This is a genomic window from Brevundimonas albigilva, assembly GCF_023573565.1.
Lineage (GTDB): Bacteria > Pseudomonadota > Alphaproteobacteria > Caulobacterales > Caulobacteraceae > Brevundimonas > Brevundimonas albigilva.
In genome coordinates this window covers 386,326-441,091 of the sequence record NZ_CP097649.1, presented here as the reverse complement: position 1 = coordinate 441,091, position 54,766 = coordinate 386,326, and the positions used below count along the sequence as shown (strand labels likewise).

Annotated in this window: 61 protein-coding genes and 1 pseudogene (2 of these 62 running past the window's edge); 26 read left to right on the top strand and 36 right to left on the bottom strand. The window is 70.4% G+C overall.

Annotated features, from left to right (window positions below; genetic code table 11):
* The 5 genes from M8231_RS02250 to M8231_RS02230 form a co-directional block, all read right to left on the bottom strand.
* Positions 1-815, bottom strand: partial view of an adenylosuccinate synthase gene (locus tag M8231_RS02250; protein WP_250202150.1) — the 5' portion only. The gene continues 481 nt to the left of window position 1, outside the view; only the first 815 of its 1,296 coding nucleotides appear in the window; the start codon lies at positions 813-815; its stop codon lies off the left edge, out of view.
* 224 nt (positions 816-1,039) lie between these two features.
* A complete protein-coding gene (locus M8231_RS02245; RefSeq protein ID WP_249751345.1) occupies positions 1,040-2,206 on the bottom strand; it encodes a phosphoserine transaminase in 1,167 nt (388 codons plus the stop codon).
* A 5-nt stretch (positions 2,207-2,211) separates the two neighbouring features.
* A complete protein-coding gene (locus tag M8231_RS02240) occupies positions 2,212-3,156 on the bottom strand; it encodes a DnaJ C-terminal domain-containing protein (RefSeq protein ID WP_249751346.1) in 945 nt (314 codons plus the stop codon).
* 82 nt (positions 3,157-3,238) lie between these two features.
* Positions 3,239-6,934 carry a baseplate multidomain protein megatron gene (locus M8231_RS02235; protein WP_249751347.1) on the bottom strand — a complete coding sequence of 1,232 codons (3,696 nt, stop codon included), beginning with the start codon at positions 6,932-6,934 and terminating at the stop codon, positions 3,239-3,241.
* A 3-nt stretch (positions 6,935-6,937) separates the two neighbouring features.
* The gene (locus M8231_RS02230) at positions 6,938-7,306 is read right to left on the bottom strand and encodes an NlpC/P60 family protein (RefSeq protein ID WP_250202149.1); all 369 of its coding nucleotides are present in this window, start codon (positions 7,304-7,306) and stop codon (positions 6,938-6,940) included.
* 302 nt (positions 7,307-7,608) lie between these two features.
* On the opposite strand from M8231_RS02230, the gene M8231_RS02225 reads away from it, so the two are divergent.
* Both M8231_RS02225 and M8231_RS02220 read left to right on the top strand, forming a co-directional pair.
* Complete coding sequence (locus M8231_RS02225; RefSeq protein ID WP_052247625.1) at positions 7,609-8,103, top strand: hypothetical protein; 495 nt, start codon at positions 7,609-7,611, stop codon at positions 8,101-8,103.
* A gap of 116 nt (positions 8,104-8,219) precedes the next feature.
* Positions 8,220-8,384, top strand: a complete 165-nt coding sequence (locus M8231_RS02220) for a hypothetical protein (protein WP_250202148.1) — start codon at positions 8,220-8,222, stop codon at positions 8,382-8,384.
* Positions 8,385-8,517: 133 nt separating this feature from the next.
* On the opposite strand, the gene M8231_RS02215 is transcribed toward M8231_RS02220, so the two are convergent.
* The 4 genes from M8231_RS02215 to M8231_RS02200 form a co-directional block, all read right to left on the bottom strand.
* A protein-coding gene (locus tag M8231_RS02215) for an IS3 family transposase (RefSeq protein ID WP_376785546.1) occupies positions 8,518-9,707 on the bottom strand; the annotation gives its coding sequence in 2 pieces (ribosomal slippage) (positions 8,518-9,449 and positions 9,449-9,707; 1,191 coding nt in all).
* A 141-nt stretch (positions 9,708-9,848) separates the two neighbouring features.
* Positions 9,849-12,017: a peptidase domain-containing ABC transporter gene (locus tag M8231_RS02210; protein WP_039245016.1), complete on the bottom strand. Its 2,169-nt coding sequence runs from the start codon at positions 12,015-12,017 to the stop codon at positions 9,849-9,851.
* Positions 11,975-13,219, bottom strand: a complete 1,245-nt coding sequence (locus M8231_RS02205; protein WP_039245018.1) for a beta-barrel domain-containing protein — start codon at positions 13,217-13,219, stop codon at positions 11,975-11,977. The genes M8231_RS02210 and M8231_RS02205 overlap by 43 nt, the downstream gene beginning before the upstream one ends.
* Positions 13,220-13,469: 250 nt before the next feature.
* The gene (locus tag M8231_RS02200) at positions 13,470-13,700 is read right to left on the bottom strand and encodes a hypothetical protein (RefSeq protein ID WP_250202147.1); all 231 of its coding nucleotides are present in this window, start codon (positions 13,698-13,700) and stop codon (positions 13,470-13,472) included.
* A 326-nt stretch (positions 13,701-14,026) separates the two neighbouring features.
* Between M8231_RS02200 and M8231_RS02195 the strand changes: the two genes are divergently transcribed.
* From M8231_RS02195 to M8231_RS02180, 4 genes are all read left to right on the top strand, one after another.
* Entirely contained in the window at positions 14,027-14,278 is a 252-nt protein-coding gene (locus M8231_RS02195) for a hypothetical protein (protein WP_250202146.1), read from the top strand.
* A gap of 12 nt (positions 14,279-14,290) precedes the next feature.
* Complete coding sequence (locus tag M8231_RS02190) at positions 14,291-15,550, top strand: radical SAM protein (protein ID WP_157004450.1); 1,260 nt, start codon at positions 14,291-14,293, stop codon at positions 15,548-15,550.
* 29 nt (positions 15,551-15,579) lie between these two features.
* Complete coding sequence (locus M8231_RS02185; RefSeq protein ID WP_157004451.1) at positions 15,580-16,485, top strand: hypothetical protein; 906 nt, start codon at positions 15,580-15,582, stop codon at positions 16,483-16,485.
* A gap of 99 nt (positions 16,486-16,584) precedes the next feature.
* The gene (locus M8231_RS02180; RefSeq protein WP_250202145.1) at positions 16,585-16,788 is read left to right on the top strand and encodes a helix-turn-helix domain-containing protein; all 204 of its coding nucleotides are present in this window, start codon (positions 16,585-16,587) and stop codon (positions 16,786-16,788) included.
* Between the two features lie 48 nt (positions 16,789-16,836).
* Here the strand turns inward: M8231_RS02180 and M8231_RS02175 are convergent, their stop codons facing one another.
* Complete coding sequence (locus M8231_RS02175) at positions 16,837-17,205, bottom strand: DUF6471 domain-containing protein (RefSeq protein WP_205618542.1); 369 nt, start codon at positions 17,203-17,205, stop codon at positions 16,837-16,839.
* 149 nt (positions 17,206-17,354) lie between these two features.
* Between M8231_RS02175 and M8231_RS02170 the strand changes: the two genes are divergently transcribed.
* Complete coding sequence (locus M8231_RS02170) at positions 17,355-19,046, top strand: transposase (protein WP_157004453.1); 1,692 nt, start codon at positions 17,355-17,357, stop codon at positions 19,044-19,046.
* On the opposite strand, the gene M8231_RS02165 is transcribed toward M8231_RS02170, so the two are convergent.
* From M8231_RS02165 to M8231_RS02155, 3 genes are all read right to left on the bottom strand, one after another.
* On the bottom strand, positions 19,018-19,581 hold the full coding sequence (locus tag M8231_RS02165; protein ID WP_157004454.1) for a hypothetical protein: 564 nt from the start codon (positions 19,579-19,581) through the stop codon (positions 19,018-19,020). The genes M8231_RS02170 and M8231_RS02165 overlap by 29 nt on opposite strands.
* A gap of 81 nt (positions 19,582-19,662) precedes the next feature.
* Positions 19,663-20,316 carry a baseplate hub domain-containing protein gene (locus tag M8231_RS02160; RefSeq protein WP_250202144.1) on the bottom strand — a complete coding sequence of 218 codons (654 nt, stop codon included), beginning with the start codon at positions 20,314-20,316 and terminating at the stop codon, positions 19,663-19,665.
* 81 nt (positions 20,317-20,397) lie between these two features.
* Complete coding sequence (locus M8231_RS02155) at positions 20,398-21,015, bottom strand: DUF2460 domain-containing protein (RefSeq protein WP_249751349.1); 618 nt, start codon at positions 21,013-21,015, stop codon at positions 20,398-20,400.
* A gap of 95 nt (positions 21,016-21,110) precedes the next feature.
* Between M8231_RS02155 and M8231_RS02150 the strand changes: the two genes are divergently transcribed.
* Positions 21,111-21,806: a DUF805 domain-containing protein gene (locus tag M8231_RS02150; RefSeq protein WP_249751350.1), complete on the top strand. Its 696-nt coding sequence runs from the start codon at positions 21,111-21,113 to the stop codon at positions 21,804-21,806.
* Positions 21,807-21,969: 163 nt separating this feature from the next.
* Here M8231_RS02150 and M8231_RS02145 read toward each other — a convergent pair whose 3' ends face one another.
* From M8231_RS02145 to M8231_RS02110, 8 genes and pseudogenes are all read right to left on the bottom strand, one after another.
* Positions 21,970-22,488: a phage tail tape measure protein gene (locus tag M8231_RS02145; protein WP_250202143.1), complete on the bottom strand. Its 519-nt coding sequence runs from the start codon at positions 22,486-22,488 to the stop codon at positions 21,970-21,972.
* Positions 22,478-22,654, bottom strand: coding sequence for a phage tail assembly chaperone (locus tag M8231_RS02140; RefSeq protein ID WP_250202578.1), 177 nt, complete (start codon positions 22,652-22,654; stop codon positions 22,478-22,480). The genes M8231_RS02145 and M8231_RS02140 overlap by 11 nt, the downstream gene beginning before the upstream one ends.
* Positions 22,651-22,929, bottom strand: a complete 279-nt coding sequence (locus M8231_RS02135; protein ID WP_250202142.1) for a GTA-gp10 family protein — start codon at positions 22,927-22,929, stop codon at positions 22,651-22,653. Before M8231_RS02135 ends, M8231_RS02140 begins: the two co-directional genes overlap by 4 nt.
* 46 nt (positions 22,930-22,975) lie before the next feature.
* Positions 22,976-23,356 (bottom strand): annotated as a pseudogene (locus tag M8231_RS02130) (phage major tail protein, TP901-1 family); the annotation flags it as partial.
* Positions 23,357-23,513: 157 nt separating this feature from the next.
* Positions 23,514-23,921 (bottom strand): DUF3168 domain-containing protein, encoded by a 408-nt coding sequence (locus tag M8231_RS02125; RefSeq protein ID WP_249751354.1) that lies wholly within the window; start codon positions 23,919-23,921, stop codon positions 23,514-23,516.
* The gene (locus M8231_RS02120) at positions 23,918-24,214 is read right to left on the bottom strand and encodes a phage head-tail adapter protein (protein WP_249751355.1); all 297 of its coding nucleotides are present in this window, start codon (positions 24,212-24,214) and stop codon (positions 23,918-23,920) included. The genes M8231_RS02125 and M8231_RS02120 overlap by 4 nt, the downstream gene beginning before the upstream one ends.
* Complete coding sequence (locus tag M8231_RS02115; protein ID WP_249751356.1) at positions 24,211-24,477, bottom strand: head-tail connector protein; 267 nt, start codon at positions 24,475-24,477, stop codon at positions 24,211-24,213. The genes M8231_RS02120 and M8231_RS02115 overlap by 4 nt, the downstream gene beginning before the upstream one ends.
* Positions 24,478-24,725: 248 nt before the next feature.
* On the bottom strand, positions 24,726-25,952 hold the full coding sequence (locus tag M8231_RS02110) for a phage major capsid protein (protein WP_249751357.1): 1,227 nt from the start codon (positions 25,950-25,952) through the stop codon (positions 24,726-24,728).
* Between the two features lie 71 nt (positions 25,953-26,023).
* Between M8231_RS02110 and M8231_RS02105 the strand changes: the two genes are divergently transcribed.
* Positions 26,024-26,926, top strand: coding sequence for a hypothetical protein (locus tag M8231_RS02105; protein WP_249751358.1), 903 nt, complete (start codon positions 26,024-26,026; stop codon positions 26,924-26,926).
* On the opposite strand, the gene M8231_RS02100 is transcribed toward M8231_RS02105, so the two are convergent.
* From M8231_RS02100 to M8231_RS02075, 6 genes are all read right to left on the bottom strand, one after another.
* Positions 26,818-27,228 carry an HK97 family phage prohead protease gene (locus M8231_RS02100; RefSeq protein ID WP_249751359.1) on the bottom strand — a complete coding sequence of 137 codons (411 nt, stop codon included), beginning with the start codon at positions 27,226-27,228 and terminating at the stop codon, positions 26,818-26,820. The two genes, M8231_RS02105 and M8231_RS02100, sit on opposite strands and share 109 nt — an antisense overlap.
* Positions 27,229-27,413: 185 nt before the next feature.
* The gene (locus M8231_RS02095) at positions 27,414-27,638 is read right to left on the bottom strand and encodes a hypothetical protein (RefSeq protein WP_249751871.1); all 225 of its coding nucleotides are present in this window, start codon (positions 27,636-27,638) and stop codon (positions 27,414-27,416) included.
* Positions 27,638-28,810 (bottom strand): phage portal protein, encoded by a 1,173-nt coding sequence (locus M8231_RS02090; RefSeq protein WP_250202141.1) that lies wholly within the window; start codon positions 28,808-28,810, stop codon positions 27,638-27,640. The genes M8231_RS02095 and M8231_RS02090 overlap by 1 nt, the downstream gene beginning before the upstream one ends.
* 186 nt (positions 28,811-28,996) lie before the next feature.
* Positions 28,997-30,166: a DNA-packaging protein gene (locus tag M8231_RS02085; RefSeq protein WP_250202140.1), complete on the bottom strand. Its 1,170-nt coding sequence runs from the start codon at positions 30,164-30,166 to the stop codon at positions 28,997-28,999.
* Positions 30,132-30,557 carry a hypothetical protein gene (locus M8231_RS02080; protein WP_249751361.1) on the bottom strand — a complete coding sequence of 142 codons (426 nt, stop codon included), beginning with the start codon at positions 30,555-30,557 and terminating at the stop codon, positions 30,132-30,134. Before M8231_RS02080 ends, M8231_RS02085 begins: the two co-directional genes overlap by 35 nt.
* A 124-nt stretch (positions 30,558-30,681) precedes the next feature.
* The gene (locus tag M8231_RS02075) at positions 30,682-31,128 is read right to left on the bottom strand and encodes a YcgN family cysteine cluster protein (protein WP_250202139.1); all 447 of its coding nucleotides are present in this window, start codon (positions 31,126-31,128) and stop codon (positions 30,682-30,684) included.
* 171 nt (positions 31,129-31,299) lie between these two features.
* On the opposite strand from M8231_RS02075, the gene M8231_RS02070 reads away from it, so the two are divergent.
* On the top strand, positions 31,300-31,557 hold the full coding sequence (locus tag M8231_RS02070; RefSeq protein WP_249751363.1) for an endonuclease domain-containing protein: 258 nt from the start codon (positions 31,300-31,302) through the stop codon (positions 31,555-31,557).
* 184 nt (positions 31,558-31,741) lie between these two features.
* Here the strand turns inward: M8231_RS02070 and M8231_RS02065 are convergent, their stop codons facing one another.
* Together M8231_RS02065 and M8231_RS02060 are read right to left on the bottom strand one after the other, a co-directional pair.
* Positions 31,742-32,080 (bottom strand): DMT family transporter, encoded by a 339-nt coding sequence (locus tag M8231_RS02065; RefSeq protein ID WP_249751364.1) that lies wholly within the window; start codon positions 32,078-32,080, stop codon positions 31,742-31,744.
* A complete protein-coding gene (locus M8231_RS02060) occupies positions 32,077-32,655 on the bottom strand; it encodes a TetR/AcrR family transcriptional regulator (RefSeq protein ID WP_249751365.1) in 579 nt (192 codons plus the stop codon). The genes M8231_RS02065 and M8231_RS02060 overlap by 4 nt, the downstream gene beginning before the upstream one ends.
* Positions 32,656-32,738: 83 nt before the next feature.
* Here M8231_RS02060 and M8231_RS02055 point away from each other — a divergent pair, with 83 nt between their 5' ends.
* Positions 32,739-34,727 (top strand): ABC-F family ATP-binding cassette domain-containing protein, encoded by a 1,989-nt coding sequence (locus tag M8231_RS02055; RefSeq protein WP_250202138.1) that lies wholly within the window; start codon positions 32,739-32,741, stop codon positions 34,725-34,727.
* A 3-nt stretch (positions 34,728-34,730) separates the two neighbouring features.
* Here M8231_RS02055 and M8231_RS02050 read toward each other — a convergent pair whose 3' ends face one another.
* Entirely contained in the window at positions 34,731-34,907 is a 177-nt protein-coding gene (locus M8231_RS02050; RefSeq protein ID WP_249751366.1) for a hypothetical protein, read from the bottom strand.
* Positions 34,908-35,189: 282 nt separating this feature from the next.
* On the opposite strand from M8231_RS02050, the gene M8231_RS02045 reads away from it, so the two are divergent.
* The 8 genes from M8231_RS02045 to M8231_RS02010 all read left to right on the top strand — a co-directional run bounded on the left by M8231_RS02045 (position 35,190) and on the right by M8231_RS02010 (position 43,116).
* Positions 35,190-35,330 carry a hypothetical protein gene (locus M8231_RS02045; RefSeq protein ID WP_249751367.1) on the top strand — a complete coding sequence of 47 codons (141 nt, stop codon included), beginning with the start codon at positions 35,190-35,192 and terminating at the stop codon, positions 35,328-35,330.
* Between the two features lie 6 nt (positions 35,331-35,336).
* Entirely contained in the window at positions 35,337-36,320 is a 984-nt protein-coding gene (locus tag M8231_RS02040) for an alpha/beta hydrolase (RefSeq protein ID WP_249751368.1), read from the top strand.
* Positions 36,321-36,501: 181 nt separating this feature from the next.
* A complete protein-coding gene (locus M8231_RS02035; RefSeq protein WP_250202137.1) occupies positions 36,502-36,897 on the top strand; it encodes a DUF2231 domain-containing protein in 396 nt (131 codons plus the stop codon).
* On the top strand, positions 36,894-38,201 hold the full coding sequence (locus M8231_RS02030; protein WP_250202136.1) for a PQQ-dependent sugar dehydrogenase: 1,308 nt from the start codon (positions 36,894-36,896) through the stop codon (positions 38,199-38,201). The genes M8231_RS02035 and M8231_RS02030 overlap by 4 nt, the downstream gene beginning before the upstream one ends.
* A gap of 622 nt (positions 38,202-38,823) precedes the next feature.
* Positions 38,824-39,972: a TonB family protein gene (locus M8231_RS02025; protein WP_249751370.1), complete on the top strand. Its 1,149-nt coding sequence runs from the start codon at positions 38,824-38,826 to the stop codon at positions 39,970-39,972.
* A 58-nt stretch (positions 39,973-40,030) separates the two neighbouring features.
* Complete coding sequence (locus M8231_RS02020) at positions 40,031-41,086, top strand: ABC transporter substrate-binding protein (RefSeq protein WP_249751371.1); 1,056 nt, start codon at positions 40,031-40,033, stop codon at positions 41,084-41,086.
* A gap of 78 nt (positions 41,087-41,164) precedes the next feature.
* Complete coding sequence (locus M8231_RS02015; protein WP_249751372.1) at positions 41,165-41,998, top strand: hypothetical protein; 834 nt, start codon at positions 41,165-41,167, stop codon at positions 41,996-41,998.
* Positions 41,995-43,116 (top strand): DUF2336 domain-containing protein, encoded by a 1,122-nt coding sequence (locus M8231_RS02010; protein ID WP_249751373.1) that lies wholly within the window; start codon positions 41,995-41,997, stop codon positions 43,114-43,116. Before M8231_RS02015 ends, M8231_RS02010 begins: the two co-directional genes overlap by 4 nt.
* Positions 43,117-43,214: 98 nt before the next feature.
* On the opposite strand, the gene M8231_RS02005 is transcribed toward M8231_RS02010, so the two are convergent.
* From M8231_RS02005 to M8231_RS01990, 4 genes are all read right to left on the bottom strand, one after another.
* Positions 43,215-43,643 carry a Ros/MucR family transcriptional regulator gene (locus tag M8231_RS02005; RefSeq protein ID WP_250202135.1) on the bottom strand — a complete coding sequence of 143 codons (429 nt, stop codon included), beginning with the start codon at positions 43,641-43,643 and terminating at the stop codon, positions 43,215-43,217.
* Positions 43,644-43,804: 161 nt separating this feature from the next.
* Positions 43,805-45,025: a DUF2336 domain-containing protein gene (locus M8231_RS02000; RefSeq protein WP_249751375.1), complete on the bottom strand. Its 1,221-nt coding sequence runs from the start codon at positions 45,023-45,025 to the stop codon at positions 43,805-43,807.
* A 55-nt stretch (positions 45,026-45,080) separates the two neighbouring features.
* Complete coding sequence (cysK, locus tag M8231_RS01995; protein ID WP_249751376.1) at positions 45,081-46,061, bottom strand: cysteine synthase A; 981 nt, start codon at positions 46,059-46,061, stop codon at positions 45,081-45,083.
* 101 nt (positions 46,062-46,162) lie between these two features.
* Positions 46,163-46,645: an Lrp/AsnC family transcriptional regulator gene (locus M8231_RS01990; RefSeq protein WP_249751377.1), complete on the bottom strand. Its 483-nt coding sequence runs from the start codon at positions 46,643-46,645 to the stop codon at positions 46,163-46,165.
* Between the two features lie 85 nt (positions 46,646-46,730).
* Between M8231_RS01990 and M8231_RS01985 the strand changes: the two genes are divergently transcribed.
* A complete protein-coding gene (locus M8231_RS01985) occupies positions 46,731-47,618 on the top strand; it encodes an EamA family transporter (protein WP_249751378.1) in 888 nt (295 codons plus the stop codon).
* A gap of 24 nt (positions 47,619-47,642) precedes the next feature.
* Here M8231_RS01985 and M8231_RS01980 read toward each other — a convergent pair whose 3' ends face one another.
* Positions 47,643-49,106 carry a methyl-accepting chemotaxis protein gene (locus M8231_RS01980; RefSeq protein WP_250202134.1) on the bottom strand — a complete coding sequence of 488 codons (1,464 nt, stop codon included), beginning with the start codon at positions 49,104-49,106 and terminating at the stop codon, positions 47,643-47,645.
* Between the two features lie 175 nt (positions 49,107-49,281).
* Between M8231_RS01980 and fliI the strand changes: the two genes are divergently transcribed.
* The 4 genes from fliI to M8231_RS01960 all read left to right on the top strand — a co-directional run bounded on the left by fliI (position 49,282) and on the right by M8231_RS01960 (position 53,216).
* Complete coding sequence (gene fliI / locus M8231_RS01975) at positions 49,282-50,625, top strand: flagellar protein export ATPase FliI (RefSeq protein WP_250202133.1); 1,344 nt, start codon at positions 49,282-49,284, stop codon at positions 50,623-50,625.
* 6 nt (positions 50,626-50,631) lie between these two features.
* Positions 50,632-51,042 carry a flagellar export protein FliJ gene (locus tag M8231_RS01970; RefSeq protein WP_249751379.1) on the top strand — a complete coding sequence of 137 codons (411 nt, stop codon included), beginning with the start codon at positions 50,632-50,634 and terminating at the stop codon, positions 51,040-51,042.
* A gap of 165 nt (positions 51,043-51,207) precedes the next feature.
* A complete protein-coding gene (locus tag M8231_RS01965; protein ID WP_249751380.1) occupies positions 51,208-52,266 on the top strand; it encodes an endo-1,4-beta-xylanase in 1,059 nt (352 codons plus the stop codon).
* 41 nt (positions 52,267-52,307) lie between these two features.
* Positions 52,308-53,216, top strand: a complete 909-nt coding sequence (locus tag M8231_RS01960; protein WP_250202132.1) for an oxygenase MpaB family protein — start codon at positions 52,308-52,310, stop codon at positions 53,214-53,216.
* A gap of 61 nt (positions 53,217-53,277) precedes the next feature.
* Here M8231_RS01960 and ctrA read toward each other — a convergent pair whose 3' ends face one another.
* The gene (gene ctrA / locus M8231_RS01955) at positions 53,278-53,979 is read right to left on the bottom strand and encodes a response regulator transcription factor CtrA (RefSeq protein WP_249751381.1); all 702 of its coding nucleotides are present in this window, start codon (positions 53,977-53,979) and stop codon (positions 53,278-53,280) included.
* A gap of 347 nt (positions 53,980-54,326) precedes the next feature.
* Here ctrA and M8231_RS01950 point away from each other — a divergent pair, with 347 nt between their 5' ends.
* On the top strand, positions 54,327-54,680 hold the full coding sequence (locus M8231_RS01950; protein ID WP_250202131.1) for a chromosomal replication initiator DnaA: 354 nt from the start codon (positions 54,327-54,329) through the stop codon (positions 54,678-54,680).
* Positions 54,677-54,766 carry the 5' portion of a DUF6456 domain-containing protein gene (locus tag M8231_RS01945; protein WP_249751383.1) on the top strand. The gene runs 642 nt beyond the window's last position, so only the first 90 of its 732 coding nucleotides appear in the window; the start codon lies at positions 54,677-54,679; the stop codon falls past the right edge of the window. Before M8231_RS01950 ends, M8231_RS01945 begins: the two co-directional genes overlap by 4 nt.

The window sequence follows — 54,766 nt, the reverse complement described above, 5'->3', positions numbered from 1 at the left end:
GTCGTATAGGCCTTGACGATCCCCAGAACGTAGCCGACGCCCTTGGGCCCGACGCCCGACCCCGCCGCCGCCTGACCGGCCACGGTGTTGGAGCTGGTCACATACGGATAGGTGCCGTGGTCCACGTCCAGGAAGGCGCCCTGCGCCCCCTCGAACAGCACGCGCTTGCCCGCCTTCTGCGCCTCATCCAGCACCCGCCAGCCCGGCTTCACATAGGGCAGGATCTTCGGCGCGATCTCCAGCAGCGACGCCAGCAGCGCCTCCGGATCGATCGGCTCCAGCCCCAGCCCCGCGCGCAGCGGATCGTGGTGCGAGCGCAGCCGCTCGATCTTGACCTTCAGATCGTCTTCATTGGCCAGGTCGCAGACGCGGATGGCGCGGCGGCCCACCTTGTCCTCATAGGCCGGGCCGATGCCGCGCCCGGTCGTGCCGATCTTGGCGCCCGGCGCGCTGGCTGCGGCCTCGCGCGCCACGTCCAGCGCCGGATGAATGGGCAGGATCAGGCAGGCGTTGTCGGCGACGGTCAGGATGTCGGGGCTGATCGTCACGCCCTGGGCCTCGATCTTCTCGATCTCGCCGACCAGATGCCAGGGATCGACCACCACCCCGTTGCCGATGATCGACGGCTTGCCCTGCACGACGCCGCTGGGCAGCAGCGCCAGCTTATAGACCTTGCCGTCCACGACCAGCGTATGGCCCGCATTGTGCCCGCCCTGGAACCGCACGACCATGTCGGCGCGGTTGGACAGCCAGTCCACGATCTTGCCCTTGCCCTCGTCGCCCCACTGGGCGCCGACCACCGCCACGTTCGCCAAAGCCGTCTCTCCGCTGAATGCGGGCGCAGCCTATAGCCGGGGAATCGTCCGGTGTCTCCGTAAGATCCTCCCCCGCAAGGCGGGGGAGGGGGACCACGAAGTGGTGGAGGGGGCGGACGCCGCACGGGCGTCGGAATGGGTGTCACGGACCTGTCGGTCAAACCGGGTCCGGTTCCGCCCCCTCCACCACCCTTCGGGCGGTCCCCCTCCCCCGTTCCGCTCCGCTACTCGGGGGAGGATTGAAGCGCCGTCTCGAACGCCCATTCCAGCCAGGGCGTCGCGGCGACCACGTCCGACGTCTCGACCGTGCATCCGCACCACAGCCTCAGGCCCGGCGGGGCGTTGCGGTGCGGCTCCATGTCGAACACCGCCCCCTCGCCTTCCAGCAGGGCCTTGAACCGCGTCACGAAGGCCTTCTGCGCCTTCTCGTCCAGCGCCGTCAGGCGCGGATCGACGAACTTCAGGCACACCGACGTCGTCGACCGGATTTCCGGACGCTCGGGCAGGAAGTCGATCCAGTCGGTCCTCTCCACCCATTCGGCCAGCGCCGCGGAGTTGGCGTCCGTCCGCCGGATCAATTCCGCCAAGCCTCCAACCGACCGCGCCCACTCCAGCGCGTCGATCCAGTCCTCGATGGTCAGGATCGAGAAGGTGTTGATCGCTGCGCCGTCCGCCAGCGACCGGTCGAACCGGCCCTTGCCGTCGGTGATCCGCAGCACCTTGGGGATCGCCCGCTCGGGCCGGTAGCTGTCCAGCCGCTCCACCGCGCGCGGCGACAGCGCCATCACCCCGATCCCCGCCTCGCCGCCCAGCGCCTTCTGGAAGCTGAAGGTCACGACATCCAGCTTATCCCACGGCAGCGGCATGGCGAAGGCCGCCGAGGTCGCGTCGCAGATCGCCAGCCCCTGACGGTCGTCCGCGATCCAGTCCCCGTCCGGCACGCGCACGCCCGAGGTCGTGCCGTTCCACGGAAACACCACGTCCCTGGACCAGTCGACCTTCGACAGGTCCGGCAGCTCGCCCCACGGCGCCGTCAGGGCCTCGGGCTCCAGCCCCAGGTGGTCCTTCACGTCCGCCAGCCAGGTCAGGCCGAAGTTCTCGAACGCGACCACCTGCGCCGGCCGCGCGCCCAGCATCCCCCACAGGGCCGCCTCGACCGCCCCCGTGTCGGACCCCGGCGTATAGAGCATCACATGGCTCTCAGGCACTTCCAGCACCTCGCGCGTCAGCCGCAGCCCGTGCGCGAACCGCTCCACCACTTCCGGCGCGCGGATGCCGCGCCCCAGCAACCCATGCGGCAGGCCCGCCAGGCTGTACCCCGGCCGCTTCGCCGTCGGCCCGGACGAGAACCACGGCCGCTGGGGCCGGACATCGGGTTTCTGGATCGTCATGGGGTTCAGCGTCCGGGCGTATAGGGCCGCTTGGCCCGCCAGTCCTCGGCGAAGGCCCTCAGCGTCTCGTCCTGCTCGTCCGGCAGTGTGACCACCAGCTTGGCCAGCAGGTCGCCGCGCTTGCCGCCCGCGAACGCCCCGCGTCCCTTCAGCCGCAGCACCTGGCCCGAGTTCGAGCCCTTGGGCACGGTCATCTGCACCACGCCCTCGGGCGTCGGCACCCGGACCTTGCCGCCCAGAACCGCATCGGGGACCGACACCGGCAGGTCCATCGTCAGGTCGGCGCCCTCGCGCCGATAGACGGGGTGCGCCTCGATCTTCAGCTCGATCAGGGCGTCGCCATTCTCGGCCCCGCGCCCCGGCGCGCCCTGGCCGCGCAGACGGATCACCTGCCCGTCGGACGCGCCCTTGGGGATGGTCACGTCCAGCGTCCGCCCGTCCGAGAACTGGATGCGCCGCGTCGCGCCCGCGATGGCGTCCTCCAGGCTGATCTCCAGCGTGGCCTTCACGTCCTGCCCGCGCGCGGTGAAGTCGCGCGCCCCGCGCTGACGCCCCGCCCCGCCGAACATCCCGAACAGTTCGTCCAGGTCGATGCCCTCGAAGTTGGCGCGCCCGCCCGGCCCGCCGGTGTGGCTGAAGCCGCCGGGTCCCCCGCCCATGCCGCCGCCCATGCCTTGCCCGAACGGATTGCCGCCGCGCCCGCCGCCGAAGCCGCGGAACTGTTCGTTGCCCTCGGCGTCGATCTGGCCCGCGTCGAACTTCTTGCGCTTCTCGGCGTCGCCCAGGATGTCGAACGCCGCCGTCACCCGCTTGAACTTTTCCTCGGTGATCTTGTCGCCGGGGTTCTTGTCGGGATGCAGTTCCTTGGCCAGCTTGCGGAAGGCCTTCTTGATCTCGTCCGCGCTCGCCCCTCTCGAAACGCCCAGTTCCTTGTAGGGATCGCTCGCCACGTCGTCTTCCGCTCCATGAAAATCCGCCTGTTCAGTTAGTCCATGCACCGCCCGGCGCAAAGGGCGGGCGCCGGCATAATCGTCAGTCCAGCGCGATTTCGGCGGGCTGGCCCCAGCCGAAGCCCTCGCCCCATTGGCGCACCCGCGCGCGCGCCCCGCCGCCGCCCGCGAAATCCTCGGCCCGCATCGCCGCCGTATAGGCCGCCTGCGGCTGCATCGTCTCGAACGACCGGGCCGTCTCGCCCGCCTTCAGGATGTCGACGCGCCAGCGCGCGGCGTCCGGCGCCCCGACCTCGCCCTCCCAGCTGTCGCCATAGCGTCTCGCCCGCGCCGTCCAGGCCAGGCTCTGCCCGCCGGCCCCGTCGTCGCGCGCCGTCAGGCCGGCGGGCCGCCACGGCCGGTGATGCAGTCCACGCGGCATGAACAGGGTCTGTGCGAACCCGGCCTCGCCCGGCGGCTGGCCGCTCGGCCCCGTGCGGCAGACCAGCGGCAGGCCCCGCTCCTCGCGGCCGAACCGCGCCCGCGCGACGCCGGCGTTCAGAAACACCACGATCGCGCCCCGCGCCGCGCCGGCCGCCCGCTCGGCCTCCGTGCCCTGCTGCCCCCGCAGCAGGCCGCACAGCCGCCACAGCCCCGCCCCCTCCAGCGTCGCGCCCTCCAGCGTCGCCTGCCGGAACTGGATCAGCTCCCAGCCTTCCCCCGCCTCGACCGCGACCAGGTTCGCCCCGGCCAGGACCGCAGCCTCCGCCGCGCTTTCGGGCGCCGCGCCCTCCACCGCGACCCGCAGGCTGTTGGCCTCGTCCCAGCGATAGACCACGCCCGGCGCCAGCGGCTCGACCAGGCGCCCGACCGCGACCGGCGTCTCCACGGTCGCCCGCACCGTCAGCGCCGTGACGGAGGGCCCCGCGTGCAGCCGCATCGGCCGCCAAGGCTCGACCGCCACGGCGGCCAGCGGCCGGTCGTCGTCCTCGAACCCGACCAGGGGCGGCAGGTCCAGCAGGCGCACGAACGGCGCGCCCGCCACGGCCGGCGGCTCGCCCGGCGTCCAGCCTCCCGGCGCTCCGCCCGGCGCCGCGCCGTCCCCCAGCCGGACCAGCCGCGCGGTCGGCGTCTCGTCGGCGCCGATCCGCTCCACCCGCCAGACGCCCGCGCGGCCCTCCACCGCCACCACGTCCCCCGGCTCCAGCCGCATCCGCCCCAGCGGGTCCAGCGCCAGCGCCAGCGCGTCCTCGCCTTCCGCCTGCAGCAGCCGCGTCGCGACCGCCTGCGCCAGATCCCCCGCGCAGACGACGGGCAGGTCCAGGTCGCGCCCGCCCTCCTCGCCGTCGTCGTCGGTCCGCACGGTCGCCGTCCCGGTCTGATAGTCCGCCGTCTCGTCGATGAAGCGCACCCGCGCCGCCGTCGCCCGGGGCTCCAGCCGCCGCTCGGCCCGCATCGACGCCCCGTCGTCAGGCAGGGCCAGGTCCTCCAGCGCGATCTCCGCGCCCGCCGCCTCGCGCCCGACCACGGCCACCCGCCCGTCCCGCTCGGCCGCGATCACATCGAAGGCGGTCAGCAGGGGCGCCAGCGCCTCGCGCGCCCGCATGGGCCGGTCGATGACATAGCCTGACGCCGCCCCCTCCACGCCGGTCACGGTGAAGTCCTCCACCCCGCCGCGCCTCAGCACCGCCGCGATCAGGTCCGCCCCCGCCCCGACCAGCCGCCCGTTCAGCCAGTGGCCCGCATTCCAGGCCGAGGCGTCGGCCCACACCGCGTCCAGCGCCGGAAACGCCGGATAGGGCCGCGCGTCCCAGCACCACAGGTCCGCCGCCTCCAGCATCCGCCCGTCGTAAAGGCCCGACTCCGGATTGTTCTCCGCCCGGGCGTAGTGTCCCAGGATCGCCTCCAGCGCCCGCCGCTGGGCCGTGTCGTCGCGCCCGCCGTCCGAGTGCGGCGGCAGGGCGTTCTCGCTGCTCTTGGGGTCCTGGAACAGGTTGGGCGCGTTCGGCCCCCGGTCCACCGCCGCGCAGCCGACTTCCGTCAGCCGGATCGGCTTCATCCGGGGAACCCAGGCCGTCGGCGTCGCCGCCCGCACCCCGCCCGGCCGGTCGTGATGCGGATTGGACCACCAGCCGAACAGGTCCTTGGGCCGGAACAGCCAGTGCTCGCCGTGCGCCGTGTCGAGGATGGGGGTCCGGACCTGCGCCGCCCGGTCCGCCGCGTCGGCGTAGAACCAGTCGAAGCCTTCGCCGCCCGCGACGCCGGCCGCCAGATAGGCGGGGTCGTTCTTCCCGGCCCAGGTCTCGCCGTCCAGCCCGCCCGCGCCCTCGCGCCAGTCGCTCAGCGGCGGATACCAGTCGATGCCGACGTAATCGATGTTCGCATCGGCCCACAGCGGGTCCAGGTGGAAGATCGCCTCACCGCCCGCCTGTCGCCCGAAATATTCCGACCAATCCGCCGCATAGGACAGCTTGACCCCCGGCCCGACGATCCCCCGGCACTCGCCCGCCAGCGCCTTGAACTGCGCCACCGCCGGAAACCCGCCGTCCTGATCGCGCGTCCAGGTCACGCCCCGCATCTCCGATCCGATCAGCAGGCCGTGCGCCCCCGTCTGGGCCGCCAGCGTCGCATAGTGGCGCGCCATCCGCCTCAGGCCCCAGCCGTCGGCCGCCCCGAACAGGGCCTCGATCTGCCCGGCCGCCTCGGCCCCGTCGTCACCCGCGATCCGCCCCCGCCACGGATAGCCGGGCGCGTCCATGAAGACGAACGGATACAGCGTCACCTCCAGCCCCCGCGACTTCAGCAGTCGGATCGCCTGGCGCACCGTCTCGTCCGACGGCGTGCCGCCATAGGCCGGCCGGCCGTCCACCGTGCTGATCAGATGCGCGTTGCTTCGGTCCAGCCCCGCCACCGACCAGCTCAGCGGCTCGGTCGGCTTGTCGCGCCGCTCCACACCGGGCCTGACCTCGCACTCTCCGGCGCGCAGGCTGGTCCCGAACCAGCCGACCACCAGGCTGACCCGCTTCAGGTTCGGCGCCTGGGCCAGCAGCTGGTCCAGCGACACCGCCAGGTCCGGCCGCCCCTCCGAATGGTGCACGTTCTCGCTGGCCGTGCGCGTCAGCCCCTCGCGTCGCGTCACCGGCTCGGTCGCCAGTACGAACTCGCCGGCGCCAGGGATCAGGCAGACCCCCTCCATCAGCTCCTCCAGCCCCGGCGTCAGGCCCGGCGCGCGGCGGAACACCTCAAAGCTCAGCTGCGGCGGCCGGTTCCCGAACGGCCCCAGCGGCAGGTCCTCGAACACCACATAGGCCGTCCCGCGATAAGCCGGCGCGGCGCCCGCACCCTCCACCGCCTCGATCAGCGGATCGGGCGTCTGGTCCTCGGTCCCGCGATACAGCCGCATGGCGATCCCGGCCGTGGCCAGCGGCTTGCCGTCGGCCCACACCCGCCCGATCCCGTCGATCGGCCCCTCGCACAGGGCCACGGCGAAGCTCAGCGAATAGTCGTAGTCGACCGACCTGGGCCCGCCCTTGCCCCCGCCGCTCTCGTTTCTCCGCTCCAGGAACCGCGCGGCCCAGACGATCTGCCCCGTCACGCGCGCCCGGCCGAAGACGCAGGCCATCGGCGCCCCCTCGGCCGTCCCCTGGACCTTCAGCCCCTCCAGCCTCGGCCCCTCTCGCGCCGGCTCCAGCGCGCCGATCAGGCCGTTGTCGACGACCCGCCCCAGCGCCCCGCCGACGATCCGCCCGAGCCCGCCGCCGACCAGTCCCCCCAGCCCGCCCAGAACCACCTGCGCCATTCGCTACTCCCCCGGAAACCGAAACACCGCCGCCAGACGCCGCCGCCACCACGGCCCCATCCAGCTCTCGACCACCGACCGGCCCCAATAGGCGTGGATCATCCGCGGCTCCGGCCCTTCCAGATCGCTCAGGATCGCGCAGTGCTTGACCGCCGCCCCCTCCGCCATGCGGAACAGCAGCACGTCCCCCGCCCGCATCTCTCCGACCGGAACCGCCTCCAGCCACCGCCCCGCCGCCGCCAGCAGCGTCTCCTCGCCCCCGACCTCGGCCCAGTCGGCGGCATAGGCGGGCGCGCGCTCAGGCTCCTCGCCCACCACCTCGCGCCACACCCCCCGCACCAGGCCCAGGCAGTCCGCCCCCGCCCCCTTCACGCTGGCCTGATGCCGATACGGCGTCCCCAGCCACCCCCGCGCGGCGGCGACGACCGCACAGCCCTCTCCCTCCCCCTGCGGGGGAGGGTCGAGCGCAGCGAGACCGGGTGGGGAGGGCCAGGCGACACACCTCCGCCCTTTCGGACCTGACCCAATCGTGAGGCTTTGCCTTGCCGTCCCCACCCCGTCGCTCCGCGACGACCCTCCCCCGCGGGGGGAGGGAGAAACCTCGTCCCGGCTATGGGTAGCAAACACACCTTAAGGTCAGAGACGGCCTGACGCAGCTTCTTTAGCCTAGCGTCATGGCAAGTTCGATCATTCCCCTTGGCAGCGACCACGCGCCGGCGTTGCATACCTTGGTGCGCAAGCGCGCCGAGTTGGACGGCGAGTTGCATCAGCAGGAGGGCCGTGTCCGCGAACTTCAGCAGGCGATCGCACATGTCGATGCGGTGTTGCTGATGCTGAAGCCGGATATCCAGATTGGCCAGATCGCGCCGAGACGCCCTCAGCCCACTCACGTCGCCGGTCCCGGCGAGATCACCGGCATCGTTGTGGACTGCCTGCGCGACGCCGTGGAGCCGCTGACCTCACGGGCGCTCGCGCAGGCTGTCATTGAAAAGCGCGACCTGGATGGCGCCGACACCAAGCTTGAGACCACGATGGCAAAGCGGGTGAGGGCTTGCCTTCGACCTTTGCGATTGGCGGGACGGGTGCGTGCTGTGCCGATGGCCCAGGGACCGCAAGGATGGATTCTTGCGTCGCGGAGCAACAGCCATTCGGTCCCTAGAGCGTGGTGATGATGACCAAGTGGGTAGGCGCCGGTCAGGACGCAGAAGCACAAGGGCTACGTCGGGTGGGTGGTCTTGAACCGCAGCACGCCCGTCTGTGGGCAGATGATCCGAGAGCATGAACCATGACTCCCATCACCTTCTTCCATGGCAATCAACTGTGCCAGATCGCACCACAGCGTGACGGCGTCGGCTATGTGGGCCTTCGTAATGGGCGGATCGTCGCGACTGCCCCCGATCGTCCCGGTGTCGCGCGCGCTCTGATCTTGGCGGCGCTGTGGCGACGGTGATCACTCGCACCTCGGGTGAAAAGGCGTTGTGACCCAAACGCAGGGGTACGTGGCTGATCTCACCGGCGAAGCCGCCTCTAGCCGCCAGCTTTGAGCTTCAGATTGGTGTCGCCGCTGACGTGACCCCCGTTTCTCATCCAGCCATAACGAGAGTCCTAGGTTGATCTGAGCCGTGATTGGCTGGGTTGGCAAGAGGCCGGTCTGCGCAGCCATCAACCAGCGCAGCAGGCCGGCCGATGTTTCCGGTGAGCGCTTCTGCATAAGCCTGCGGCGTCAGCCACCCGAGCTTCGAGTGCGGACGCTGCTCGTTGTAATCGCGTCGCCACGCCTCCAGCACGGCGCGAGCGTGCGGCAGCGAGCGGAACAGCGTCTCGTTCAGCAGCTCGTCACGCAGCCGCCCGTTGAAGCTTTCGTTGAAGCCGTTCTGCTGGGGCTTGCCCGGTGCGATGTAATGCCAGCCGACGCCGGTGTCGTCGGCCCAGGCCAGGACAGCGTTCGAGGTGTACTCCGTGCCGTTGTCGCTGACGATGGTGTCGGGCCGCCCTCGCTGCCGGATGACGGCGTCCAACTCCCGCACGACCCGCGCGCCCGACAGCGAGGTGTCGGCCACCAGCGCCAGGCACTCGCGCGTGCAGTTATCGATCACCGTCAGGATGCGGAAGCGCCGCCCGTCCGTCATCTGGTCTGCGACGAAGTCCAGCGACCAGCGCTGGTTGGGCGCCAGCGGCAGGTCCAGTGGTCGCCGCGTGCCCATCGCTCGCTTCCGGCCGCCGCGCCGGCGCACCGTCAATCGCTCCTCGCGATAGATCCGCTGGACCCGCTTCCTGTTGACCGCATGGCCCTCGCGCCGCAGCAGCACGTGCAGGCGACGATAGCCGAACCGTCGACGTTCCTGGGCCAGGGCCTTCAGCCGGTCGCGCAGAGCGCCGTCGTCCGGGCGCGTCGCCTGATAGCGCACGCTCGTCCGATCGACGCCCAGAACACGACACGCCCGCCTTTCGCTCATCTCGTAGGCGGCCTGCAGATGGCCAGCCGCCTCGCGATAGCCGGCGGGCGTCACCACTTTTTTCCCAGCACGTCCTTCAGGGCCACGTTGTCCAGCATCGCGTCCGCCAGCATCCGCTTCAGCCGGGCGTTCTCATCCTCGAGCGCCTTGAGCCGCCGAGCCTCCGACACGTCGAGCCCGCCAAACTTGGCCTTCCATTTATAAAAGGTCGCCGAGCTGACCCCGTGGCGTCGGCACACCTCCGCCGTCGCCACACCGGCCTCCTGCTCCCGCAGGATCCCGATGATCTGCTCTTCCGTGAACCTCGATCGCTTCATTCTGTCCGTCCTTCGTTGGGCGGACTCTAGCTATTCCTGGAGGAGTTTCAGGGGGTCACGTCAGTGATGAGGCCGGCCAGTGGCGTCGCTGATCCCGGCGCGCGGCCTGACATGGTCCGCGGATGTGCGATCGGCAGGCCCTCAAACAGCGTGAACGAGGCCCAGCTGCTCCTGCGTGTCCAAACGCCCCTGAGTCATCACCAGGACTCGGTCGGCGCGCTCCAGCAGCGCCGGCCGGTGCGCAACCACGATCCGCGTCACCGGCAGTCGGGCGATCAGATCGGCGATCACGGTCTCCGTCTCTACGTCGAGGTTCGCGGTGCCCTCGTCGAGCATCAGGATACGAGGTTGGCGATAGAACGCGCGAGCGAGAAGAATGCGCTGCTTCTGCCCGCCCGAGAGGGCCGATCCCATGTCGCCGACAAGGGAAAGATACTGCATGGGCATGCGCGCGATGTCGTCGTGCACTTGGGCGACCGACGCAGCCTCTTGGACGCGCATCATGTCCATATCGGGATCGAAGAAGGCGATGTTGTCGGCGATGCTCCCCGACAACAGGCGGTCGTCCTGCGCAACGACGCCGATCGTCTCCCGCCAGGCGCGCCACAAGGCGGGACTGGCCGGGTGGCCGTCCAGCTCGATACGACCCTCCGTCGGGGTCTGGAGGCCCAGCATCAGCTTCAGCAATGTGGTCTTGCCTCCGCCCGAAGGCCCGGTGATCGCCAGGAATTCCCCGGGCTCCACCCGCAGGTCGAGATCTTCAAGGATCGGCCGGTCGGCGGCGCCATAGCGAAACCCGACGCCGCGCAGCGTCATCGCGCCGCTCACCGACGGCGCACGCGCTGGAACATCTCCCGGGGTTTCCGGCTCGGCGGTCACGATGTCGGCGAGCCGGTCCAGATGCAGGTTCAGGAACCGGAACTGGATGGCCTGATTGATCAGGGCGGTGGCGCGGTCCGTGAAGGTCTGGCGGAACGACAGGAAGGCGATCAGCATCCCGACCGAAAAGCCGTCGCCGCCCAGGATGGTCCGCGCGCCCAGATAGATCACCACCACCGTCTGCAGGCCCGTCACCAGGCCCTGCGCGAACGTCAGGGAAATCTGGAACTTGCCGACCGAGACGGCCGCGTTGATGGCGTTGGCGTAGAGATTGCGCCACGCGCTTTCCCGCTCCGCCTCCCGCCCCATAATCTTGATGGTGGTCGCGGCGCGCACGCTTTCCATGATGTGCGACTGCTCGCGCGCGCTCTCGACGATCTGTTCCTCCGTCCGCGCCCTCAACGCAGGGAAGACGGCGAAGGCCAGCGCCAGGTTGATCGCGACGGCGCCGACGACCACGGCGGTGAGCGTGGGCGAATAGAGCAGCAGGATGATGACGGCGACCAAGGCCATCACCCCGTCGATCAGGGCCGACACCACGCCGCGCGTCAGGACGTCCTGGATCGCCGAAGTGGAGCCGATCCGGCTCATGATGTCGCCGACATGGCGCTTCTCGAACCAGTCGGACGGAAGGCGGATCAGATGTCGGAACAGGTTGCCGACCATCTGGAAGGTCAGCATTTGTCCGAAGATCTGCAACGTCCACGCCCGCAGCGCTTCGATCGACGCCTGGACGATGACGAGCGCCCCGAAGCCGATGGCCAGCACGGTCAGCAGGTCGCGATCCGCCCGGCCGATCGCCTCGTCCACGACCAGCTGCATCTGGAACGGCATGGCGAACGCGGCGACCTGCAGGGCGACCGACAGGCCCATGACCTGAAAGAGGGCGGGCCAGAAGCCGACCATACGCCCCCACAGGCTGGTCAGCCGGATGGGCATGCGGGCCGTGATCTTCTCGAATGTGCTGGACGGGGTGATCTCCAGAACGACGCCGGTGAAATGCTTGGAAAGCTCCGCCGTCGAATAGGTCCGCGCGCCGGAAGCCGGATCGTGGATCACGGCCTTGTCGCGCGACACCGCCTTCAGGACGACGAAATGGTTCAGGTCCCAATGCAGCACGGCGGGCAGGCGCACCTTGGACAGGGCGTCCAGCTCGACGCGCAGCGCACGGGGCGCGAAGCCCAGCCCGTCGGCAAGCCCGATCAGGCTCCGCAGCGTCGCGCCGGACAGGGAGACGGGGAAGCGCTGGCGCAGCCCGTTCAGATCGACGTCATGACCGTGGTAACGGGCGATCATGGCCATGCAGGCCAAGCCGCACTCCGCGCCCTCCGCCGCTTGGATGACTGGAAGACGCTTCTTGCGCGCGAAGTTCAATTCGTTCGGACGGCTCATGCGCGCCGACCGGCGGCGTAGAGCGGATCGAGCAACCATTCGAGCAGGGACCGGCGATCGACGACGACATCTGCGGTCAGCAGCATGCCCGGCTGCAAGGGCAAGTCCTGTCCGTAGGCGGAGACGGTGTCGCGATCCAGCTTCACGCGCACGCGAAACACCGGCTCCTGTACCTGAAGTCCCGGAATGGCGACCTCGGCGGGCGCCAACACGGTGCGGGACACGGATTCGACCCGGCCCACGCCGGCGCCGAACTTCTGATACGGAAAGGCCTGATACATCAGTCGCACCGTCTGTCCCTCGCGGACGAAGCCGGCGGCGCGAGATGGCGCATAGAGTTCTGCTTCCAGGGAGCCCGTCGTCGGCGTGACCACGGCGACCGTGGCGTCGGCGCCGACAGTCTGTCCGGTAGCGAAGGGCAGGGCGGCCACACGACCGCCGACAGTGGCGACGACGACATAGATCGACTGGCCTTCCGTCTGCGTGCGTTGCTGATCGAGGGCGGCGGCGGCTGTCACCGCGTCCGCTTCCACCGACTTGAGATCGATGGGGATGGCGGCCAGACGCGCGTCGAGGTCGCCGATCTCGCGCTGATACTGGAGCACGACGCCGGCGAGTTCCGCCGCTTCCTGCTCGATCGCCAGCGCGGCAGACCGGCGGTCCTCCAGCTCACGCTGGGGTAAATAGCCCCGGGCGGTGATGACCTCGGCGCGCTGAACCTCGGCGCGCGCCAGTCCGACACGTTGGCGTTGGAGCGACAGCCGGTTCTCGGCCTGCGTCCGTTCCCGCACCAACGCGGTTTTCCGTGCATGGAGTTGCTGCTGTTCGGCGAGCAGGGCGTCTCTGGCCGCGAGCGCGCGAGCCGACGCCGCTTCGCTCTGCATCTCAAGACTCCGCGCGAGCGCCGCATAGCTGTCGCCGCCTTCCAGCGACGAGGAGAGTCGGATTCGGGCCACGGGAGCTCCGGCCTGGATCGGTTGGCCCTCGCGGACAAGAAGCGCTTCGATGACGCCGCCCTGGCGCGCCGTGAGCCGGATCAGGCCGGCGTCCGGGGCGAGCCAGCCAGAGACGGTCTCCTTGCGGGCGTAGGAGGCCGTGGAGACGAAAAGAGCGAGGAAGACGACGACGGCGACCGCGAGTGCGGTGATCCATTTGAGCGGAGTCGATGAGGCGAGAATGACGTCGCCTGAAAGGCGGGACGCGGCATGGCGCGTCGCCTCGGCCCGAAATAACTTCGACACAAGCTATCGCTATCGCTTCAAAAATCCTTTCCCGGCGTCCCGCGCGTTGCCGGGCGGGACGCCGGGAGGCTCACTTGCAGACCCTGCTTGATGTGGCCGTGCCCGAGACCTTCTCGGTGACTGTCACACAGTCATCCGATCGCAGGCCGGATATCAAAGATCCAACCGACCAGCCGAGGGCGCCCAACGCCATGACCGAGACGATCACGACCAACGGGGTCCATTTGGGAGCGGTTTGCATGCGAGCCACTCAGGTGCAGACGGTCGTGGTGACGGTCTTGTTGCCCTGCTTGGTCGTGGTCGTGGTGCAGTCGTCCTTGCTCAAGGCGTTGACCGCGGCGATCGCGGCCGTCGCGACCGCGGCCACGCCGCCAACGATGGCGGTCGCCACGGCGGGATTCAGCACCAGGGCGACGAGCGGACCAGGACCGCCCGAGACCTGATCGATCTCGTCCGCCCTAAGAACATAGATATCGGACACTTTTCCCTCCGGGTTGCGAGCTAAGTCATAAGCTCGCCCAAATCTTTCAACCGACACGAGCGTGATCAACCGGAATGGTGGTGTTGATCGTGCGTCAGAGTGTCGCAATCTGACGTTGATTGCTGAGCTTGATTAACAGGTGTCGCGTCGGATGAGGCTGCGCTCTCACTACTGGCGCAGTATCGATCGACAAGGACCGTCCGCCTTCGCGAGCAGCCAGCCGACACAAAATTGTGATTGTGGGAACGTTGATTCAGGATTGCGTCTCCGACGGCGTGCAAACTCAAATCGTCCGGCTTTTCCCCATCGCGCTTGGAGGTCGTGAAATGCTTGACGCAGCTCACTTCATGCAGCGGGTCAAGGATGCCGCTGTCGGTAAGATCAGGCCGTTGACCGAGGACCAGATCGACCTGGTCTCGGGAGGCCACGATCCGGGCTCGCCGCCCTATTCCGATTTGACATCCCCGGATCCGGGCTGGCCCTATTTGGATTCCGGCCCCTTCATCGACCACAACCCCTATTACGACTCCGCCCCCTACTTCGACAGCGGGCCGCCGACCGGACCGATCCAGATCTGAGAGGAGCTGAGGTTGCAGGCCGTTTTGGAAGATTGCACGCCGCCGTCGAAGCTGAGGTTACGGGAAAGCACTTCTCTGGAGGTGGTGTTCAAGATTCAGGAGACCTGCAACCTCAACTGCACCTATTGCTACATGTACAATCTCGGCAACGATCTGCATAAGGTCGTACCGAAATTCGCGTCCCTCGAAACCTGCGTCGCGGTCGCCGACTTCATGGCCGACGAGCTGCTTGCGCATGACCTGTCATCCGCGCGCCTCGTGCTCCATGGCGGCGAGCCGATGTTGATGCCCGCCCATCGTTTCGCCGAACGCATGGAGGCGATATGGGCTCGCCTCTCAGAGCGCCTTCCGGCCTCGCTGCTCGGCCGGGTCGGCTTCGGCATGCAGACCAACGCCACGCTCGTCAGCGACGCATGGATCGACCAGCTCGCCCGATGGAAGATCAACATCGGCGTGAGCATCGACGGTCCGGCCTGGCTGAACGATCGACGTCGGCAGGATCATCATGGGCTTGGCTCCCATGCAGCAGCGCTCGCGGGCATCCGGCGCCTTCAGGAGGCGGTGCGTGCGGGCAGCCTGCCCGGCGTCGGCGGGCTGTGCGTCATAGATCCTGCGGCCGACGGCGCCGAACTCTACCGCTATCTTTCCCGCGAAGTCGGCTTGCGCAGCTTCGACTTGCTCCTGCCGTTCATGACCTGGGAAACACACGATCCGAACGTCGTCGCCGGCGTCGGGCGCTTCCTCCGGCAAGCCTTCCTCGCGTGGCGCGAGGACGAGTTCGCAGCGCGGGTCCGGATATTCGAAAGAGCGATGAAGGTCCTTCGCCACCGGGGCGCCAATGCCGCCGATGTCGACGAGGTCGCGGTCGGGCACATGATCGTCATCGTCGAAAGCGACGGGTCGATCTCGCCGGAGGAGACCCTTCGCGAAACCACGAAAGAGCGGGTGACCAGCCGGCGCGTCACCACCTCGAGGATGCGCGATCTCCTGGAGGACGAGGTCTTCGCCCATGTCCTGCTGGCCGACCGAACCTGGGCGACGGAGTGCCGCGGATGCGTGCTTCTGGAAAACTGCCGCAGCGGCCATGGCCTTGGTCGGATCGGGCAACGCTTTTCGGGGACGGACTACCAGCGCAAGACGGTGTATTGCGACGCCTTCCAGGAGGTGTTCGTCGGTGCGGCCGCCCTGCTGACGGACGGCGGGAAATCGTTCGACCGTCTCGCCGCTCCCCATTTGGCGAATGAGGCGGACCTAGCGGGAGTTTCGACCTGACGATGACCGGTGTTAGCAGACGTTGGCTGTTGGGCGCGATCGCGGCTCTCCCTCCGAGCCTGGTCGCAGCCGGCAGGGTCGGCGGAGAGGAAATCCGACCCCGTGGGCAGAGTGAGCCGGCCGGTGAATTCGACGCGATCGCGGATCCCTGCGCGCCCGCCGCAGGGCGCGATCAGCCGCCCTATCTCGCCCTTTTCAGCTCAGGGCCGAAACAGATCGGCTTCCTCGCCGCGATGCACACGCAGGACGCCTCGAGCCCGACCTTTCGGCTGATCTCCCGGTCGTTCGAGCGACTCCAACCCAAGATCGTCGTCGTCGAAGGCGTTCCGACCGAGGAAGGGCTCAGCCCTGCCCGACTGTCCAACCGGGGCTTCGTCCGTCGCCGCGGGGGCCAGTACGGCGAGAACATGCAGGCCGCCTACGAGGCGGAAGCGCGCGACATCCCGGTCATCGGCGGAGAGCCCGCCCAGTCGACATTGTTGCAGGCCCATGTCGAAGCTGGAGCCGATGGCGCTGACGTATTCGCCGCTTACCTGCTCCGCTATTTGCGAGGCGCGTTTCTTGCGCGCCGGCCCGGCGGCGCCGACGATCAGCTCCGTGATCTGCAGCGTCGTCTGCTACCGACTCTGGGACAATCCCTGGGCGTCACGGACTTCGATATCTTCCAATGGTACCGGGCTTCCTATGGCGTCCTGCCTGCCGCCGACTCCGAACTCGCCGAGCGGGGCAGTCCGTGCGGCCCCGGCATAGCGTCGGAAATCGTCGCGAGGGAAACCCGCCTGCGCAACGAACATCTGCTGCGCCTCATCGAAGCCCTTTCAGGCGCCTATCCCTCGGTTCTGATCGTCTATGGCGCGGGGCATTTCGATGCGCTCGCGCCGGCCTTGCGCGATCTGTACGGCGACTCCGCGCTGATCGACGGAAACGTCGCCTAGCCGGTCGGCGCCGCTCGGCCGCTCCCGCCGGCGACGCAGATCGGCTATCAACCCCCTGGGCTCTCATAATGATCGAGGGACCAGAGGGGGGCACGTCAGGTGAAGATCGTTGGCTCGAACGTGCGACGGCTTCGCAAGGAGCGCGGCCTAAGCCAGGAAGCGCTCGCCGGCGAAGCGGGGCTCGCGATGCGCCATCTTGGCCGTATCGAGCGCGGCGAAGGCAACCCGACCGTCGCCATTCTTGGTCGGATGGCAGAGGTTTTGGACGTGCACCCGACCGCGTTTTACGCAGAGCATCCCTGAGGCTGGACGACTGCCAACGCACGATTGCCTCGCGACCTGACGGTCGGGTCACTCCTTCTTCGAGGTTCCTACCAATGCCGCGACCAGTTCGGGCGTCATCCGAACCTGCGGAAGTTTGCCAAGCAGCTCTGGAGGCAAGGTGACCTCCCCGGTCAGTTGAGGCTTGAAGGGGATTAGCTGGATTCCGAGCACGTGCATAAATTGCAGCATGAACGTCGCCGGAAACGTCCCTCGGCTGATCTTATTGCGGACACTGACTTCCGTCTCTCCAATCCCTATGGCCTGCATGCGCTCAGCTATTTCGGCGTAGGTGAGGTTCTGACGACGCTGTTCCACCCGCAGAAGCGTTCGCGCCTGCTCCCGCCAGGCGTGCTCGGGGTCATCCATATCGGCGGGGGTGGGCGCGCGCTTAGCCATTCCTTTTCATGACATCACTCGGTCAGGCGATCAACCGACGCGACTTAGCGCTCGTTTAAGCGATGAAAATCGCAAATATGCGACAAAATCCTTGACGCGCGCTGACGCTACAAGTATCGCACATACGCGACAAAAATCTCCTATGTGCGTTGACTTCACTGGCTCTCCTTCAAGGCCCGGCACATGCCGCGACGCCTACCGAGGTCGCCGAACTCTCGGAAGAGGAGGCGCGTGCCCTCTTTCGCCGTTACCGATTCGCTGAAAACGGTGGGGAGCCGTTCTGTAATCGCTGCGGGTGCCCGGCGGCGTGGACCTACCAGGACGGCAAGCGCTACAAGTGCAAGCAGTGCTTGAGGCAGTTCACACTGACAACCAACACGCCGTTCGCCTACCGCAAGCTCCCCTTCAAGACGATCCTGCTGATCCTCGCGCAGTTCAATGTCGCCTATCAGGGGCGCAGCGCCTTGGAGATCAAACGTGACCTTCGCGCCAAGGTGAAGAACTACAAGACGATCTTCGTCTGGCTCCACAAGATCAGATGCGCAATGCAAGCTTTCGAGCGGCGCACGGTCCTGCATGACGAGGTCGAAATCGATGGCAAGGAGCTGAAAGGCTATATCCGCCCCAAGAACGTGCGCGATGACAAGGATCACTACCGTTTTCCATATGGCGCGCCGGACCGGACGTTGCGGGTGACGCTGGCCCGCCAGCGGGGTGGTCCCGCCCGCGCATGGGTCGCCAAGCAGGAGCATCACCCCGTCCCGTCGTTCATCGAGGTGGTCAATCCAAACGCCGTCGTATTCGCCGACGGCGGACACTGGGGCCAGATTCGCGACCATTGCGCGCTGAAGCGGGTCATCCACGACCACCACTTCTACACGCCGGAGGCCTGCACCAACTGGGCCGAGAGCGGCTTCCGCGTCCTTGAGGGCATGCGGATGATCTATCGCCGCATCCTCGGCAACTATCTCGACCTCTACACGGCGCAGCTTACATGGCGGTTGAGCCACACGGCCGTTGGTCCGGACGAGAGTTTCGCGGCACTTCTGGGAACGATGATGACCCCCGGCCGCTCGCCGATGGCTGGCTACTTCCTCAAGAAGAAAGCCGGCGGTTCCAAGCGCCGTTGCGCGATCATCAATCAGGACGGCCAGCCGATCGAGTGGAGTCCGCCGAGCGTCGAGGAGCGGCGGCGGGCGCGCAAGGAGGCCAAGCGCATCCGGGGAGAAGAGGAGACGCCGCGCGTCGCCGACGCCCGATCGGCGACGCGTTGGCGTGAAGGCTTCGAGTTCATCTCGGCGGGCGAGTTTATGGACGATCCCAAGCGAATGCCTCTAAGCCCGGGCGTCTATGGTCTGTTCCTTCGGAGCGGCGAACGGCTCTTCAACCTAGCCGGCTATTTTCCTGATCCGCAGTTTCCGGTCTGGGACTACGGGGTGTGGCGCAATGGCTACCTTGGCGAAGGTTACTCTCTCCGTGAAAGGCTAACCGGGCACCTGCTCGGTAGCATCGGGGACTCGCCGTTCCGTCAATCGATCTTCGCCATCCACTGGGTGGCGGGGACCGGCGAACTGGGCGACCTGGGGAGCCGTCAGGCAAGCGAAGCGGCCCTAAGCGAGTGGCTGCGCAGAGAAGTCGTGATCGGATACAAGGTTTGCGGTTATCACAAGACGGTGGAGAAGGAGATGCTGAAGCGCACCGCCGCGCCGTTGAACATCCGGGATCGCGATCCATCCCCGTTCAGTCGCCTGCTTTCGAGCCTACGCCAACGCTTCCGCGAGGCTGTGGTCGCCGCGTGGGCCCCGCCGCCGCCTAGCAGTCGCCCTCGCCAGCGGCGCTAGCTGACTCATTTCCGCGCTGTCGCGACTTAAGCGCCCATCGCGGCGGTAGTCCCCCGTCATTCACTAATCCCTGCTGAGCGCGCTGTAACGCCGCGTTGATCGCTCCGTATGCCTGAACATGGGCGGGACCGTCATCGATGCTGAGGTCGTGGCGCTCGGCGACGTGATCCAGAATCTCACGTACCGTGAGCCAGTCGCCGGTCTCTCGCAACACGTCATAGGCCGCGTCCGCCCATCCCTGCGGCGGACGGTTCGGTCCCCGGCGCAGCGGCCTGATCAGTTTTTCTTGGTCGGGATCCCATTCCGGATCGAACATCTGGATGACGTATACGATGTGTGGAAGCGCCTCCCTGATCTCCTTAGCCCTCGTTTCGCGCTCGCCAGCCTCGGCTGCGAACGCCTCGCCGCCCCGCCACTTCTTCTGCCGCAGCTTCGGCGGGTTCTCTATCCAGTGCAGTTCGCCACCCAGACGGCCGTAGAGGCGCTTGAGATGGCTGGTTAGCTGCTTTCCGCTGTTCTTTCGCCCCAGCGCCACGTCAGCCCCCTCGAAACGATGAGCCGACGTTTATTCGAGCTTAGGTGTGTTTGCTACCTATAGCCGCCTCGTCCGCGTCCCTCATCGCCGGCTCCCCCCGTCGTTGCGCCCGCCGCTCGCCGGATAGGCCGTCAGGAAGTCGTCGCCGGGCACGTCGGGAAAGCCCCGGAAATTTCGCCCGTTTCCGAACGTCTCCACGCAGGTCTCCCAGCGCTTGTCGCAGGTCGCGCCCGGGAACAGCGCTCGGTCCGCCCCGCACCGCCCGTCGCCCAGGCGCGCGTCGCACATCCGCCCGTAGGTCCGCCCCACGACCCGCTCCAGCTGCGCCAGCGGCCCTTCCAGCTCGGCGGTGAACCGACCGTCCTCGCGGCTGATCCGCGCCAGCCGCCCGGCCCACAGCCGCACCCTCAGGTCCGGCCGGCTCCAGTCGACCCGCCACAGTTCGACCGACGCCTGGTCGTACAGGCCCGCCTCGATGTCCGCCTCGCTCAGGACCGCGTCGTCCAGCACCCCGGCCGCCGTCATCGACCCCGCCGCCAGCCCGACCGCGGTCTCCTCGGCCCCCGCCGTCCAGCCGCTGGCCGCCCGGCACGTCAGCCCGTCCATCGTCAGGTCGCGGTCATGGTCTGTGAACCCCGTCACGACCCCGTCCGCCCGCGCCAGCCGCCACGCATGGCACAGCGTCGCCGCCCCGCTTTCGATGCGGGCGGCCAGTTCCTCGGATATGTCTCTCATCTCAATCCTCTCCCTCCCCGCGCCGGGGAGGGTGGTCGCGCAGCGACCGGGTGGGGCGGGCCAGGCGACACGCCGCCATCCTCAGACCCTCACCTCGATCAGCGGGACCGCCGCCATCCGCCCGGCCTCGAAGGTCTCCAGCGTCGCCTCGATCCGGTCGCTGTCGAACCGCACCGGCGTGTCGAAGTGGAACCCCGCCGTCACCGCCTGGCCCGCCCCCGGCGCCGCCTCCAGCGTCACCACCCCCGTCGTCGTCTCCACCGCGAAGGCGTCGGGGGCCAGTTCCACCCCCGCCACCGCCGCCCGCACCGTCCCTTCGACCGGCTTGGCGATCGGCCGCGCCACGTCGCCGTACAGCTTGACCAGCGAAAACGTCCGCCGCGCCCCCGTCCCGACGCCCAACATCTGGTCCAGCGGCCCGGGCGTCGCGCCCGGCGCGCACGACCTGTGGTCGGCGAAATCCTTGAACCGGAACCCGTGCAGCCGCCCCCGCCGCGCCTCGAAGAAGGCGACCAGCTCGGCCATGTCGTCCAGCGACCGCAGATTGGCCCCGATCAGATAGCGCCTGCGCCCCATCGCCCAGGGCGTCGATCGCCGCTCGTGTCCCGACGCCAGGGTCGCGATCTCGGTCCGTCGCTCCACCCCGCCGGTCGAGCCGAACGCCAGCCGCGCCGGCAGGCGCACCTCATGGAAGGCCATCCCCAACCTTTCCCTCGTTTCGCTTGTTCGAAAATCCGTGCTCGTCCATGCTCCGCGCGCGGCCGGAGGGGCCGCTTCACCCAGGAGCGAGACGCGTGCGCGGAGAAGTCCTCAGCTACGACAGCACGGCCGGAACCGGCCTCATCAGCGGCGACGACGGCGTGCGCTACGGCTTCGACGCCGCCGCCCTGCAGTCCCCGGCCACGCCTGCGCCGGGCGTGCGGGTCGATTTCGTGGCCGACGGCGACCAGGCGACCCAGATCCTGATCCTGGCCGGCTCGCCCTCGACGGTCGGCGTCGCCGGCGCCGCGCCGCTCGCCGCGGGCTCGGGCTTCGACTTCCAGTCGGCCATGTTCTCCTTCGAGGGCCGCCTGCGCCGCTCGCACTTTTGGATCGGCTTCCTGATCATCTTCGGCGCCAACGTCGTGCTGGGCTGGATCCCGATCCTCGGCTGGCTGATCTCGCTCGCCCTGATCTGGCCGAACCTGGCGATCGCGGTGAAGCGCCTGCACGACATGGGCCGGACCGGCTGGCTGGTCGTCGCCCCCTATCTGATCGGCTTCGCCCTGCTGATCGCCGGCATGGTCATCATGTTCGGCGGCATGGCGGCCACGGGCATGACCTCGGACTACTACGAGGACAATCCGGCCGCGGCCCTGGCCGTCATGGGCCCGGCCTTCGGCGTCTTCGCCCTGTCCTTCTTGGTCGGCGTCGCCTTCCTGCTGTGGGTCGGCCTGACCGACAGCCAGCCCGGCGACAACCGCTTCGGCCCCAATCCGAAGGGCCTCTGACCTAGATCCTCCCCCGCGTTGCGGGGGAGGGGGACCGCGTAGCGGTGGAGGGGGCGGACGCCGCACGACGCCAACCGTCCAAACCCAGTCCGTTTCGCCCCCTCCACCACGCTTCGCGCGGTCCCCCTCCCCCGTTACGCTACGCTTCACGGGGGAGGATCGCTCAAATCCGCCGCGCGCCCAGGCTGACGGCCCGCGCCAGCATCTGGGCGATCTGCGCCTCGGACCGCAGCAGCGCCGGCGCCCCGCCGTCCACCGTCACGTTCACCGTCACCCCGCCGCCCGGGACCGGCTCGACCACGCCGCCCGTCGCCGGCCGGAACACCTCCGGACCGCGCTCGCCGACCAGATAGGCGCCGCCGGCCGACACCGGCCCGCCGTCCGCCCGCGCCCCGCCGAACGCGCCCAGCGCCGCCTGAACCGCCGCGCCCAGACCGCCCGACCCGGCCGCCGCATTGACCGCGTTCAGCACCGCCCGCGCCAGCTCGCCCAGGCTCACCTCCCCGTCCGCCGCCGCCCGCGCCAGCGACCGCGTCAGGCTGTCGCCCGCGCGTCCGAAGGCGTCCTCGATGGCGTCGGCCGCCTCCCGCGCCGGCGCCTTCAGCGCCTCCAGGGCGGCCGCCGCCTCGGCCGCCTGACGCGGCACGCCGTCCAGCCCGCCCGGCTCGAACTCATCCGCCATCCGGCCACTCCTCTATCATCCGCTCCAGCGCCGTCCGCCCCAGAGGTCCCGCGCCCGCCGGCGCCTGGACCAGCATCCGCCATTCCCGCAGCGACAGCCGCCAGAACGCCTCGGGCGCGATCCCCAGCGCCGCCGCCGTCCGCAACATCTCGGCCCAGGGCGTCATCCGGCGGCGGCGGCGAACGCCCGCGCGACGGCCTCCGCCGCTTCGCGCGGCTGGACCGCCTCTGCCGCCGAACCATCCTCGCCCCCGCCCCGCAACAGCGCCGCCAGCACCACCATCAGATCCCTGCCCGACAGCGCCCGCATCCGCTCGGCGACGCCGCCCAGCCCCTCGACCCCCAGCCCCGTCTCGATCTCCGCCAGAGAGCCCAGCGTCAGGCACAGCCTCCGCTCGCCCCCCGCCAGCCTGACGACGACCTCGCCCCTGACGCCATTCATTCAAATCCTCCCCCGTGAAGCGCAGCGTAACGGGGGAGGGGGACCGCGAAGCGGTGGAGGGGGCGGACGCAGACTCGGTCTCCACATTCCACACCCAGCTCGCTTCCGCCCCCTGGAACGGCCCCTCCAGCACGCCGAAGTCCGGCACCACCAGCCGCCAGGTCTTGGCCGCCTGCTCGAAGAAGGCCTCCCTGACCAGCGCATCCGACGCCGCGTCGCGAAAGATGCCCTGCCCCGACACCGCCGCCGACTTCACCCCCGCCCCCGCCAGCAGCTCGCGCCACCGCCCGGCGCTGTCGCCGTCGGTCGCATCGACCGTGCGCGCATTCAGCGAGATCGTCCGCGCCCTCAGCCCCGCCACCGTCGTGAACACGCCCGGCGCGCCCTCGATCTTCAGCAGCATGTCCTTGCCGGCTTGTGCCGTCATGTCTGTTTCTCCATCCCCGAATTCTCCCTCCCCGTCCGGGGAGGGTGGTCGCGCAGCGACCGGGTGGGGGCGGCAAGGCGATACGCCTCGGCCGCCGGCCCTTCCCACCCCGCCGATGCTCCGCATCGGCGTCCCTCCCCGGCCAGGGAGGGAGAAGTCACGCCGCCACGCCCTCAGTCACCGCCCTCAGCCGCACCACCGCCCAGGTCCGCCGTCCGTCGCCCGAACGGGCCACGTCCGACCAGACGACCCGCAGCGACACCGTCCGCACCCCGTCCGCCTCCAGCGTCGCCTCATGCAGCCGCGCCCGCACCGCCGCCGAGATCGCCTTGGCTTCCTCGGTCCCGGCGAAGCGCGACACCGCCGTCAGGGTCAGCGCCTGCTCGACCCCGCCGCCGTCGGCGTCCAGCGGCCGGCTCTCGCACCGTCCGACCAGCAGATGCGGAAACCCCGCCCCCTCCGGCGCCTGATCCCACACCCGCCCGCCCAGCAGGGCGTCCACCGCCGCATCGGCCTTCATCGCCGCGACCAGGGCCTTCTGCAGCGCGCTCTCGTGATCGGTCATCGCACCCGCTCCAGCCCCAGCTTCGCCCGCCCTGGCCGCGTCGGCTCGACCGTCACGATGGCCCAGTCCGCCCCGCCGAGGCGCAGGCGTCGCCCGACCGCCAGCCGCGCATCGGCCCGCGCCTCCGCCGTCATCGTCTCCACCGCATGGCGCTCGTCGCCGGACCCGCGCTCCTGGCGCCGTCGCGCCCCGCATTTCAGCCAGGCCGAGCCCGCGGGCTCGAACGTCACGCTCCGCCCGCCATACGGCGTCTGCGCCTCCACCGCCCGGTACAGCCCCGCCAGAACCGTCACAGCCGCACCACGCGATAGGGCGCGATCCACCCCTCGACCGGCGCGACGCTCATTTCCGCCTCGCCCCGCTCATAGGCCCTGAGCGCCAGCATCAGCACCGCCAGCCTGAGCGGCGCCGGCGAGGTCGACGTCAGGCTCAAGCCCACGTCCCCCTCCACCCGCGCCTGGGCCGCCTCGACCAGCGTCTGGATCAGCCCGTCCTCGGCCTCATGCTCGACCCGCAGGAACAGCTTCGCCTCCGCCACCGTCACCGGCTGCGCCATGCAAACCTCCAATGTTCAGAAAAATCAGATCCTCCCCCGCAAGGCGGGGGAGGGGGACCGCGAAGCGGTGGAGGGGGCGGACGCCGCACCGGCTTGGAAACCGGAGTCACGAATATGCCGGCCAAAACCGAGTCCGCTTCCGCCCCCTCCACCACGCTGCGCGCGGTCCCCCTCCCCCGTTCCGCTGCGCTTCACGGGGAAGGATCGCCTCAGCTCGCCGCGAGCTTCATCACCTTGCCTCTCGGCGACTACGTCGCGGCGAACTTCATCACCTTGATCGCGTCGAAGTTCTGCACCCCGCCGCCGACGCGCTTGGTGGTGTAGAACAGCACATAGGGCTTGGCCGTGAACGGGTCGCGCAGCACCCTGACCCCCGCCCGGTCCACGATCAGATAGCCGCGCTGGAAGTCGCCGAACGCGATCGACAGGCTGTTCGCCGCCACGTCCGGCATGGTCTCGATCTCGGTGATCGGATAGCCCAGCAGGCTGGCGTTCTCGCCCAGCCGCGCCGCCGGCTGCCAGATGTAGTTCCCGTCCGCGTCCTTGAACTTGCGCACCGTCGAGACCGTGCGCCGGTTCATCACGAACCGCCCGTTCGGCCGGTACTGGGCCTTGGGCGCATAGATCAGGTCGATCAGCCGGTCGGTCGGATTGGTCGCGGCGAAACCGCCCGCCGCGCCCGACGCCACATAGCCGATCTGGCCCCACGCCTGGTCCGCGTCCGCCACGGCGGCATAGCTCAGGAACCCCTTGGGCTTGTTCGTCCCGTCGCCGGTGACGAAGGCCTGGGTCTCCTGGGCGGCGAAGGCGTCCTCGACCTCGCCCGCCAGCCATTCGTCCAGGTCCACCAGGGCGTCGTCCAGCAACGCCTGCGTCGCCGCCGGACTGGCGTACAGATCGGCCGACGGAAACTCCAGCAGCGCCAGCGTCGCCGGGTCCGTCTCGGGCCGCGCCGCCGTCTCGGCCACCCAGCCCGAGGCCACGCCCGCCGTCGACACCGGCTTCCTGAACACGCCGGCCGCCACCGTGCGCACCGTGGCGATCTCGCGCATCGGCGACACCGCCATCAGCCGGCGCTCGATGGCCCGCTCGGTCTCATACGGCACGACATAGCCGCCCGAGGTCGCGCCGGTGCTCAGCCCCGCCTTGGTCTCCAGGCCGACGGATTGGCCGGTCTTCAGATAGCCGTCCCACGCCGCCTTCGCCTCCGGCGCCGACGCCGGCTCGGCCGCCTCCCCGCCGATGACGGGCCGCCGGTTCTGGCTCATCGCCCGGTCCAGCCGCGCCTGAGCCGCCGCGACCGCCTGGTCGATGCGCGCCACCTTCTCCTCCAGCAGCACGTCGGCCGCCGCCTTCCTCTCGATCTCGTCCAGCCGGGCGTCGTTCGCCCCCTTGAACGCCTGGAACGCCGCCATCACCTCGCGCACGGCGTCGCGCGCCTCCGGCGAAGCCGGGGCCTGTTTGGTCTCTTTCATGATGTCTCCGGTTGAAGAACCGCGTCTTGCGGCTAGTGTCGGGACGTGAACCGTCCTCTTGAAATCGTCTGATGGCCGCCCGCCTCACCCGTCTCGAAAGCGCCGTCCTGGACGCCCTGGCGTGGGAGTTGCGCGATGTCGTCCCCGACCTGGCCGGCCAGGTGGAGGAAAGCCTGCCGGGCCGACGCCGCAACACCGGCGCCGGCCTCTATTCGGAACTGATCGTCGACCGCCATCGCCCGCCGCCCCGCGCCGAGGCCCAGCGCCGGATCACCGGCCTTTTCGGCACGGTCCACGTCATGGTCGGCGACCTTGAGGATCCCATCGGCTTCCAGGTCGAGCTGCGCCAGGGCCGGCTGATCGCCCTGCACGGCCAGAGCTACGGCCAAGACACCCGCGCCATCGACTTTGCGACTACGCCCTTCGACGAGGTCTTCACGATCGACGAAACCGGCGAGTCCGTCCTCTACGAGCCCGCCGCCCACCGCCGCGAAAGCCCGCTTCACCGCCTGCACGACCACCCGGACATCGTCCCGCCCGGCCCGGCCGACGGCTCCGTCGCCCCGGTTCCCGACCGAAAGCTCTCGGCCCTCCAGCGGGTCCAGTTGGAGCCGACGCCGGAGTCCAACGCCAAGACCTTCGGCCTGCCGTCGCCCGACGAACCGACGCCGCCGCCCGTGGCCACCGGCCCGGTCGCCCTGGTCACGACCGGCCTTCACCTGCTGCTCGTCGTCGTCGGCCTGATCCTGGTCTTCGCCTTTCGCTTCTCCCTGGTCTTCGTCTTCCTCGTCGGCCTGTGGGCGGTGCGCGCCATCAACGGCAAGAAGGGCCGCGCCGCCGTCCGCGACCTGACCGAGCGCCTGCGTCAGGCCGGCGTCCTCGACAGGCTGAACCGCGCCCCCGGCAGCATGGGGAAGGTCACCAGCGACACCTCCCACAGATCGACCCCGCTCAGGACCCGCAGCCGGCCCTGACGCCGCGCCCGCGCGGTGCGATAGCCGATCGACAGGCCGTCCAGCGCCCCGGCCCGGCTCAGCGCCTGGGCCAGCCGCGCCTCGGGCGACCAGTCCATGATCCGCCCCCGCACGAACAGGCCGCGCGCGTCCTCGGCGATCGCGTCCCACACCCCGACCACCGCCCGGCCGTCGTGGCCGTGCAGCATGCGCACCCCCTCGGCGCCGGTCTTGGCCAGGCTGTCGGCGAACGCCCCCGCCTGCACCACGTCGCCGTTCAGATCGGCCGCGCCCCACAGGGAGGCGTAGCCTTGGATGACCAAAGCTCCTCCCCCGCCTGCGGGGGAGGGGGACCACGAAGTGGTGGAGGGGGCGGACGCCGCACGAACGCCGGCCCAGGTCGCTTTCATTTCCTGGCGGCCAAGATCCAGCCCGTTTTCGCCCCCTCCACCACCCTTCGGGCGGTCCCCCTCCCCCGCTTCGCGAGGGAGGATCGTTCCAGACGTCCTCACTTCTCCTCCAGCCTCCGTTCGATCCGCTCCACGGCCGCCGCCGTCGCCTCGCCCTGCGCCTCCAGCCGCGCCAGCCGCTCGGCCACCAGCCTCTGCTCGCCCACCCGCTGCTCCAGCGTCGCGATCCGCGCCGCCGCCCCGCCGGCCCACAGCAGACCCGCGATCGTCTGCACCGCCAACGCCGCGATCAGCGCCGCCGGCGCCTTCCTCAACTGCTCCATCATTGCCCGACCCCCGCCATTCGCCGCCGCTCCTCGTCCGTCAGGAAGCTCGCGCCCTCCAGCCGCGCCCACAGCGCGTCCCGCTCGGGCTGCAGCGCCGCCACCGCGTCCAGGTCGGCCCGCACCTCGCAGCCCGCGAACCGCTCGCCCAGCCACCCCGTCAGCGCCCCCGCCGCCTTCCTGACCAGCGGGATCACCGTCTGCCTCCAGAACGCCGCGTTCGCCTCGCGATAGTTGGCGTAGGTCGCATCCCCCGGTATCCCCAGCAGCTGCGGCGGAACCCCGAAGGCCAGGGCGATCTCGCGCGCCGCGGCGTGCTTGCCGGCCGTGAAATCCATCTCCGCCGGCGTCAGGCTCAGCGGCTTCCAGTCCATGCCGCCTTCCAGCAGCACCGGCCGCCCCGCGTTCGCCGCGCCCGCATAGTTCTCGTCCAGCTGCGCCTTCAGCGCCTCGAACTGGTCGTTCGTCAGCCGCTCGCCGTCGCGCGCGCCATAGACCAGCGCGCCGCTGGGCCGCGCCGCATTGTCCAGCAGGGCCTTGTTCCAGGCCCCGGCCGCATTGTGCGCGTCCACCCCCCGCGCCGCCGCCTCCAGCGGCGACAGCCCGTACCAGTCGTCCAGCGGGTGCCACAGCTTCAGGTGCATCACCGGCGCCCAGCCGTCCGCCGCCCGGCCGATCCGCACCGACCGCCCATCGACGCAATAGTCCCACGCCTCGGGCCAGCCTGACCGCCCCGGCACCACCTTCACCCGGTCGGACCGCAGCGCCCACAGCTCGTCCGGCGCCCCGTCCCCGTCCGCGTCCCCGGTCGCCTCGACATAGGCGTTGCCCGACACCTGCAGCGCCCCGTACAGCGCCTCCATCAGCTCGGCCCCCGATTGCTCGGGATTGGGCCGCCGGATCAGCTTCGCCAGCGGATGGGCGTCGTCCCGCGCCCCGTCCACGAACACCGCGAACGGCGCGGACGCGGCGGCCTCGGCGATCATCCGCACGCAGCGATAGGCCACCGCGTTCCGCTGATACCCCTCGCGCGCCAGGCTGGCGTAGTCGTTCGGCGTCCACCTGGGCCTTCCCACGGACGAGAAGGCCGCCACCGCCCCCGCCCGGCTGGCCTTCGCCTCGGGCGCAGCCGCCCGCCCCCGCTGGCCGAACGGCCATCGCATCGAAACCATCGAAATCTCCCTGAAACCAATCCTCCCCCGCGAGGCGGGGGAGGGGGACCACGAAGTGGTGGAGGGGGCGGACGCAGACTCGGTCTTCACCGTGGAAATTCTGAGAGCAGACGTTCAACGCTCGTGCGCTATCCGCCCCCTCCCCCACCCTTCGGGCGGTCCCCCTCCCCGCTTTGCGGGGGAGGATCAGATCACCCGTATCCTCGGCCCTTCCGACCGTTCTTCCAGCATCAGCCGCGTGATCCCCCACACCAGCGCGTCGGCCCGGTCCGGGCTCTTCCCGCCCCCGCACCCCAGCGCCAGCATCTCCTCTTCCAGCGCCGGAAAGTCCCCGCAGTGGACCACCCGCCCCTGTTCGTACAGCAGCGCCACCGGCTCGGCCCGCGCCGCCTTGGACCGCGACGCATGGACCAGCTTCACCGGCGCGGCGCAGTCCGCCTGCGCCAGCACCGACCGCACCATCTCGCCGCCCTGGTTGCCCTCGGCCACGATCTCCCGCGCGCCGAAATCCGCCACCGCCTCCGCCACCGCCCCGGCCCACCCGTGCGGCGACATCCCCCGCACCGTCCGGTCCGCCAGCACGAAGGCCCGGCGCTCCTTCCGTCCCACCACGACAATGCCGCAGGCGTCGCCGTGCGCGGTCGCCGGCGGATCGACCGCCACGACCACCCGGTCCAGCTCGGCCGGCCGCGCGCCCTTCGCCCGCTTCAGGTCCTCGATGCGGAACAGGGCGCCCTCGCCCTCGACCACCAGGCCTTCCAACTCCTGCGCCTCCAGCCGCGTCCCGCCGTACAGCGCCGTCAGATGCGCCAGGAACCCCGGCGCCAGGTTCTTGGCGTTGGCCGCCGTCCCCGCCCGCTCCGTCACCGTCCCCGCCTCGGCCATCAGCCGCCTCAGCGCCGGGATCGGCCGGGGCGTCGTCGTCACCGCCAGCTTCGGATCGTCCCCCAGCCTCAGCCCAAACCTCAGGTTGGACAGCACCGCCTCCGGCTCGCGCCAGGCGCAGAACTCGTCGGCCCACGCCCCATGAAACTGCGGCCCGCGCAGGCTGTCCGGATCCTCCGCCGAAAAGGCGTAGGCGGCCGAGCCGTTCTTCCACAGCAGCCGGCGCCGCCCCGCCTCCCAGCGCGGCCGATCGCCCGGCTCGGCCAGCGCCTTGATCCCCGACGCCCCCTCGACCATCACCTCGCGCACGTCGTGCAGGGCGGGCCCGACCAGAGCCAGATTCACCAGGCTCCGACGCGCCAGGGTGTCGATCCACACCGCCCCGGCGAACGTCTTGCCCGACCCCCGGCCGCCCAGCAGCAGCCAGGTGCGCCAGTCAGGTCTCGTCGGCGGAACCTGGTGATCGTTCACCCGCGCCTTGCGGAGCTCCCGCCTCAGCGGCGCTCCCTTCAGCGTCTCGAGCTCGCTTTGCCTCGATGATGCCGTCGAGCCGATCGCAGTGAGCGGCCAACTCGCGTCGCAGCCGCTCGTCTTCCTCGGGGTCGTAGATCCGTCCACCCATCTCGTCCTCTTCGCTGTCGGCGGCCAGACGGGGTTCCAGCGCGGCCACCGCCCTGGCCGCCCGCGCGATCACGCCGACCGCGCGGGCCAGCTTCTCGGCCTCGGCCACGCCCTCGACCTTCGGCGCGTCGCAGACGGCGTCCAGCGCCTCGTCCACCTTGGCCTTCAGCCGCGCGCAGACATGCCCCAGCCAGCCGGCGCTCTCGCCCCCGGCCCCCGTCTCGTCCCCATGTCTCGCCATGAACCAACCATAGCGCACCAGCGTCCTCAGGCGCGTCGATCGCCTCGAGAAAAGCACAAGCCCATGATTTCGTTGAATTCAGACCAGCGTCATTATGATGGTTCGCCGGCTCGACCTGGCGCCCTCAGCCCCGCTCCAGCGCCCATTCCGGCGCCTCGAAGTCCAGCGCGTCCTCCGGCTCGGCCAGCGACAGTTCCGAGATCGTCTGCCCCCGCACCGACACCCCCGCCGCATGCACCGTCTCCCGGTCGCCCGACACCAGCGGATGCCACCACGCCAGGTCCCGCCCCTCGTGGATCCGGCGATAGGCGCAGGACTTCGGCATCCACTCCAGCGCCTCGATGTTTCCGGGCGTCAGCTTGATGCAGTCCGGCACGTGCTTCTTGCGGTTCGCATAGTCCGAACAGGCGCACGCCTCCGGATCGAACAGCTTGCAGTGCACCCGCGTCGGAATCACCTCGCCGGTGTCCTCGTCCTCGAACCGCACCACGCAGCACAGCCCGCACCCGTCGCACAGGCTCTCCCACTCCACGGGGTTCATCTCGGCCAGGGTCTTGGTCCGCCAGAACATCAGGTCCTCCCCCGCCCGCGGGGGAGGGGGACCGCGAAGCGGTGGAGGGGGCGGACGACGCACCCTGCCGGACCAGACTTGCCAACGGCGCAGCTTATGATTGTGATGCGTGCCATGAGAGCGCCGGTCCTTACCCAAAAACGCGCCAGAAGTCTCCGCCGAACCCTGTCTTTGCCCGAAGTTCTGATCTGGGCGCGCATCCGCGGCCGCGGCTTCCGCCGCCAGCACGCCCTCGGCCCCTACATCCTCGACTTCTATCGCTTGCGCGACCGCCTCTGCATCGAGATCGACGGCCAGCAGCACGACGCGGCCCACGACGCCCGCCGCGACGCCTATTTCGCGGACGCCGGCATCCGCACCCTCCGCGTCCCCGCCACGGCCGTCCTCCGCGACCCCGACGCCGTCGCCGACTTCATCCTCTCCCTCTAAAGATCCTCCCCCGCAAAGCGGGGGAGGGGGACCACGAAGTGGTGGAGGGGGCGGACGCGGACTCGATATTCGATGATCAGACTCGCAGAACTAACGCCCGACATCAGCGCGCTGTCCGCCCCCTCCACCACGCTTCGCGCGGTCCCCCTCCCCCGTTCCGCTGCGCTCCACGGGGGAGGATCAATCAGTGCGAAACGGCCTTGGAGAACAGGTTGATGACCACCACCCCGCCCACGATCATCGCCAGGCCGACCACCGCCGGCGGGTCCAGCCTCTGCCTGAACAGCACCACGCCGATCGCCGAGATCGCCACCACGCCCAGCCCGCTCCAGATCGCATAGGCGATCCCCACCGGCATCTGCCGCAGCGCCAGGCTCAGCAGGTAGAAGGCGACCAGATAGCAGGCCGCCATCCCCAGCGTCGGCCACAGCCGGCTGAACTGCTCGGACTTCTGCAGCAGGGTCGTGCCCGCCACCTCCAGCCCGATGGCGCCCAGCAGCGCCGCCCATGTCGCCGGGCTCATGCGTCGTTCCCCGTGATCGGGTGGCCGGGGGTCAGCAGCGACAGCAGCGCCTGCCGCTGCTCGGCCGAAACCTGATGGAGGCCGAACAGGTCCGACATCCACAGCCCATCGGCGATCAGCCTCAGCATCAGGGCGTCGTCCGCCCCGACGGGGTCGCTGGGATCGTCGGCCTTCACCCGGTCGATCCAGCCCTTCCAGCGCAGGGCCAGCGCCGGCTCTATGGCGCAGGCGGCCATGACGACCCGGCCGATGCTGACGTCCTGCGGCGTCACCGGCTCGGTCACCGTCGCCCTCAGATAGGCGCGCGCATTGCGGCCATAGGGTTCCGGGTCCCGCGCCGCCTCGGCCAGGATGCCGTCCGTGTGCAGCTGGCCCAGATGGTCGATCATCCCCTCCAGCAGGGCGATCTTGGTCGGGAAGTGGTGCAGAACCGCCCCCTTGCTGACCGTCGTCCGCGCCGCCACGGCATCCAGGGTGAAGCCCGACGCCCCCAGTTCGGCCGCGACCTCCAGGGCCTTGTCGATGATCTCGGTTCGGGTGTCGTCGGGCGCGCGGCGGCGAGTGGCGGTGTCCATTTGCCCTACATACCGGCCGGACGGTAACAGTCAATTTCCGAAGCCCGTGGCGGTTCGCCGCCCCCTCCTCTATATGGCCGCCAATGGCCGCCAGACCCCCCTTAGTCGCCCTCAAGGACGTCCGTCTCCAGGACGGACCCCGCCCCCTGTTCGACGGCGTCGACCTCGCGGTCGAACCGCGCAGCCGCGCCGCCCTGGTCGGCCGCAACGGCGCCGGCAAGTCCACCCTGATGAAGGTCGTCATGGGCCTGATCGAGCCCGACAGCGGCGACCGCTCGGTCCAGGCCGGCACGCGCTTCGCCTATGTGCCGCAGGAGCCCCTGATCGTGGGCGACACGCTCCTCGACTACGCCGCCTCCGGCGAGGCCGAGCCCTGGACGGCCGAGGCCTGGCTGACCACCTTCGGCCTGGACCCCGCCAAGTCCACGCAAGGCCTGTCCGGCGGCGAGACCCGCCGCGCCGCCCTGGCCAAGGCCTTCGCCGAGGAGCCGGACCTGCTGCTGCTGGACGAACCGACCAACCACCTCGACATCCTGGCCATCGAACTGCTGGAGACCGAGCTTCTCCAGGCCCGCTTCGCCGTCCTGGTCGTCAGCCACGACCGCGCCTTCCTGAACCGCGTCACCGACACCGTCCACTGGCTGGAGGGCCGCCGCGTCCGCACCCTGAACAAGGGCTTCGTCGAGTTCGACGACTGGTCCGCCAAGGTCATGGAGGAGGAGGCCGAATCCCTGCGCCGCCTGACCAAGAAGATCGAGGCCGAGACCTACACCTTCTACCGCTCCATCACCGCCCAGCGCACCAGGAACGAAGGCCGCGCCCGCGCCCTTCAGGCCATGCGCGCCGACCGCGCCGAACGGGTCCGCGACCTGCCGCGCGAACTGAACCTCGGCGTCGATTCCGGCGCCGTCTCCGGCAAGCTGGTGGCGGATGTGAAGGGGGTCAGCAAAGGGTTCGCCACCTCGATCCTCCCCCGCGACGCGGGGGAGGGGGACCGCGCGCAGCGTGGTGGAGGGGGCGGAACCGGACTCGCTCTCGACGCTTCTGACGCCGGTGCGACGTCCGCCCCCTCCACCCCTTCGGGGTCCCCCTCCCCCGCAAGCGGGGGAGGATCACGCCGCACCCTGTTCAAGAACCTCACCACCCGCATCCTGCGCGGCGACCGCCTGGGCATCGTCGGCCCCAACGGCGCGGGCAAGACCACCCTGGTCAAGGTGCTGCTGGGCGAACTGGCCCCCGACGAGGGAACCGTCCGCATGGGCGCCAACCTGGAGCCCGTCTATCTGGACCAGTCGCGCGAGGGGCTGAAGTCCGACATGACCCTGTGGGACGCCCTGACGCCGGGCGGCGGCGACAGCATCCTGGTGCGCGGCCGCTCGATGCACGTCGCCGCCTACGCCAAGGACTTCCTGTTCCAGGAGGCCCAACTGAAGCAGCCCATCTCGACCCTGTCGGGCGGCGAACGCAACCGCCTGCTGCTGGCCCGCGCCCTGGCCAAGCCGGCCAATCTGCTGGTCCTGGACGAGCCGACCAACGACCTGGACATGGACACGCTGGACAAGCTGGAGGAGCTGCTGGAGGGCTACGACGGCACCCTGATCCTGGTCTCCCACGACCGCGACTTCATCGACCGCCTGGCCACCTCGACCCTGGCCCTGAACGGCCGCGGCGACATCGTCGAGACCCCCGGCGGCTGGACCGACTTCCTGCGCCAGAACCCGGGGTTCCTGAGCGGCGAGTCGCGGGTGGCGAGCAGCGAGAAGAAGAAGTCGGGCGCGGCGGCGACAAGCGACGAACCCGTCGCCCCCCGCCCCTCGCCCCTCGCCCCTCCCAGGAAGAAGCTCTCCTACAAGGACGCGCGCCGGCTGGAGGAGCTGGAGAAGCTGCTCGAAACCCTGCCCGCGGCCATCGCCCGGCACGACGCGACCCTGGCCGATCCCGACCTGTACGCCCGCGACCCCAAGGCCTTCGACGTCGCCATGAAGGCCGCCGAAAAGGCCCGCGCCGAGCTGGAATCCGCCGAACTGGAATGGCTGGAGCTGGAAGAGAAGAAGGCGGCCCTGGCGGGCTGAGCCTCAGCCGTCCGTCGGCGCCGGGTCCTTCGGGGCCGCCGCCCTGGCGCGCCGATCCTGCACCACGCCCACGACGATGGCCGCCACCAGGCCGAACGGGAACCACAGCCCGAACTTGCCGGTCAGCAGGCCGATCAGGCCGAAGATCAAGAGCACGGCGAAGGGCGTCAGGCGTTTCATCCCGCCAGGCTAGGCCGACAGGCCGCGAGTCGTCCAGAGCGACATCGATTTCGCGACCCTAGGATGCTCTCCGGGAGGCGAAGCGGGACGCCGACGCCCGGATCGTCCAGCTGCGCCGGACGCTTCACACCTACGCCATCGCCGCGGGCGGAGGCGCTGTCGCCCTGATCGTGACCCGGGGGCCGAACGACACGATCTGGGCGTGGGTCGGACTGGTCGTCGCACTGGCGCTGCACGCCGCGACCATCTATCTTGCGCCTGTCGTAGCGGAGGCTCCCGACGATGACTGACGGCGACATTCTGGCTGGCCTGATCGCGATTCTGGCGATCACGACGCCGCTGACCGCCTGGGCCGTTCAGTTGAAGCGGCGCTCCGACCGCCTGTCCCGCGAGATCGAAGAGCACGACGCCAAGGCCCGCTAGGCCCCCATGCCCCTGCGCGTCCATACCGTCGACTTCCCGCCGCCGCAGTTGGCGGCCCAGCGGCGCATCAACGCCGTCCTGGCCCGCGCGCCGCGCCTGCGCACCGACCCCTGGCGGATCGAGGCGGGCCAGCGGCTCTCGACCTGGCTGGACGCGGCCGCCGGCCGGCTTCACGGCCCCCGCCTGAAGAAGCGCGGCGTCACGGTCGAGGTCCGCGCCCCGGACGAGGACCTGTCGGTTCCCCTGCGCATCCTGCGGCCCGAGGGCCCGCCCCGCGCCGTCGTCCTGGACATTCACGGGGGCGGCTGGGTGCTGGGCAGCGCCAGCCTGAACGACCGGCTGAACGCCCATCTGGCGCGGCGCGGCTTCTGCGTCGTCTCGATCGACTATCGCCTGCTGTCGGAACGGCGCGGCGTCTTCATCGAGGCGGCCATAGAGGACTGTCTTCAGGCCGCCTACTGGACCGTCGGCAACGTCGACCAGCTGGGCGCCGCCGATCTGTTCGTCGCCGGGGAATCGGCCGGCGCCCACCTGGCGGCCCTGACCGTGCTGGCGTTGCGCGACCGGGGGCTGGTCGACCTGGTGCGGGGCTGCGTCCTGGCCTACGGCGTCTATGACCTTTCCGGCACGGAGAGCGTCCGCGCGGCCGGGCGCGACACGCTGCTGTTCAACGGCCCGACGATGCGGGCGGACCTGGCCCGGCTTGCGCCCGACCGCGACGAGGCGGCGCTTCGGGCGCCCGACGTCTCGCCCCTCTACGCCGATCTGTCGGGCCTGCCGCCGGCCCTGTTCCTAGCGGGCGAGTACGATCCCCTGTTCCAGGACAGCCTCTTGATGGCGCGCGGGTGGGCCCAGGACGCGGAGGTCGACCTGATCCGCGTGCCCGAGACCCCGCACGGCTTCCTGCATTTCGGCGGCCCGGCCGCGCGCGGCGCCCGCATCGCCGTGCGGCGCTGGCTCGAAGCCCGGCTGGCCGGCTCCGCCGGCTGAGGCCCGGCTGGCCGCCTCCGCCGGCTGAGGCCCGGCCTGGCGCGTGAAACCGCCGCATCGGCCGATCTCGCGAAACCAAAAGCCACGCTGGGGATTGGACCCTGGCTCACAGGTTCGGGATCGAGGAGGAACAGAGCCCATGCTTTCCACGACAGGGGACATACGCGCCCGACTTCGCCCCTTGCACGACATTCTGCTGGGCTTTCCGATCGTGCTGTTCGTCTTCACCGTCTTCACCGACATCGCCTATCTGAAGACCGCCGAGATGCAGTGGTCGAACTTCTCGGCCTGGCTGATCGTGGGCGCCCTGGTGTTCGGCGGCGTGATCGGCGTCTGGGCCCTGGTGCGGCTGGCGCTGGACTGGCGCGGCCCCGCCCGGCGCGACAGCGCCGTCTATGTCGGCGCCCTGGCGCTGGCCTGGGTCGTCGGCTTGGTCAACGCCTTCAAGCACAGCCAGGACGCCTGGAGCTCGGTCGGCGCCTTCGGCCTGACCCTGTCGATCCTGTCCGCCCTGCTGGCCCTGGCGGCCGGCTGGTTCGCCTATTCCACCCCGACCGTGCGGGAGATCGCCCGATGATCCGTCGTCTTCTCGCCGCTCCGGCCGCCTCGGCCCTGGTTCTCGCCCTGGCCGCCTGCGGCGGCTCCAGCGACCCGTCGCTGAACCAGACGGGCGCCCAGCCCGACCTGCCGCGCCAGGACCAGACCCTGATCCCGCCGATGAAGGTCTCGCCCCCCGGTCCCTGGAACGGCGAACTGCCGACCGTGCCCGCCGGCTTCACCGTCACCCCCTTCGCCACCGACCTGAAGATCCCGCGCCAGATGCTGGTCCTGCCGAACGGCGACGTGCTGGTGGCCGAGGGATCGGGCGGCAAGGAGGCCCCCAAGCTGCGGCCCAAGGACGTCATCGCCGGCGTCATCAAGGCCCGCGGCAAGAGCAGCGTGAAGGGCGGCGACCGCATCACCCTGCTGCGCGACGCCGACAACGACGGCCGGCCCGAGCTGCGCGCCGTCCTGGTCCAGAACCTGAACGCCCCCTACGGCCTGGCCTATGTCGACGGCGCCCTCTACGTCGCCGAACAGGACGCCCTGACCCGCTTCCCGTTCCAGCCGGGCCAGACCGGCATCTCCGCGCCCGGCCAGCGGGTCACGGACCTGCCCTCGCACATCAACCACCACTGGACCAAGGCCCTGACCGCCAGCGCCGACGGCCGCTTCCTCTATGTCGGCATCGGCTCCAACTCCAACGTCGGCGAGCGCGGCATGGAGGTCGAGCAGGACCGCGCCGTGGTGTGGGAGGTCGATCGCCAGACGGGCGCCCACCGCACCATCGCCGAGGGCATCCGCAACCCCACCGCCCTGGCTGTCGAGCCGGCCACCAACCTGCTGTGGTCCGTGGTCAACGAGCGCGACGAACTGGGCCCGCAGCTGGTGCCCGACTATCTGACCCAGGTGCGCGACGGCGCCTTCTACGGCTGGCCCTACAGCTACTGGGGCCAGACCACCGATCCGCGCGCCCATCCGCAGAAGCCCGACCTGGTCGCCCGCGCTATCCGCCCCGATTACGCCCTGGGCTCGCACGTGGCGGCGCTGGGCCTGGACTTCGCGCGTGGCGGCGGCTTCGGCGGCGCCTTCTCGACCGGCGCCTTCGTGGGCATGCACGGCAGCTGGAACCGCCAGGATCCGTCCGGCTACAAGGTGGTCTTCGTCCCCTTCGCCAACGGCCGCCCGTCGGGCCCGCCCGTCGACTTCGCCACCGGCTTCCTGAAGGACGGCAAGGCGCGCGGCCGCCCGGTCGGCGTCGCCTTCGACCCCGCCAAGCGCGTCCTGCTGGTCGCCGACGACGTGTCGAACACCGTCTGGCGCATCGCGCCGGGCGGGTGAGGCCGCGGCCCTCGCTTTCTGTGGACAACGCAAGCCGCTGATCGAAAACAGCGATTTCGATCCGTCCACGGATATGCACAGGGTTGTCCCCCGCCGCCGGGCCAGTGGTGCACATCGGGGCGGGATCGGGCGCTTGCCTCATAGCGGGTTTCGTCGGAACGTCAACGGGCCAGAGGGACACGGCGGCGCGGAAAACCAGGGGAGACCTTGGAAATCAAGCGAACCGGCCCGGCTCTCCGACCTGGCGCTTCGGGCGGTCTTCGGACCGTAACGGGTGACAGGCGGGATCCAGGCTCCGACCTTCCCGGTCTTCGGATCGGACAGGACGGGGAACCGGATCGGGATCGATGGACGGCGCGGACCCCAGGGTTTGCGCAAACGCCGGAGACCAGGAGCGCGACAGGATACAGCCGACCGCCCTTTCAGGTTCGCCTGCGACGGCGCCCAGGCCGAGGTCCAGACCCGAACGGCCAAGTCCAACCCGGACTTGGCGAGGGGACGAAGAGCACGGGTTCGCCCCGGACGCTTCGTCCCCTCGCTCAATTCCGGCGGCGATTTCACGACAAGGCGCTAGACAGCCGCCGCTTCCTTCTGCAGCCATGGCGGGCAGATGGAGGTCTTCATGCGTGTCGTCCCCCTGGTCGTCCTGACGGCGGCTTCGGCCGTGATCCCGGCCTGGGCGCAAGCCGGCGGAGAGCGGCCGCCGCAGCACGCGCCCGTCATCATCCCGGGGCCCGGCCCCGATGGCGCCGATCCGGTCGAGCCCATGACCTTCCAGGTTCCCGACGCCCAGGCCGCCTGCGACGGCGAAGCCGTGACCCCCGCCTACAGCGAGATCCTGCCCGCGCGGGAGGGGATGCGCCTGGCCGGCCCGGACCTGGTCCTGGCCTTCGCCACCGCGCCCGATGGCCGGGTGACGGATTTGCGGCCCGTCGGCGCCCCTCCCGCCACGGAGGCCAAGCTTCAGGCCGCCTTCGCCGCCTGGCGGTTCGAGCCCAGGGCGCGCGCCGACTGCCGCCTGACCGTGACCTGGCGCACCGTCGCCCTGGCCGAGGCGGAAACCCCCGACCTGCTCAACTATTTCGCGGTCGACCGCCGAACGGGAAGGCTGCGCGACGCCGTGGCCCGCCGGCTGGGTGGGGACGGCGCCGACTGCGGCGAGCGCTGGGGCGGGCGTCGTCCGGCGGTGGCGGCCTATCCCGACTTCCTGCGCGGCCGCCGACCGCCGCCCGGCGGCAGCAGCTGGACGGTGGTGCGCTGGAACATCGCGGCGGACGGCCAGGCGTCCCAGGTCGAAATCCTGGGCTCCTCCGGCGACGCCGACCTGGACGCCGAGGGTCTGCGCGCGGTGTCGGAAACCCGAATGCGCCCCGGACCGGCGCGCACCGGCTGCGTCTATAACTTCTACCGGACGGGCGAGACCCTGCCCGCCCCGCCGATGCCGGCGCAAGAGGATCGGCCGGACCCGTTGGCCGCCTGCCCCGAGGCCATGGACGAGCGGTTCCGGGTTCGACCCCGCCTGGTCTTTCCCGAGGTCTTCCGACAGCGGGCGATCGAGGGATGGGCGCTGGTGCGGTTCGACGTCGCGCCGTGGGGCGCGATCGGCAATGCGGCCGTGATCGAGGCCCAGCCGGCCGCCCTGTTCGGCGAGGACGCCCTTCGCCTGGTCCGCGCCAGCCAGGCCACGCCCGGCTTCGAGGCCGGCGTCCGCTGCGTCGTTCCGGTCCGTTACCGCATCGAGGCGGGAGACGACACGTCCGCCCCCGACTGACGCACGCCCTTCTGACGCCCGCCTTCCCAACGCCGCCATCCGCCCCTAAACCAGCGCCATGATCCAGCGCGGGAATCGCCCCCTCCTGACCCGGCGTCGCGCCCTGCTTGCGGGCGGCGCGGCCGTCGTCGGCGCGGGCGCGCTGGCCTTGCGCGCCTGCGGGCGGACCGAGGCGCCGGTGGACGACCAGGGGCGGGTGCGGCTGCGCTTCGCCACCGACGCCCGCGCCGGGGCCGAACACGGCGGCTTCTATCAGGCCGTGGCCGGCGGGGCCTATGAGAAGCGCGGGCTGAACGTCCAGATCGTCCAGGGCGGACCGGGGGTGAACGTGCCCCAGTTGCTGGCCTCGGGCGCGGTCGAGCTGGGCCTGGGCGCCAGCAGCTTCACGCCGATGAACCTGGTCGCCTCCGGCGCCCCCGTGCGCGCCGTCGCCGCCTTCTTCCAGAAGGACCCGCGGGTCCTGATCGCCCACGCCGAGCCGGCGGTCGAGGACCTGGCCGCCCTGGCCCAGCTTCGGGGCCGCCGCTTCCTGCTGGCCGAGCCGCAGGCCGCCGGCCTCTGGGTCTGGCTGAAGGCGACCTACGGCCTGGCCGACGACCAGGCGCGCGTCGTCCCCGACCGCGCCGCCGCCTTCCTGGCCGAGCCGCGCGCCGTGCTGGAAGGCGACCTGACCGTGGACCCCCACGCGGTGGAGCAGGCGGCGGACTTCACGCCCCAGGTCTTCCTGCCGGCGGACGCGGGCTATCCCTCCTACGGCGGCCTGGTGCTGGCGCCCAACGCCTTCGCGCGCGACAACGCCGGCGCCCTGCGCAGCTTCATCGCCGCCTCCGCCGAGGGGTGGCGCGACTATATCCGGGGCGACCCGTCGGCGGCCGACGCCCTGATCCGGCGCGACAACCCTGAGATGAGCCAGGCCCTGCTTGACCAGGCCCGCGCGCGGCTTCGCGACAACGCCGTGGTCGACGGCGGCGATGCGGCCCTGTTCGGCCTGGGCGCCATGACCGAGGAGCGCTGGCGCGCCTTCTTCGAGGTCGCCAGCCGGGGCGATGTCTATGACACGGGCCTGAACTGGCGCGACGCCTTCACCAACGCCTACCTGCCCGGCCGCGGCTGACAACCGCAGCACGGCGCGTTAGCGCGCGATTAAGCGCTGCCGGCTAGGGTGGATGCGACCCTCAATCGGAGCGCCGTCTTGCGCCGCATCCTGCTCACCACCGTTCTGCTCGGCGCCGGCCTCGCGCCGGGCGTCGCCCTGGCCCAGCAGCAGCCGACCAACGGCGCCGGCCTGCGCTATCTGTCCTGGCCGGGCAAGGCGGCCGTCGCCGCGCGGCCGGCGACCGCCCCCGCCCCTGCCCTCGACGCCGCGACCGAGGGCGCCCGCCCGGTTCCGACCCGCGCCGCCGCATCGACCGCCTCCCTGCCGCTGGCCCGGATCGCCCCCGCGCCGATCCCGACCTCGACCTCTCGCGGCCTGACCCCGGCCAGCGCCTGGCTGGCGCCCGCGCCGCGCGCCCCCGAGCCCCAGCCCCAGCCCCAGCCCCAGCCGCAACCTCAGACCCAGCCTCACGCCCTGGCCGAGCCGACGCCCCGCCAGCCGGAGGCCGCCGCGCCGTCCGCACCCGTCCCCGCGCCGCAGGCCCGCGTCCAGCCCCAGCCCGCGCCCGAACCCGCGCCCGCCGAACCGGCCCCGGTTCAGGCGGCCGTCGCCGACCCGATGGCGCCCCGCCGCGACGCCCCGATCTTCCGCCTGCAGCGGCCCGACGGCGCGACGGCGGCCGCGCCCGAGGCCGGCGCCGCCCCTTCCGCCCAGAGCGCCCGCTACTATTCGGTCCACCGCCAGGCGGGGCACGAGCCGGACGCCATCCGCACCCCGGCGCCGGTCTATCTGGACGCCCTGCCGGTGCAGATGGCCCAGACGCCGACCAGCGCAGACCTGGCCCAGCCCGACGGCCCGCCGGCTCTGGTGCGCAACACCGACGGCTCGGTCCGCGCCCTGCCCCAGACCCAGGCCGACGACCTGCCATGACCGCTGCAGCCGCCGCCGCGGAGGCCGCCGTCGAAGGCTCGCGCCTGCCGCACCTGATCGCCCTGGCCGGGGAAACGTCCAGCGACAAGCGCCGCCTGCTGCTGCGCGAGCTGACCGACCACTTCTTCGGCGAACCCCCGGTCCACACCGCCGCCGAGACCGCCCTGTACGGCGACGTCCTGGCCCAGCTGTCCGACGAGATGGAGACGGCGGTCCGCGCCGAACTGGCCAGCCGTTTCGCCGAGGCGCCCCATGCGCCCCATCGCCTGATCCAGCGCCTGGCCAATGACGAGGTCGAGGTCGCCGACAAGGTCCTGCGCGCCTCGCCGGTGCTGACCGACGCGGACCTGATCACCGTCATCCGCAGCCGGGGCCAGGGCCATATCCGCGCCGTCTCCGGCCGGGCCGAGGTGTCCGAGGCCCTGTCGGACGCCATCGTCGAACACGGCGACGACGAGGCCCTGGGCGCCCTGCTGAGAAACGACGGCGCCCGGCTGTCGCGCGCGGCGTCCGAAACGGCGGTGGAGCGGGCCAAGGTCAATCCGGCCCTTCACGCCGCCACGGTCGAGCGCAAGAGCCTGCCCGCCGACCTGCTGAACGAGATGTATTTCGTCGTCGAGGCCCGGCTGCGCCAGCATATCCTGGAGCAGAACGCGCGCATGGATCCCGACCTGCTGGAGGCCGCCCTGGCCGCCGGCCGCACCCGGGTCGCGACCGACGACGGCGCCCTGCCGGCCGACTACGCCGAGAGCGTCGCCTATGTGAACGAGCTGCGCGCCGCCGGCCAGCTGACGCCCCAGGTGCTGGCGCGCTTCCTGCGCTCGAACGGCCGCACCCCCTTCCTGGTGGCCCTGTCGCAGCTGGCCGACGTGGACTTCCACACCGCCCGGCGCATCGTCGAGCGCAAGGAGCTGGACGCCCTGGCGGTCATCTGCAAGGCGGCCGACATGGACCGGGCCATCTTCCTAACCTACGCCGTCGTGCTGCTGGGGTCCGAGGACAATCCGATGGGCAAGGCCGGCGCCTACGGCCGGCTGTATGGCGAACTGAGCCGCGACGCCGCCCTGCGCACCCTGCGCTTCTGGCGCATGCGCCGCGGCGCCCAGGCGGCCGCCTGAACCAAACCGGATGCGCCTCGCCGCCCTGCAGGTGAGGGCGAATTGGAAACGCCCGCCTCCTGGCGGAAGCGGGCGTCCGTCGCCGGAAATGTTCCGACTTACTTCTTGACGCGGGCGGCGCGGGCGGGTTTGCGGCCGCCCTGGCCCAGGCCCATCTGCTTGGCCAGTTCCGAGCGCGCCTTGGCGTAGTTCGGCGCGACCATCGGATAGTCCTTGGGCAGGCCCCACTTGGCCCGATACTCTTCCGGGCTCATGTCGTACTTGGTGCGCAGGTGGCGCTTCAGCGACTTGAACTTGCGGCCGTCTTCCAGGCAGATCAGGAAGTCCGGGTTGATCGACTTGCGGATCGGCACCGCCGGTTCCTTGGGCTCGGGCTCCGGCTCGACCGGGCCGGCCGACACGCCCGACAGGGCGGCGTGGATGCTGGCGATCAGGGTCGGCAGGGTCTCGGCCGAAACGGTGTTGTTGCCGACATAGGCCGACACGATGTCCGCCGTCATTTCGAGCAGTTCAGGCTTTTCTTCCATTCGTCCGATCTCTTCCGTGATTCAACGCGCTCGACCGGCCGCCCCCGTCGAACTTCTTTGCGGTGCTTAGGCAGGTTTGCGGACAAAAGCAATCGCGGGCCCGGATCGACTGCGTCATTTGACAGGCTGCTGACGAGAAAGTGCGTCTTCGGCCGCTAACCTTATCGTCCCAAGTCTTCGCCCAGGATCATCATCGCGGCCCATTCGGGTGCGGAATATTCGTCGACCGCATCCTCCTCGCCCTCGCGTATGGCGCGCATCAGTTCGGGCGTCAGGGCCGAGGACAGCGACCAGTTCCAGTATCGCAATACAGTCTGGGCGCGATCCACCGCCAGCATCTCATAGGTGATCTGCACCCGCTCCCAGTCGGGGTGGGCGGCGCCGTCGGCCAGCCGCTCGGGCCGCCGCATCGAGCGCCACAGGTGGTGCAGGTCGGTGCGCGACAGGCCGGTGGCCTTGCACAATATGGCCAGGGGCTCGCCGCCCGGATCGCCCAGGATCTTGGCGCCGGACAGAGGCTTGATGCCGGACAGATAGGCGATCTCGGTGGCGGTCTGGCGCGACAGGCCGTCGCGCGCGGCCACGGCGACCGCCTGCTCCAGGTCGTCGAACGGGCTCTTGCCGATCGCGGCGCGGTTGCGCTGGCGGCGCTCGATGAACTGCAGGGCCTTGCGCGCCACCGGGTCGGCCCAGCCCTCTTCCGCGGCCAGGGCGAAGACGTCCTCGGACACCTCCTGCATCACTTCGCGCGAGACGGCGAACCGCTGCAGGATGGTGCGCCGATCCTCGGGCCCGCACCACCAGAACATCACATAGGCGCCGGCAGGACGCAGCTCGGGGCGCTTGAGCAGGGGCGCGCTGAGGGCCGGATGCTGGCGGGTCAGGGCCACCACGGCCTCCAGCCCGACCTGCGACAGGCGCGCCGTGGCGTTGCGCAGCACCGCCTCGATCACCTCCATCTCGCCGAAGCTGAACAGGGTCTCGGTGACGATCTCCGACAGGCCGCGGCGCGAGGCCATCATCAGCCGGTGCTCGGGCCCGGCGTCGCGCGCGCAGCCGATCAGATCCGCGTCGGTCAGCGAGGCGCACTGTTCGATCAGCAGGCCGGCGATGGCCGGCTCGTCGCGCAGCAGCAGGCGGCTGACGCTGTTGGGCAGCTCGGCCAGGGGCGCCAGGCGCGCGGCCACGCGGCGGCGCTCCTCGGGCGTGGCCAGGCGCAGCATCTCGACCAGCAGGTCGCCGGTGACGGCGCGCTCGAAGGCGTTGACCCGGCTGGCCGGCAGCGAAACGACGTCGGCCAGCCGCTTGAGCAGGGCATGGCGGGCCCGCAGCGGCGCGGGGCTGGCCGTCTCCTCTCCGAACAGGGCCGAAGCGTCGCTCATCGCCTCCAACCTAGAGGCGAACCGTTAACCGGGTGTGAGAGCGGAAGAAGGGCGATCAGAGCCCCTCGAACAGGGCGGTCGACAGATAGCGTTCGGCGAAGGAGGGGATGATGACCACGATGGTCTTGCCGGCGTTCTCTTCCCGCGCCGCCAGGCGGAAGGCGGCGGTCAGGGCCGCGCCCGAACTGATGCCGACGGGGATGCCTTCGACGCGGGCGACCTTGCGGGCCATGTCGAAGCTGTCGTCGTTGGAGACCTGCTCCACCCCGTCCACCACCGAGGCGTCGTAGATGGCGGGCACGAAGCCCGCGCCGATGCCCTGGATCTTGTGCGGGCCGGGCTGGCCGCCCGACAGGACCGGAGAGGCCTCGGGCTCCACCGCGATCATCCTGACCGAGGGCTTCCTGGCCTTCAGCGCCTGGCCGACGCCCGAGATGGTGCCGCCGGTGCCGACGCCGGCCACCACGATGTCGACCGCGCCGTCGGTGTCGTTCCAGATCTCCTCGGCGGTGGTGACCCGGTGGATCGCCGGATTGGCCAGGTTCTCGAACTGCGACGGGCTGACGGCGTTCGGCGTCGAGGCCAGAAGCTCGTCCGCGCGGGCGATGGCGCCCTTCATGCCCTTCTCGGCCGGGGTCAGCTCCAGCTGCGCGCCCAGCAGGGCCAGCATCTTGCGGCGTTCGATCGACATGCTCTCGGGCATGCACAGGATCAGCTTCAGCCCCTTGGCGGCGGCCACGAAGGCCAGGGCGATGCCGGTGTTGCCGCTGGTCGGCTCGATCAGGACCGTGTCCTTGTCGATCCTGCCCGCCTGTTCCAGCGCCTCGACCATGGCCACGCCGATCCGGTCCTTGACCGAGGCGATGGGATTGAAGAACTCCAGCTTGGCCAGGACCGTCGCCTTGGCGCCGTATTCGGCCGACAGCTTGGGCAGGCGAACGACGGGCGTGTCGCCCAGGGTGTCGACGATGGACTCATAGACCTTGCCGCGCCCCTTCTTCAGGTGGCGGGAGGCGTCGTAGCTGAAGTCGGACATGGTCGGGTCTCCGTGATCTGGGCGGCCTATACAGATAAGCCCTGGATGTAACGCGCAAGAGCGCGCCGTCGATGATTTCTGCGCGGCCCTTTCAGCCGGGCTCAGCGCCGCAAGGCGCGGCGCGCGGGGTCGAAGCCGACCACTTCGCGGATCACGATCATGCTCTGGAACGACCGCACCCCCGCCTCGGTCGTCAGTTCGCGCAGGCAGAAGGCCTCGTAATCCTCCATCGAGGGGACGGCCACGGTCAGCAGATAGTCGGTCTCTCCGGTCACGTCCCAGGCGGCCTGGATCTCCGGGCTGGCCTTGAGGGCGCGTTTGAAGGCCTCGGCCGTCTTGCGCTCCTGGGTGTTCATCTCGACCTGGACGTGCAGCACGATGCGCGGCTCGACCCGCGCGGGGTCGATCACCGCCACGTCGGCGACGATGACGCCCTGGGCCCGCAAACGGCGCAGGCGACGCAGCACCGCCGATTCCGACAGGCCGACCGCCTCGGCCGTCACCCGCGCCGGCTCCAGGTTGTTGCGGCGGACCCGTTCGATCAGCCGGTGGTCGAACGCGTCCAGGGTGACGAAACCCGTCATTTCGCGACCTTTCGTGACGAAATCAGTCGCTGACGAAGCGGAAATCGCCGGGAAGCGCAAGCGGGATTCCGCTACCTGTCGGGGCATGACCGCCCTGCCCCTGCGCCAGTCCCCGCCCGCCCCCGTCCTGCCCTATGTCGCCCTGGTCGTCGGCATGCTGTCGCTCAGCATCGGCACCACCTTCGCCAAGGGTCTGTTCCCGGCCGTGGGGGCCGAGGGCGCCACCGCCTATCGCGTCGGCCTGGCGGCGATCCTGCTGCTGGCGGTGTGGCGGCCCTGGCGGCTGCGCTTCAGCCGCGCGGACCTGGTCGGCCTGGCGCTCTACGGCGCGGCGATCGGCGGGCTGAACCTGTGCTTCTACCTGTCTTTGAAGACCATCCCCCTGGGCGTGGCCTTCGCCATCGAATTCGCCGGGCCCCTCAGCCTGGCGCTGATCTCTTCGCGCAAGCTGATCCATTTCGTCTGGGTGGGGCTGGCGGTGCTGGGCCTGGGCCTGCTGTTGCCCCTGTCCGGCGCCGGCCAGGCGCTGGACCCGACCGGCGTGGCCCTGGCGGCCGTAGCCGGGGTGTTCTGGGCGCTCTACATCGTCTTCGGCAAGCGGCTGTCGCACATCCATCCTGGCCCGTCGGTGGCGATGGGGATGAGCGTGGCGGCCCTGGTCGTGCTGCCGTTCGGGGTGGCGCACGCCGGCGCGGCCCTGCTGTCGCCGTCGATCCTGCTGGCGGGACTGGCCGTGGCGGTGGCCTCCAGCGCCATCCCCTATTCGCTGGACCTGTACGCCATGCGCCACATCCCCAGGCGGACCTTCGGCGTGCTGCTCAGCGCCGAGCCGGCGGTCGGCGCCCTGGCCGGCCTGGTGCTGCTGCACGAACATCTCAGCGGCCAGCAGGCCCTGGCCATCGCCGCCATCGTCGCCGCCTCGGCCGGCGCGGTCCTGACCACGCGTCGGGCGCCGCCCGCCCTGCCGGAGTGACCGGCGACGACCGGCGATCGGGCCCTAGAACTCTTCCCAGTCGGATGTCGCGGCGGCGGCGGCGCGGCCCCCGGCCACGGCCCGAAGGCGGGCGGGTTCGCGCGACGGCCGCGGAACGGGCGCCGTCTCGGCCGCGCCCGTCTGGAACCGGCCGACCTGATCGGCCAGCTGGCTGGCCTCGGCCTTCAGATTGGCGCAGGCGGCGGTGGTCTGTTCGACCATCGCCGCATTCTGCTGGGTGACCTGGTCCATCTGGTTGACCGCGGTGTTGACCTGGGCCAGGCCCGTCGCCTGCTCCTGGGCCGAGGCGGCGATCTCGGACACCAGGGCGTCCATCTCGGCCACCTTGACGACGATGTCCTGAAGCGCCGCCCCCGTTTCGTCGACCAGTCGAACGCCGTCGGCCACGGCGGTCGTGGAGGCGCCGATCAGGGCCTTGATCTCCTTGGCCGCCTCGGCCGAGCGCTGGGCCAGGGCCCGGACCTCGGACGCCACCACGGCGAAGCCGCGTCCGGCCTCGCCCGCGCGGGCCGCCTCGACCCCCGCGTTCAGGGCCAGAAGATTGGTCTGGAAGGCGATCTCGTCGATCACGCCGATGATTTCGCCGATCTGGCCCGACGTCCGGCGCACGCCGTCCATCGCCGCCACGGCCTGGCGCACCACCTCGCCGGAGCGATCGGCCTGCTGGCGCGCGCCGGCGGCGGCGGCCGAGGCCTGGCGCGCGCCCTCGGCGCTGCGGCCCACCGTGGCGGTGATCTGGTCCAGGGCCGCAGCCGTTTCCTCCAGGGAGGCGGCCTGCTGTTCGGTGCGGCGCGACAGGTCGTCCGACGCGCTGGAGATTTCGTCGGCCCCGCCGCGCAGGGCCGCGACCGCCTGCAGCACCTGGTCCAGCGCCTGGCGCAGACTGTCGACCGCGCCGTTGTAGTCGTCCTTGATGCGCTGGTGGGCGCCGGCCATCGGCTGGTCGATGCGCGCGGTCAGGTCGCCGTGGGACAGTCGATCCAGCACCCCGGCCAGGGCCTCCACCAGGGAGCTCTGGGCCTGTTCGGCGGCCAGGCGGTCCGCCTCGTTGCGCGCCGCCTGCTGCTCGGCCTCGGTGATGTCGACGGCCAGCTTGATGACCTTGGTCGGGCGTCCGTCCGGGCCGAACACGGGATTGTAGGAGGCCTGCAGCCAGACCTCGCGCCCGCCCTTGGCCAGGCGGCGGAACTTGCGGGCCAGGAAGCGCCCCTCGTTCAGCTCGCGCCAGAAGGCGGCGTAGTCGGGCGAGGCCGCCTCGGCCGGGTCCATGAACATCCGGTGGTGGCCGCCGCGGATCTCGTCCAGCGTATAGCCCAGGGTCGACAGCAGATTGGTGTTGGCGTCGATGATCGTGCCGTCGAGATTGAATTCGATCACCGCCTGCGACCGCTCGATGGCGGCCATCTTGCCTTCCAGATCGGCCAGCCGGCCGTCGTTGGGACCCGGTACGCGACGCCGTGAGAACATCCTGGCCTCCCCAGACCGTTGGATGATGAGCGACGGATGGTCGCACCCAATCCTTGACAAATCGTTTCTCGCCCAGGTTGCAGGTGAATGTGCGTACCCGCGGTCGGCCGCGCCGATCTTCACGGCGCATTAACCACGATGGCGCAAACGCTCGGGGGCTGTTGTGGGGTCCCGTTTGCGCAATCTCGTCGCCGCCGTCGAAGCGATCGATCCGCTGGTCGTGACCGGCAAGGTCGCGGGCGTGAACGGCCTGCTGATCGAGTCGCGCGGCGGCCTGTCGCGCCTGGCCGTCGGCGCCCGGGCCGAGATCGGCCGGCGCGGCCACGCCCCCCTGCCCGCCGAGGTCGTGGGCTTCCGCGACGCCAAGGCGCTGCTGATGCCCTTCGGCCCGGTCGAGGGCGTGGCCCCCGGCGCCGACATCAAGATCATCGACGCCGCCGCCAGCGTGCGCCCCACCACCGCCTGGCTGGGCCGGATCGTCGACGCCTTCGGCGAACCGATCGACGGCAAGGGTCCGCTGCCCCAGGGGCCGGCGCCCTATCCGCTGAAGGCCCCGCCCCCGCCGGCCCATTCGCGCGGCCGGGTGGGCGAACGGCTGGATCTGGGCGTGCGCTCGATGGACGTCTTCACCACCACCTGCCGGGGCCAGCGCTTGGGCATCTTCGCCGGGTCCGGCGTGGGCAAGTCGGTGCTGCTGTCGATGCTGGCGCGCCAGGCGACCTGCGACGTGGTGGTGGTCGGCCTGATCGGCGAACGCGGCCGCGAGGTGCGCGAGTTCATCGAGGAGACCCTGGGCGAAGAGGGGCTGAAACGCGCCGTGGTGGTGGTCGCCACCTCGGACGAGCCGGCGCTGAAACGGCGCCAGGCCGCCTATATGACCATGGCCGTGGCCGAGTTCTTCCGCGACCAGGACCTGGAGGTCCTGTGCCTGATGGACAGCGTCACCCGCTTCGCCATGGCCCAGCGCGAGATCGGCCTGGCGGCGGGCGAGCCGCCGACGACCAAGGGCTACACCCCCACCGTCTTCACCGAACTGCCCAAGCTGCTGGAACGGGCCGGGCCGGGGCCGATCCGGCCGGACGGCACGACGGCCGGGCCGATCACCGCCCTGTTCACCGTGCTGGTGGACGGCGGCGACCATGACGAGCCGATCGCCGACGCGGTGCGCGGCATCCTGGACGGCCACATCGTCATGGACCGCAAGATCGCCGAGCGCGGGCGCTTTCCCGCCATCGACGTGCTGAAGTCGGTCAGCCGCACCCTGCCGGGTTGTCAGACGCCGCCCGAGCGCGAGTTGAACAAGCGCGCCCGCCAGTGCCTGAGCGCCTATGCGAACATGGAAGAGCTGATCAAGATCGGCGCCTATCGCGCCGGCGCCGACCCCATCGTCGACCGCGCCATAGCGCTGAACCCGGCGCTGGAGGATTTCCTGGGACAGGACAAGGACGACGTCACGCGTCTTACCGATTCCTTTACCCGGCTGGAGGCAATCCTGAACCAAGGTATGATCAGGGAGTAAGTACACATGACCGCCTGGGCCCAATCCCTGATCCGAATCTCCAACTACGAGGTCGAGACGCTGCAGAAGCGCCTGGCCGAGATCGCCGAACGCCGCGGCGGCGCCGAGATGAAGCTGGCCGTGCTGGACGCCGAGGCCGAGGGCGAACGCGCCCGCGCCCGCGCCGACGCCGAGGCCGGCATGATGCTGGGCGCCTATCTGGCCGGCTGGAAGAACCGCCGCGCCGCCGCCGAGGGCGCCCTGACCGAGATCGAGGCCGAAGAGGCCGGCGCCCGCGACGCCCTGACCGGCGCCTTCGAGGCGCTGAAGAAGTTCGAGCACGTCGCCGAGGCGACGCGGCTGGAGAGGCTGGTCGCCCGGGCCAAGCGCGAGACGGCGGCGTTCGACGAAATGGGCCTGAGAAGGCGTGCGGTGTAGGCGCACGATTTCTCCCTCCCCCTGCGGGGGAGGGTGGCTGAGCCGCCAGGCGAAGCCGGGTGGGGAGGGCCGCGCGCCGCGTTCTCCGTTCATCCCGCATCGTCGGGCCGCCCCCACCCGGTCGCTGCGCGACCACCCTCCCCGGGACGGGGAGGGAGAAAGCCTGTGATCGACCGCCGCACCGTTCTGGCCTCGACCTTCGCCCTCGCCGCCTGCGACCGGTTCGCCTCGGCCGAGCCGGCGCCGGTGGCAATCCCCCCGCTGAAGTCCGCCTGCCCCGCCCCGTTCGGCGCGGCGGTGAAGGCCTATCTGCTGGACGATCCCGACTGGGTCGCCCTGGCGCGTACGCAGGTCTCCCAGCTGACGCCCGAGTGGGAGATGAAGATGGAATACGTCCTGGCCGACGGCCTGAAGCGCCCGAACTTCGACCGGTCCGACCGCATCGCCGCCTTCGCCGCCGCCAACGGCATGGCCCTGCACGGCCACGCCCTGATCTGGTACGCCCAGGGCGAGCAGGCGTTCGCGGGACTGAGCGGCGCCGCCTTCGACCGCGCCTTCGACGGCTATATCGCCTCGGTCGCCGGCCGGTATCGCGGCCGGGCGCGGGGCTGGGACGTGGTCAACGAGCCGATCCTGGACGACGGTTCGGGCCTGCGCGACTGCCACTGGTCGGCCCGCTACGGCCACGACGGCTACATCCTGCGGGCGTTCGAGAAGGCGCGGGAGGCGGACCCCGAGGCGGTCCTGTTCCTGAACGAATACAACCAGGAAAGCATCCCGGCCAAGGGCGCGCAGTTCCTGCGGCTGGTCGAGCGGCTGCTGAAGGCGGGCTGTCCGCTGACCGGCCTGGGCCTGCAGTCGCACCTGTGGATCGACGTCGAGGAGGGCGCCATCGCCCGCCTCATGGGCGAGGTCGCGGGGTTCGGCCTGCCGCTCCACGTGTCCGAACTGGACTGCACCCTGCGCACCGACAAGCGGCTGGACCTGCGGTCCCAGTCCGAACGGATCGCGCGCCAGACGGCGCGGGTGACGGAACTGGCCGCCGCCTTCGCCGCCCTGCCGGAGGCCCAGCGCTACGCCTTCACCGTCTGGGGCCTGCGCGACACCGACAGCTGGTACCGCCAGGGCGAGAAGGACGACGGCAAGGACAAGCCCCTGCCGTTCGACAGTTTCGGCCGGCCGAACCCGATGGCGGCGGCCTTGGTCCAGGGGTTCGGCGCCTAAGGGAGCGGGAACCGCCCGCCGCCCCCGCCCGCTTTGGCGTCATGACCGCCCTGGCCCTGCCCTCTCCGATCCAGCGCCGCGTGGAGGCCGCCGCCGGCGCCTTCCTGCGGCCCGCAGGCCTGCCCGAGATCGACTTCGCCCAGCCGGCTGGCGAACCGGCGCTGGTTCCGGCCGACTCCGTCTCCTGGCAGGTGTTCAAGAACCCGGTCAGCCTGTTCATCGGCGGCGTGGCGGCGGTGATCCTGGAACTGGCCGAGCCGCGCGTGCGGGCCGGGGTCTGGGACCACACCAGCTTCCGCACCGATCCGGTTCCGCGCCTGCAACGCACCGGCCTGGCCGCCATGGTCACCGTGTACGCCGCCCGGTCCCAGGCCGAGGCGATGATCGCGGGCGTCAACCGCCGCCACGCCCGCGTCACCGGCCAGGCCGACGACGGCCGCGCCTACGCCGCCGACGACACCGATCTTCTGGACTGGGTGCAGGCGACCGCCGGCTACGGCTTCGGCGAGGCCTATCACCGCTTCGTGCGCCCGCTGAGCCCGGCCGAGCGGGACCGCGCCTGGGCCGAGGCCGCGCCGGCCGCCCGGCTGTATGGCGCGACCGGCGCCCCGACATCGCAGGCCGAATGGCAGGCGCAGCTGGCGGCCATGACGCCGCGCCTGAGCGCCTCGCCCGTGGTGTTCGAATTCCTGGACATCATGCGGCGCGCGCCGGCCCTGCCCCGCCTTGGCCGCCCGCTGCAGCACCTGCTGATCCGGGCCGCCGTGGACCTGACGCCTGCGCCGGTCGCGCGGATCGTGGGGCTGGAGGCGCGCCACGGACTGAACGGCTGGCAGGCGGGCGCGGTGCGCGCCGCCGCCCGCGCCGCCGATCGGCTGCCGCTGCGCGACGCGCCGCCCGCGCGGGCGTGTGTCCGCCTGGGATTGCCGCCGGACTGGCTCTACCGCTGACGGCGGAAAGGAAAACGCCCGCCGTTTCCGGCGGGCGCTTCGTGGTCTCGACCCGGATGGATCAGGCGGCGGCGCTGGCCGAGCCCTCGGCCGGGTCGCGCAGGACGTAGCCGCGGCCCCAGACGGTTTCGATGTAATGCTTGCCGTCGGCGGCGGTGGCCAGCTTCTTGCGCAGCTTGCAGATGAAGACGTCGATGATCTTCAGCTCGGGCTCGTCCATGCCGCCGTACAGGTGGTTCAGGAACATTTCCTTGGTCAGGGTCGTGCCCTTGCGGAGCGAGAGCAGCTCCAGCATCTGGTATTCCTTGCCCGTCAGGTGCACGCGGTGCCCGTTCACCTCGACCGTCTTGGCGTCCAGGTTCACGGCGATGTCGCCGGTGTGGATGATCGCCTGGGCATGGCCCTTGGAGCGACGGACCACGGCGTGAGTGCGGGCGATCAGCTCGTCCTTGTGGAAGGGCTTGGTCAGATAGTCGTCGGCGCCGCCGCCGAAGGTCTTGACCTTGGTCTCGATCTCGTGGCTGCCCGACAGGATCATGACCGGGGTGTTGATCTTGCCGTTCCGAAGCTGGCGCAGGACCTCCAGGCCGCTCATGTCCGGCAGGTTCAGATCAAGCAGGATCAGGTCGTAGTCGTAGATCTTGCCCAGATCGATGCCTTCTTCGCCGAGATCGGTCGTGTAGACATTGAAGCCTTCCGACTTCAGCATCAACTCGATGCTCTGGGCCGTCGCGTGATCGTCTTCAATCAACAGGACGCGCATTCGTGCCCCTCCAGGCAAAGCTTGACGTTAAGCACCCGCACCAACGGCCGGGTAACCTTGTTCGCAGGTTAAGATAGGAAAACCTTAAGAAGGGTTAACGCCATCCGATTGAGTCGAATCCTAGGCTGATTTGCGAATCGGCGTCGAGAGTCGCGAGTCAACGATTCGAAATTTATTAACCATGATTTCGAACCCCCGCCGCCCAGGCCGCCTTTCGCCCCGATCGCAACCCCAAGTCACGCAAGGCTCCACGTCCGATATTGACGCGAGATAGGATGATTTTCCTATTACAGGCGCCGGCCCCGGTAAGATGGCGCCCTGGATGTTCGAGACGGAGGCGTTTTGCGATGGAGGAATACAGGGTGCCGGTCAGCGCCGAGGACCGGGTGCGGGCCGGGGTGGCCATGCATCTGGTGGCGGCGCGCACGGGGGCGCGACCGGACCGGATGATCGGCGGCGGGCGGCTGGATCCGCGCACGTCCAAGGCGCGCTGGCTGGCCATGTACCTGTCGCACGTCGCCTTCGGCTGGACGCTGGAGAGGGTCGGTCATGTGTTCGGCCTGAACCGGGCGACGGCGGGCGCGGCCTGTCGCTGGGCCGAGGACGCGCGCGACAGCCTGGCCATCGACGACCTGCTGAACGAACTGGAGACCTGCATCCAGGCGCTCTACCAGGCCCCGCGCTGCGAGCTGGCGCAATGAGCCGCGCGGTGGAGCGGGCGCGCCGCCTGCTGGCGCGGCCGGGCGCCTGGCTGGGCGTGGAGGGCGCCGGCTACGGCCTGCGGCTG

Coding starts and splice junctions, on each gene's coding strand:
- M8231_RS02145 (WP_250202143.1), bottom strand. CDS start 22,488: ATGGCGGATGAGTTCGAGCCGGGCGGGCTGGACGGCGTGCCGCGTCAG.
- M8231_RS02000 (WP_249751375.1), bottom strand. CDS start 45,025: ATGAGCGACGCTTCGGCCCTGTTCGGAGAGGAGACGGCCAGCCCCGCG.
- M8231_RS02160 (WP_250202144.1), bottom strand. CDS start 20,316: ATGAGAGACATATCCGAGGAACTGGCCGCCCGCATCGAAAGCGGGGCG.
- M8231_RS01960 (WP_250202132.1), top strand. CDS start 52,308: ATGACCGCCCTGGCCCTGCCCTCTCCGATCCAGCGCCGCGTGGAGGCC.
- cysK (WP_249751376.1), bottom strand. CDS start 46,061: ATGTCCGACTTCAGCTACGACGCCTCCCGCCACCTGAAGAAGGGGCGC.
- M8231_RS02105 (WP_249751358.1), top strand. CDS start 26,024: ATGGCCGCCCGCCTCACCCGTCTCGAAAGCGCCGTCCTGGACGCCCTG.
- M8231_RS02010 (WP_249751373.1), top strand. CDS start 41,995: ATGACCGCTGCAGCCGCCGCCGCGGAGGCCGCCGTCGAAGGCTCGCGC.
- M8231_RS02210 (WP_039245016.1), bottom strand. CDS start 12,017: ATGGTTGCTCGATCCGCTCTACGCCGCCGGTCGGCGCGCATGAGCCGT.
- M8231_RS02055 (WP_250202138.1), top strand. CDS start 32,739: ATGGCCGCCAGACCCCCCTTAGTCGCCCTCAAGGACGTCCGTCTCCAG.
- M8231_RS02090 (WP_250202141.1), bottom strand. CDS start 28,810: ATGGTTTCGATGCGATGGCCGTTCGGCCAGCGGGGGCGGGCGGCTGCG.
- M8231_RS02220 (WP_250202148.1), top strand. CDS start 8,220: ATGACTCCCATCACCTTCTTCCATGGCAATCAACTGTGCCAGATCGCA.
- M8231_RS01985 (WP_249751378.1), top strand. CDS start 46,731: ATGACCGCCCTGCCCCTGCGCCAGTCCCCGCCCGCCCCCGTCCTGCCC.
- M8231_RS02030 (WP_250202136.1), top strand. CDS start 36,894: ATGATCCGTCGTCTTCTCGCCGCTCCGGCCGCCTCGGCCCTGGTTCTC.
- M8231_RS02060 (WP_249751365.1), bottom strand. CDS start 32,655: ATGGACACCGCCACTCGCCGCCGCGCGCCCGACGACACCCGAACCGAG.
- M8231_RS02115 (WP_249751356.1), bottom strand. CDS start 24,477: ATGGCGCAGCCGGTGACGGTGGCGGAGGCGAAGCTGTTCCTGCGGGTC.
- M8231_RS02135 (WP_250202142.1), bottom strand. CDS start 22,929: ATGAATGGCGTCAGGGGCGAGGTCGTCGTCAGGCTGGCGGGGGGCGAG.
- M8231_RS02245 (WP_249751345.1), bottom strand. CDS start 2,206: ATGACGATCCAGAAACCCGATGTCCGGCCCCAGCGGCCGTGGTTCTCG.
- M8231_RS02065 (WP_249751364.1), bottom strand. CDS start 32,080: ATGAGCCCGGCGACATGGGCGGCGCTGCTGGGCGCCATCGGGCTGGAG.
- M8231_RS02040 (WP_249751368.1), top strand. CDS start 35,337: ATGCCCCTGCGCGTCCATACCGTCGACTTCCCGCCGCCGCAGTTGGCG.
- ctrA (WP_249751381.1), bottom strand. CDS start 53,979: ATGCGCGTCCTGTTGATTGAAGACGATCACGCGACGGCCCAGAGCATC.
- M8231_RS02020 (WP_249751371.1), top strand. CDS start 40,031: ATGATCCAGCGCGGGAATCGCCCCCTCCTGACCCGGCGTCGCGCCCTG.
- M8231_RS02175 (WP_205618542.1), bottom strand. CDS start 17,205: ATGGCTAAGCGCGCGCCCACCCCCGCCGATATGGATGACCCCGAGCAC.
- M8231_RS01980 (WP_250202134.1), bottom strand. CDS start 49,106: ATGTTCTCACGGCGTCGCGTACCGGGTCCCAACGACGGCCGGCTGGCC.
- M8231_RS02045 (WP_249751367.1), top strand. CDS start 35,190: ATGACTGACGGCGACATTCTGGCTGGCCTGATCGCGATTCTGGCGATC.
- M8231_RS02155 (WP_249751349.1), bottom strand. CDS start 21,015: ATGGCCTTCCATGAGGTGCGCCTGCCGGCGCGGCTGGCGTTCGGCTCG.
- M8231_RS02075 (WP_250202139.1), bottom strand. CDS start 31,128: ATGTTCTGGCGGACCAAGACCCTGGCCGAGATGAACCCCGTGGAGTGG.
- M8231_RS02080 (WP_249751361.1), bottom strand. CDS start 30,557: ATGGCGAGACATGGGGACGAGACGGGGGCCGGGGGCGAGAGCGCCGGC.
- M8231_RS01990 (WP_249751377.1), bottom strand. CDS start 46,645: ATGACGGGTTTCGTCACCCTGGACGCGTTCGACCACCGGCTGATCGAA.
- M8231_RS01970 (WP_249751379.1), top strand. CDS start 50,632: ATGACCGCCTGGGCCCAATCCCTGATCCGAATCTCCAACTACGAGGTC.
- M8231_RS01950 (WP_250202131.1), top strand. CDS start 54,327: ATGGAGGAATACAGGGTGCCGGTCAGCGCCGAGGACCGGGTGCGGGCC.
- M8231_RS02110 (WP_249751357.1), bottom strand. CDS start 25,952: ATGAAAGAGACCAAACAGGCCCCGGCTTCGCCGGAGGCGCGCGACGCC.
- M8231_RS02095 (WP_249751871.1), bottom strand. CDS start 27,638: ATGGAGCAGTTGAGGAAGGCGCCGGCGGCGCTGATCGCGGCGTTGGCG.
- M8231_RS02025 (WP_249751370.1), top strand. CDS start 38,824: ATGCGTGTCGTCCCCCTGGTCGTCCTGACGGCGGCTTCGGCCGTGATC.
- M8231_RS02140 (WP_250202578.1), bottom strand. CDS start 22,654: ATGACGCCCTGGGCCGAGATGTTGCGGACGGCGGCGGCGCTGGGGATC.
- M8231_RS02235 (WP_249751347.1), bottom strand. CDS start 6,934: ATGGCGCAGGTGGTTCTGGGCGGGCTGGGGGGACTGGTCGGCGGCGGG.
- M8231_RS02005 (WP_250202135.1), bottom strand. CDS start 43,643: ATGGAAGAAAAGCCTGAACTGCTCGAAATGACGGCGGACATCGTGTCG.
- M8231_RS02125 (WP_249751354.1), bottom strand. CDS start 23,921: ATGACCGATCACGAGAGCGCGCTGCAGAAGGCCCTGGTCGCGGCGATG.
- M8231_RS02050 (WP_249751366.1), bottom strand. CDS start 34,907: ATGAAACGCCTGACGCCCTTCGCCGTGCTCTTGATCTTCGGCCTGATC.
- M8231_RS02225 (WP_052247625.1), top strand. CDS start 7,609: ATGGCAAGTTCGATCATTCCCCTTGGCAGCGACCACGCGCCGGCGTTG.
- M8231_RS02195 (WP_250202146.1), top strand. CDS start 14,027: ATGCTTGACGCAGCTCACTTCATGCAGCGGGTCAAGGATGCCGCTGTC.